The organism is Sporomusa rhizae, assembly GCF_041428845.1.
Lineage (GTDB): Bacteria > Bacillota > Negativicutes > Sporomusales > Sporomusaceae > Sporomusa > Sporomusa rhizae.
In genome coordinates this window covers 1,545,686-1,603,356 of record NZ_CP156925.1, presented here as the reverse complement: position 1 = coordinate 1,603,356, position 57,671 = coordinate 1,545,686, and the positions used below count along the sequence as shown (strand labels likewise).

General features: G+C 41.9%; 55 protein-coding genes and 2 riboswitches (2 of these 57 running past the window's edge). Of the genes, 11 read left to right on the top strand and 44 right to left on the bottom strand.

Going from position 1 to position 57,671, the window contains the following annotated elements; translation table 11 throughout:
* Window positions 1-664 carry the 5' portion of a hypothetical protein gene (locus SRRS_RS07105; RefSeq protein WP_371367519.1) on the bottom strand. The gene continues 239 nt to the left of window position 1, outside the view, so the window shows 664 of its 903 coding nt (coding positions 1-664); it begins with the start codon at window positions 662-664; the stop codon falls past the left edge of the window.
* A gap of 233 nt (window positions 665-897) precedes the next feature.
* Window positions 898-1,767 (bottom strand): LysR family transcriptional regulator, encoded by an 870-nt coding sequence (locus tag SRRS_RS07100; protein ID WP_371367517.1) that lies wholly within the window; start codon window positions 1,765-1,767, stop codon window positions 898-900.
* A 151-nt stretch (window positions 1,768-1,918) separates the two neighbouring features.
* Here SRRS_RS07100 and SRRS_RS07095 point away from each other — a divergent pair, with 151 nt between their 5' ends.
* Complete coding sequence (locus SRRS_RS07095) at window positions 1,919-2,818, top strand: DMT family transporter (protein ID WP_371367515.1); 900 nt, start codon at window positions 1,919-1,921, stop codon at window positions 2,816-2,818.
* A gap of 82 nt (window positions 2,819-2,900) precedes the next feature.
* On the opposite strand, the gene SRRS_RS07090 is transcribed toward SRRS_RS07095, so the two are convergent.
* The 6 genes from SRRS_RS07090 to SRRS_RS07065 form a co-directional block, all read right to left on the bottom strand.
* The gene (locus SRRS_RS07090; protein WP_371367514.1) at window positions 2,901-3,668 is read right to left on the bottom strand and encodes a 4Fe-4S binding protein; all 768 of its coding nucleotides are present in this window, start codon (window positions 3,666-3,668) and stop codon (window positions 2,901-2,903) included.
* 510 nt (window positions 3,669-4,178) lie between these two features.
* Window positions 4,179-5,330 carry a SpoIIE family protein phosphatase gene (locus SRRS_RS07085; protein WP_371367512.1) on the bottom strand — a complete coding sequence of 384 codons (1,152 nt, stop codon included), beginning with the start codon at window positions 5,328-5,330 and terminating at the stop codon, window positions 4,179-4,181.
* Entirely contained in the window at window positions 5,330-7,060 is a 1,731-nt protein-coding gene (locus SRRS_RS07080; protein WP_371367510.1) for a [Fe-Fe] hydrogenase large subunit C-terminal domain-containing protein, read from the bottom strand. Before SRRS_RS07080 ends, SRRS_RS07085 begins: the two co-directional genes overlap by 1 nt.
* Window positions 7,047-7,298, bottom strand: coding sequence for a (2Fe-2S) ferredoxin domain-containing protein (locus SRRS_RS07075; RefSeq protein ID WP_371367509.1), 252 nt, complete (start codon window positions 7,296-7,298; stop codon window positions 7,047-7,049). The genes SRRS_RS07080 and SRRS_RS07075 overlap by 14 nt, the downstream gene beginning before the upstream one ends.
* 260 nt (window positions 7,299-7,558) lie before the next feature.
* Entirely contained in the window at window positions 7,559-8,464 is a 906-nt protein-coding gene (locus tag SRRS_RS07070; protein WP_371367507.1) for a diguanylate cyclase, read from the bottom strand.
* A 138-nt stretch (window positions 8,465-8,602) separates the two neighbouring features.
* Window positions 8,603-8,689: riboswitch (cyclic di-GMP riboswitch) on the bottom strand.
* Window positions 8,690-8,794: 105 nt separating this feature from the next.
* Complete coding sequence (locus SRRS_RS07065; RefSeq protein WP_371367505.1) at window positions 8,795-9,061, bottom strand: hypothetical protein; 267 nt, start codon at window positions 9,059-9,061, stop codon at window positions 8,795-8,797.
* Between the two features lie 137 nt (window positions 9,062-9,198).
* Here SRRS_RS07065 and SRRS_RS07060 point away from each other — a divergent pair, with 137 nt between their 5' ends.
* Complete coding sequence (locus SRRS_RS07060) at window positions 9,199-9,558, top strand: MmcQ/YjbR family DNA-binding protein (protein ID WP_371367503.1); 360 nt, start codon at window positions 9,199-9,201, stop codon at window positions 9,556-9,558.
* Between the two features lie 60 nt (window positions 9,559-9,618).
* Window positions 9,619-10,458: a site-2 protease family protein gene (locus tag SRRS_RS07055; protein WP_371367501.1), complete on the top strand. Its 840-nt coding sequence runs from the start codon at window positions 9,619-9,621 to the stop codon at window positions 10,456-10,458.
* Window positions 10,459-10,533: 75 nt separating this feature from the next.
* Here SRRS_RS07055 and SRRS_RS07050 read toward each other — a convergent pair whose 3' ends face one another.
* Together SRRS_RS07050 and SRRS_RS07045 are read right to left on the bottom strand one after the other, a co-directional pair.
* A complete protein-coding gene (locus SRRS_RS07050) occupies window positions 10,534-11,388 on the bottom strand; it encodes a flavodoxin family protein (protein ID WP_371367499.1) in 855 nt (284 codons plus the stop codon).
* A 100-nt stretch (window positions 11,389-11,488) separates the two neighbouring features.
* The gene (locus SRRS_RS07045) at window positions 11,489-12,364 is read right to left on the bottom strand and encodes a class I SAM-dependent methyltransferase (protein WP_371367497.1); all 876 of its coding nucleotides are present in this window, start codon (window positions 12,362-12,364) and stop codon (window positions 11,489-11,491) included.
* 281 nt (window positions 12,365-12,645) lie between these two features.
* On the opposite strand from SRRS_RS07045, the gene SRRS_RS07040 reads away from it, so the two are divergent.
* Window positions 12,646-12,810, top strand: a complete 165-nt coding sequence (locus tag SRRS_RS07040) for a hypothetical protein (RefSeq protein WP_371367495.1) — start codon at window positions 12,646-12,648, stop codon at window positions 12,808-12,810.
* A 126-nt stretch (window positions 12,811-12,936) separates the two neighbouring features.
* On the opposite strand, the gene SRRS_RS07035 is transcribed toward SRRS_RS07040, so the two are convergent.
* The 3 genes from SRRS_RS07035 to nifJ form a co-directional block, all read right to left on the bottom strand.
* Window positions 12,937-13,698, bottom strand: a complete 762-nt coding sequence (locus SRRS_RS07035) for a GNAT family N-acetyltransferase (protein WP_371367493.1) — start codon at window positions 13,696-13,698, stop codon at window positions 12,937-12,939.
* An 81-nt stretch (window positions 13,699-13,779) separates the two neighbouring features.
* Window positions 13,780-14,277, bottom strand: a complete 498-nt coding sequence (locus SRRS_RS07030; RefSeq protein WP_371367491.1) for a cysteine hydrolase family protein — start codon at window positions 14,275-14,277, stop codon at window positions 13,780-13,782.
* 246 nt (window positions 14,278-14,523) lie between these two features.
* Entirely contained in the window at window positions 14,524-18,042 is a 3,519-nt protein-coding gene (nifJ, locus tag SRRS_RS07025; RefSeq protein ID WP_371367490.1) for a pyruvate:ferredoxin (flavodoxin) oxidoreductase, read from the bottom strand.
* A 271-nt stretch (window positions 18,043-18,313) separates the two neighbouring features.
* Here nifJ and SRRS_RS07020 point away from each other — a divergent pair, with 271 nt between their 5' ends.
* From SRRS_RS07020 to SRRS_RS07010, 3 genes are all read left to right on the top strand, one after another.
* Window positions 18,314-19,126: a helix-turn-helix domain-containing protein gene (locus SRRS_RS07020; protein WP_371367488.1), complete on the top strand. Its 813-nt coding sequence runs from the start codon at window positions 18,314-18,316 to the stop codon at window positions 19,124-19,126.
* A gap of 221 nt (window positions 19,127-19,347) precedes the next feature.
* Window positions 19,348-20,532: a PLP-dependent aspartate aminotransferase family protein gene (locus SRRS_RS07015; protein WP_371367486.1), complete on the top strand. Its 1,185-nt coding sequence runs from the start codon at window positions 19,348-19,350 to the stop codon at window positions 20,530-20,532.
* Between the two features lie 26 nt (window positions 20,533-20,558).
* On the top strand, window positions 20,559-22,010 hold the full coding sequence (locus tag SRRS_RS07010; protein WP_371367484.1) for an alanine/glycine:cation symporter family protein: 1,452 nt from the start codon (window positions 20,559-20,561) through the stop codon (window positions 22,008-22,010).
* Window positions 22,011-22,141: 131 nt separating this feature from the next.
* On the opposite strand, the gene SRRS_RS07005 is transcribed toward SRRS_RS07010, so the two are convergent.
* From SRRS_RS07005 to SRRS_RS06965, 9 genes are read right to left on the bottom strand one after another with little or no spacing between them, the layout of a single operon-like run.
* Complete coding sequence (locus SRRS_RS07005) at window positions 22,142-23,752, bottom strand: FAD-binding protein (protein ID WP_371367482.1); 1,611 nt, start codon at window positions 23,750-23,752, stop codon at window positions 22,142-22,144.
* A gap of 28 nt (window positions 23,753-23,780) precedes the next feature.
* Window positions 23,781-24,461 carry a 4Fe-4S dicluster domain-containing protein gene (locus SRRS_RS07000; RefSeq protein ID WP_371367480.1) on the bottom strand — a complete coding sequence of 227 codons (681 nt, stop codon included), beginning with the start codon at window positions 24,459-24,461 and terminating at the stop codon, window positions 23,781-23,783.
* 41 nt (window positions 24,462-24,502) lie between these two features.
* Window positions 24,503-25,348, bottom strand: coding sequence for an FAD/NAD(P)-binding protein (locus tag SRRS_RS06995; protein ID WP_371367478.1), 846 nt, complete (start codon window positions 25,346-25,348; stop codon window positions 24,503-24,505).
* Window positions 25,348-26,382: a 4Fe-4S dicluster domain-containing protein gene (locus SRRS_RS06990; RefSeq protein ID WP_371367476.1), complete on the bottom strand. Its 1,035-nt coding sequence runs from the start codon at window positions 26,380-26,382 to the stop codon at window positions 25,348-25,350. The genes SRRS_RS06995 and SRRS_RS06990 overlap by 1 nt, the downstream gene beginning before the upstream one ends.
* On the bottom strand, window positions 26,382-27,365 hold the full coding sequence (locus SRRS_RS06985; protein ID WP_371367474.1) for a 4Fe-4S dicluster domain-containing protein: 984 nt from the start codon (window positions 27,363-27,365) through the stop codon (window positions 26,382-26,384). Before SRRS_RS06985 ends, SRRS_RS06990 begins: the two co-directional genes overlap by 1 nt.
* The gene (locus SRRS_RS06980; protein ID WP_371367473.1) at window positions 27,353-27,817 is read right to left on the bottom strand and encodes a hydrogenase iron-sulfur subunit; all 465 of its coding nucleotides are present in this window, start codon (window positions 27,815-27,817) and stop codon (window positions 27,353-27,355) included. The genes SRRS_RS06985 and SRRS_RS06980 overlap by 13 nt, the downstream gene beginning before the upstream one ends.
* Window positions 27,808-29,793: a 4Fe-4S binding protein gene (locus tag SRRS_RS06975; protein ID WP_371367471.1), complete on the bottom strand. Its 1,986-nt coding sequence runs from the start codon at window positions 29,791-29,793 to the stop codon at window positions 27,808-27,810. Before SRRS_RS06975 ends, SRRS_RS06980 begins: the two co-directional genes overlap by 10 nt.
* Window positions 29,794-29,843: 50 nt before the next feature.
* Entirely contained in the window at window positions 29,844-30,254 is a 411-nt protein-coding gene (locus SRRS_RS06970) for a 4Fe-4S dicluster domain-containing protein (protein ID WP_371367469.1), read from the bottom strand.
* 19 nt (window positions 30,255-30,273) lie between these two features.
* The gene (locus tag SRRS_RS06965) at window positions 30,274-31,059 is read right to left on the bottom strand and encodes a CoB--CoM heterodisulfide reductase iron-sulfur subunit B family protein (RefSeq protein WP_371367468.1); all 786 of its coding nucleotides are present in this window, start codon (window positions 31,057-31,059) and stop codon (window positions 30,274-30,276) included.
* A gap of 327 nt (window positions 31,060-31,386) precedes the next feature.
* Here SRRS_RS06965 and SRRS_RS06960 point away from each other — a divergent pair, with 327 nt between their 5' ends.
* Window positions 31,387-32,622 carry an SGNH/GDSL hydrolase family protein gene (locus tag SRRS_RS06960; RefSeq protein WP_371367466.1) on the top strand — a complete coding sequence of 412 codons (1,236 nt, stop codon included), beginning with the start codon at window positions 31,387-31,389 and terminating at the stop codon, window positions 32,620-32,622.
* 175 nt (window positions 32,623-32,797) lie between these two features.
* On the opposite strand, the gene SRRS_RS06955 is transcribed toward SRRS_RS06960, so the two are convergent.
* The 3 genes from SRRS_RS06955 to SRRS_RS06945 form a co-directional block, all read right to left on the bottom strand.
* The gene (locus tag SRRS_RS06955) at window positions 32,798-33,358 is read right to left on the bottom strand and encodes an acyloxyacyl hydrolase (protein ID WP_371367464.1); all 561 of its coding nucleotides are present in this window, start codon (window positions 33,356-33,358) and stop codon (window positions 32,798-32,800) included.
* A 174-nt stretch (window positions 33,359-33,532) separates the two neighbouring features.
* Window positions 33,533-34,216 carry a pentapeptide repeat-containing protein gene (locus tag SRRS_RS06950; protein ID WP_371367462.1) on the bottom strand — a complete coding sequence of 228 codons (684 nt, stop codon included), beginning with the start codon at window positions 34,214-34,216 and terminating at the stop codon, window positions 33,533-33,535.
* A gap of 189 nt (window positions 34,217-34,405) precedes the next feature.
* A complete protein-coding gene (locus SRRS_RS06945) occupies window positions 34,406-34,636 on the bottom strand; it encodes a YkuS family protein (RefSeq protein WP_371367461.1) in 231 nt (76 codons plus the stop codon).
* 218 nt (window positions 34,637-34,854) lie between these two features.
* On the opposite strand from SRRS_RS06945, the gene SRRS_RS06940 reads away from it, so the two are divergent.
* Window positions 34,855-35,697, top strand: a complete 843-nt coding sequence (locus SRRS_RS06940) for a hypothetical protein (RefSeq protein ID WP_371367459.1) — start codon at window positions 34,855-34,857, stop codon at window positions 35,695-35,697.
* 110 nt (window positions 35,698-35,807) lie between these two features.
* On the opposite strand, the gene SRRS_RS06935 is transcribed toward SRRS_RS06940, so the two are convergent.
* Window positions 35,808-36,536 (bottom strand): MBL fold metallo-hydrolase, encoded by a 729-nt coding sequence (locus tag SRRS_RS06935; RefSeq protein ID WP_371367457.1) that lies wholly within the window; start codon window positions 36,534-36,536, stop codon window positions 35,808-35,810.
* Between the two features lie 332 nt (window positions 36,537-36,868).
* Here SRRS_RS06935 and SRRS_RS06930 point away from each other — a divergent pair, with 332 nt between their 5' ends.
* Both SRRS_RS06930 and mdtI read left to right on the top strand, forming a co-directional pair.
* On the top strand, window positions 36,869-37,210 hold the full coding sequence (locus SRRS_RS06930) for a multidrug efflux SMR transporter (protein WP_371367455.1): 342 nt from the start codon (window positions 36,869-36,871) through the stop codon (window positions 37,208-37,210).
* Window positions 37,211-37,212: 2 nt separating this feature from the next.
* Window positions 37,213-37,527 (top strand): multidrug/spermidine efflux SMR transporter subunit MdtI, encoded by a 315-nt coding sequence (gene mdtI, locus SRRS_RS06925; protein WP_371367454.1) that lies wholly within the window; start codon window positions 37,213-37,215, stop codon window positions 37,525-37,527.
* 25 nt (window positions 37,528-37,552) lie between these two features.
* On the opposite strand, the gene SRRS_RS06920 is transcribed toward mdtI, so the two are convergent.
* The 18 genes from SRRS_RS06920 to SRRS_RS06835 all read right to left on the bottom strand — a co-directional run.
* Window positions 37,553-39,553, bottom strand: coding sequence for a molybdopterin-dependent oxidoreductase (locus tag SRRS_RS06920; RefSeq protein ID WP_371367452.1), 2,001 nt, complete (start codon window positions 39,551-39,553; stop codon window positions 37,553-37,555).
* A gap of 263 nt (window positions 39,554-39,816) precedes the next feature.
* Entirely contained in the window at window positions 39,817-40,731 is a 915-nt protein-coding gene (locus tag SRRS_RS06915) for a diguanylate cyclase (RefSeq protein WP_371367450.1), read from the bottom strand.
* A gap of 275 nt (window positions 40,732-41,006) precedes the next feature.
* Entirely contained in the window at window positions 41,007-43,028 is a 2,022-nt protein-coding gene (locus SRRS_RS06910) for a methyl-accepting chemotaxis protein (RefSeq protein WP_371367448.1), read from the bottom strand.
* Window positions 43,029-43,152: 124 nt separating this feature from the next.
* Window positions 43,153-43,238, bottom strand: a riboswitch (cyclic di-GMP riboswitch).
* A 13-nt stretch (window positions 43,239-43,251) separates the two neighbouring features.
* Complete coding sequence (locus SRRS_RS06905; protein WP_371367446.1) at window positions 43,252-43,416, bottom strand: hypothetical protein; 165 nt, start codon at window positions 43,414-43,416, stop codon at window positions 43,252-43,254.
* 77 nt (window positions 43,417-43,493) lie between these two features.
* Window positions 43,494-45,512, bottom strand: a complete 2,019-nt coding sequence (locus tag SRRS_RS06900) for a methyl-accepting chemotaxis protein (RefSeq protein WP_371367444.1) — start codon at window positions 45,510-45,512, stop codon at window positions 43,494-43,496.
* Window positions 45,513-45,792: 280 nt separating this feature from the next.
* Window positions 45,793-47,397 (bottom strand): (Fe-S)-binding protein, encoded by a 1,605-nt coding sequence (locus SRRS_RS06895; protein WP_371367442.1) that lies wholly within the window; start codon window positions 47,395-47,397, stop codon window positions 45,793-45,795.
* Complete coding sequence (locus SRRS_RS06890) at window positions 47,375-48,325, bottom strand: respiratory nitrate reductase subunit gamma (protein ID WP_371367440.1); 951 nt, start codon at window positions 48,323-48,325, stop codon at window positions 47,375-47,377. Before SRRS_RS06890 ends, SRRS_RS06895 begins: the two co-directional genes overlap by 23 nt.
* Window positions 48,326-48,360: 35 nt before the next feature.
* A complete protein-coding gene (locus SRRS_RS06885; protein ID WP_371367438.1) occupies window positions 48,361-48,711 on the bottom strand; it encodes a hypothetical protein in 351 nt (116 codons plus the stop codon).
* A 95-nt stretch (window positions 48,712-48,806) separates the two neighbouring features.
* Complete coding sequence (locus SRRS_RS06880; RefSeq protein ID WP_371367436.1) at window positions 48,807-50,201, bottom strand: YeiH family protein; 1,395 nt, start codon at window positions 50,199-50,201, stop codon at window positions 48,807-48,809.
* 143 nt (window positions 50,202-50,344) lie between these two features.
* On the bottom strand, window positions 50,345-50,653 hold the full coding sequence (locus tag SRRS_RS06875; protein ID WP_371367434.1) for a TusE/DsrC/DsvC family sulfur relay protein: 309 nt from the start codon (window positions 50,651-50,653) through the stop codon (window positions 50,345-50,347).
* A 21-nt stretch (window positions 50,654-50,674) separates the two neighbouring features.
* Complete coding sequence (gene dsrK / locus SRRS_RS06870) at window positions 50,675-52,015, bottom strand: sulfate reduction electron transfer complex DsrMKJOP subunit DsrK (RefSeq protein WP_371367432.1); 1,341 nt, start codon at window positions 52,013-52,015, stop codon at window positions 50,675-50,677.
* Entirely contained in the window at window positions 52,012-52,800 is a 789-nt protein-coding gene (locus SRRS_RS06865) for a respiratory nitrate reductase subunit gamma (RefSeq protein ID WP_371367430.1), read from the bottom strand. Before SRRS_RS06865 ends, dsrK begins: the two co-directional genes overlap by 4 nt.
* Window positions 52,801-52,872: 72 nt before the next feature.
* Complete coding sequence (gene dsrB, locus SRRS_RS06860) at window positions 52,873-53,934, bottom strand: dissimilatory-type sulfite reductase subunit beta (RefSeq protein WP_371367428.1); 1,062 nt, start codon at window positions 53,932-53,934, stop codon at window positions 52,873-52,875.
* Window positions 53,927-55,117: a dissimilatory-type sulfite reductase subunit alpha gene (gene dsrA / locus SRRS_RS06855; RefSeq protein ID WP_371367426.1), complete on the bottom strand. Its 1,191-nt coding sequence runs from the start codon at window positions 55,115-55,117 to the stop codon at window positions 53,927-53,929. The genes dsrB and dsrA overlap by 8 nt, the downstream gene beginning before the upstream one ends.
* A gap of 19 nt (window positions 55,118-55,136) precedes the next feature.
* Entirely contained in the window at window positions 55,137-55,319 is a 183-nt protein-coding gene (locus tag SRRS_RS06850) for an indolepyruvate ferredoxin oxidoreductase subunit alpha (protein WP_371367424.1), read from the bottom strand.
* 257 nt (window positions 55,320-55,576) lie between these two features.
* Window positions 55,577-56,473: a LysR family transcriptional regulator gene (locus SRRS_RS06845; protein ID WP_371367423.1), complete on the bottom strand. Its 897-nt coding sequence runs from the start codon at window positions 56,471-56,473 to the stop codon at window positions 55,577-55,579.
* Between the two features lie 77 nt (window positions 56,474-56,550).
* Entirely contained in the window at window positions 56,551-57,441 is an 891-nt protein-coding gene (locus tag SRRS_RS06840; RefSeq protein ID WP_371367421.1) for a LysR family transcriptional regulator, read from the bottom strand.
* Between the two features lie 84 nt (window positions 57,442-57,525).
* Window positions 57,526-57,671: the final stretch of an FAD-dependent oxidoreductase gene (locus SRRS_RS06835; RefSeq protein ID WP_371367419.1), read on the bottom strand. Its footprint extends 1,537 nt past the window's final position; only the last 146 of its 1,683 coding nucleotides appear in the window; its start codon lies off the right edge, out of view; the stop codon is at window positions 57,526-57,528.

The window sequence follows — 57,671 nt, the reverse complement described above, 5'->3', positions numbered from 1 at the left end:
AAACTTTAACTTCTCGTACCATCAAATTATTAATTATGGACACTGGCTCCGTAGCTGCAATACCAAGTTCATTAAGTGTGGGAAAGAAAACAGCATAATCCCCCAACGTGGTTCGCAGACTTCTAGGAATTTTTTTCAACGCCCGGCTGAGTCCGAATTCGCCGCCATTAACGCCGGCTTGGCCGCGATAATAGCCAACACAGTCTTCCTGCAGCTTACTGACCGATTTATACCCCCGGGCTGTTTGCACCGACAGTTCAGTAATCCCTTGTAATTCCGGCACCCGGTATTTTAGAGTAAGCTCAGAATCTGCCGCAGGCTGTCCGTCAACATATTTTGTTCTAAGGCGGAGGATATAATTTTGTTTTGTTAGTTCCATATTCTTCGTGTCCAGGTACATAACCTGCTTGGCATCTTCAGCAAAAGGGTTGGCGTTTTCGACTACGCCGATACCACTTTCACCGGCTGTCTGCCTGACTTTCTCCCAATAGGCTCTGTACCCCTGCTCTTTGTCTGCAAAATTGTCTGCTTTCAGCAATAGCTTGTACTCCTGGGAATCAAGTTGAATAGCCTGAATGGTTCCGGGTAAAGCCATCGCCAGTACACACACAGAAATCATCGAGCAAAACAACTTAACTACCGGCCTTATCAAACGCATAAACATCACAGCCCTTCTTGATATTGCAGCTTTCAGCCTGCATCCTTGATCATAAGCAAGCCTCGGTACACTGAAAAAAAAGACAGAAAACTCCCGTTCCACCCGAAGGTGTACATAACAGGAATTTTCTGCATTGTCCCGAAAGCTTGCCTTACCTCAATCTGATAGTTTTAGTTTAATACCGCCAAATCAAATTGTCAACAATTAGCAATTAACATGCGATAAGGGCTCATCTATATTTATATCTTATTTCTATATTGTATATAGTCCAGGAATCGGTTAACTGCAAGGGAAACTGTCTTTGCATCTTTCATAACGATACCGATTTTTCGATAAGCGGGTACTTCCAATTCTTTTGCCAGTATTTTATATGGTACACGTTGCAGTATTAATTCAGGTAGTATGCTAATACCAAGTCCCTTTTCCACCATTGCCATAATTGAATAATCGTCCCAGGTGGTAAAACGTATATCTGGCGTAATATTATGTTTTTCAAAAATCTCCGATATCTCGTTTTTTGCCCCTTTTTCTAAGAGCATAAAAGGAGCTTGTAATAAACCCTTTATTGGAAAATGGTCGCAATCAGCTAACGGATGATTTTCGGGTATTATTGCTAATAATCTGTCTTGTTCCAAAAAAATAGTTTCCAGATCGGATTTAGCCGGAAGCCGGAGAAAGCCAAAATCTACCCGCCCTTCAATAACCCAGTTTTCGATTTCGGTATAGTCACCAAGTAAAAGCTCAAATTCAATATTGGGGTACTCGGTTTGAAAAGTTCTGATCATGTTAGGGAGCCAATGAGTTGCTACACTAGAGAATGTCCCTATTCTAATTAGACCGGATTTCAACCCGTGTAATTCATCTATCATGGCGAGCAGTTGATTATTTGCTTCACATACACGCTTGGCATATGGCAGTAGTTTTAGCCCATCAGAAGTGATACGAACACCCGAACGGTCGCGTTCAAGCAGGGCAACTCCCCATTCAGCTTCTAAATCATTTATCATATGGCTGATACCGGATTGAGTGTAATCAAGAAATTGCGCTGCCTTGGTAAAACTGCCATATTCCACCGTTTTGATAAAAGCCATATACTTTTGAATATTCATGTTGCCCCCATGACAATTTTTAATTTTAAACATGAAAAAGATGCGTTTTCTTAATTATTACATTTATCATATACTTTTTAAAGGAAAATGCAAGAATCTGGTTTTGGCTCGGAATAGTAAGACCCGACCCAAAAAGAAAGAATGGTATCTAATGAATGCGAAATTAAAAATTACTACAGCTATGATAATATTCGGCAGTATGGGGCTATTGGTAAGAAACATTGATCTTCCATCGGGTACAATTGCTCTGGTTAGAGGCATGATAGGAGTAGTTTTTCTGGCAATAGTAAGTTTATCTTTGAAAGAACAGTTTTCAAAAAAGGCAATTGTAAAGAATGGTTTATTATTAACCATATTGGGCATTACACTCAGTGCAAATTGGATTTTCTTGTTTGAGGCATATAAGCATACAACCATTGCAACGGCAACCCTTAGTTATTACCTTGCTCCCGTATTTGTCACTGCCTTGTCTCCACTTGTTTTGAAAGAAAAGCTAACGGCAGCAAAATTTATTTGCATTATTACTTCACTGATTGGTATGATGTTTGTTTCTGGTGCATTAACAAAACCATTCCAAGGTATCGAAGATTTTATCGGAATTGGCTACGGAATAGCTGCTGCTGTATCCTATGCAAGCCTTACACTTTTAAATAAATTTACAAGAGAAACAACCGCTACAGAAGCAACGCTTGCTCAACTCGGGGTGGCCTCTGTGGTTCTTCTGCTATATGTCTTTTTGACTAAAGACTTTATCGATATAACGATTGGGATAAAAGATATTCTGTTACTTAGCATTCTTGGGGTTATACATACAGGTTTGGGATTTTGGTTATACTTTTCCTCCATACAAGATTTAAAAGCGCAGACTGTTGCAGCATTCAGCTATATAGATCCTGTTACGGCAATATTATTATCTACGCTAATTTTGAATGAAAAAATGGGATTCGCAGAAATCCTGGGCGCAATTTTAATTCTGGGTTCAACACTAATAAGCGAAAGAATTAGAGAACCTGGCTGGGTGGAAAAGATTCCCACTATGCTACGCAAATAGAAAAAACAAAATAGACCTCAAGCAAATTGTTACCTAAGGTCTATCACCATGATTTATTTATACCCTTCCCTTAACTGGCACCTTAACTAGAGACACCTACCGGACATGATTTCATGCAATTGAAGCACATATACTGATTACCTAAATATGCAGCCTGTCTGAGGTATGCATAACGTTCGCTGGTAAGCAGTTTTTTCCGCTCTTCTGCCGAACTACTATTAAGAAGTTGGGACCAAAAGGCGATATCATTTCCAATACCATACGGCAGCGAATTTTTCATACAGCTCATCACATCTGTTTTTCCCGCTTCGTCTAGCGCTCTGCCAGGGCAGTTTTCAACACAAAGGTTACAGTGAATGCAAACATCTTCGTTAACCCTTGGTGATGGCTCTAGTTCAAGATTGGTAACAATACTGACAAAGTTTACCCTGGTACCAAACTGGGGATGGATAACCAGGTTGTTACGGCCAAAGGTCCCCAAACCAGCTGCGACAGCCGCATGTCGTTGGGAAAAATCAGCCACAGCCCTCCTATCGTTATGAATCTCGAACGGAGTAGACAATGGTATATTGGCAACTTTTGCCCCATACTTGCTCTCAAGATATCGCGCCACACGAAAGCTAGACGATCTAGCAAAGGCACCCAAATCTAAATAACCGTTTAAGGCAACACTTAAGCTTGGACTTTCACAGCTCGATAAGACTTTGTACGCCAAAACAATGATGGATTTCGCATCAGGAAGAAAATTCGTGATTTCATATGACTTAGGGCTATTATACGTATCAGCACTTGCAAATCCAACATCATCTACACCTAAATTTAATACAAATTCTCGAATTGCATTCTCCATCTTACCCTCTCCTTATACATATCGTTAATTTACAACTAAAACACTTTCTGAAAAAACCTATTCTTTGTTAATCCGGGTGACTCACATAGCATTATAGTATCATTGCGTTTAAGTGTATATACACATAAACTTTTGCAATTATAAACCATATTAAAAACCGGGGCACACCATAAGAATCCAACGAACGTTCATGCAAGCATCTGAGCTCAAGACGCTAAGACATAACGGATAAGTTCCTCGACCAATTCATTCCTGCTCTTCCAATCGACAACGTGTATATACACATATATTGTTTTAATTATAATGCTTCCTACCAGGCGCCGTCAAGCATTTAAATTGTTACTTTCAGCGGTTTTCATTGGTTTACTTCTTACTATTGATTTTTATCATAAAAAAATTGGGCCAATAACAGCAAAAACCAGCATGTGCCATAATGCTGGTTTTTACGATTTGAAATTTTCCTGACACCGAAAGATTTATTTCCTAGATATCGTTCGGTGTATCACCCAGTCAAATCCACTCAATAATGACTTCTTTTCCTTTAGACTCTAATACAGTTTTTAATTTATTTAGTACCTGTACTTTAATGTTCATCTGCATGGGAAAACCTGGATTATGGTGGGCAGGGTTAACGGCCAGTCCGGCAAAAATCTTAATGGTGTCCGCGGTATTCATCAGTTTAGCCAGCAAAGTAGCTCCATCCTGTTTATTGGATTTACGAAGTTTATTTGTATCCATTAACCGCTCAACCGTGGCATTCAAAGTTAATATCCCTTCCGTGACCAAATCGACTCCGTCAAGATAGGCAATCGGAGGTATTTGCGGATCATGGCAGGTTAATTCCACTTTAAGCCGGCTACCAGTAAGCCGACCGACTATTTGCGCTGTAGTTCCTCCTGAAACCACCTTTTTCCCAGACTCGGCAAAAAACCGGCCGACATATTTTTCGTCGTCATCCGGATTAGCGGGTGGCCCGGTCATTAATGTTAGTTGTTGAGGATCACGCATCTTAACAACTAAGGCGGTTGAATCATCGCCAGGGCTCCCAAGATAGTAACATTCACAAAAATTAATCAAACTTTGCCCGATAAGTTCCGCATCACTATTCTCATTAGTCTCTTCTTTAATTTGTTTTGCCACTGAGTCCCAGCCCCACCCCAGTTTCAGCAAGCCGCCAATACCGGCATGAATCACACCATCAGTAACAGCCACTAATATATCATCTTTTTGAAGCCAAAGTTCCCCTACACGAATAATTTTATTACCGATTACTTTTTCATGGGCAGGAAACTCAACTACTTTGTTATTACGCACCAGGAAAGTAGCCGGGCAGTCAAATTCAACAATAGTCGTTTGTCCATCAGGGGCAATCATAATAATATGCAATGTCGAATACGCAATCTTTCGCTGGCGACAAACCGGTAAGGTTTCGGCAATGGTATTGACGACGTCTTCCAGCGGTATACCGCGTTTAAGCATTACGGTGGCAATTTTAGTCGTCAAAGTCGCTAATATATTAGCTTTAACACCACTGCCCAGCCCATCGGACATTACAATGATCGTTGCTTCTGGTGTTCTGGCAATATCAACATTGTCTCCGCACAATTCTTCACCAACTTTAGACAACTGCGCTAAACCAACTTCGGCATGAAGACGTTGCATTACGATTCCTCCTTACCTTTTATCAGCATAATTAGTTCTAATAGGGCTGATTTTGTTTCCGCAGTAGTCTCTCCTAATAAACCGGCAATTTCTTGAGCCACATGCATCTGTTTATTAATGATTTCCGTGGATTTTTCTATTGTATCCAGTTTCATCTGCCGCAGTTCCTGCTGTTTCTTTTCAAAAGCAGTCACATCAGTAATGATAGCAATTACCAAACTATGCTTAGGTACTGGAATAATCATTTGTTCGGTAATAATACCATATTCAGGGTACTCAACCCGTTTACCAACAATCTTATGCCCCAATTTCGTGGCAACCATAAAATCTGAGCAATCAAACAATTCCGTTAGACTCATACCCTTATAAATTTCTTGTACTATACCAAACATTCGTTTAACTGCCGGATTGAATTCTTTGATAATCATTTTTTCATTGACAGCAATTATCGCATTTAATGAATTCTCTACAATAATATTGGCAAATGATTCTGCTTTAGAACGCATATAAGGTAAGCACATGTTAATTTCGGCAATACCCTGAAAAACAGCAATTGCCTTATCGCGACAAGTATTGTATCCGCAAGCGCCGCAATTTTTTTCGTCCTTGGGAGAAAATTTTCCTATCTGTTTGAGAATTTCTTTTATTTCAGCTTCCGCAGGTATAACGGCGTTTATCGGTTTTGCTGCATAATTTCGTGATAAGTCCAGATTACTTGCCGCCAAGTCATCTTCCTGGGGACATGTATTAGGCAAAGCATTCTTGGCGTAGTTCATTATCTTGTTCCTTTTGGTTTGCATTAATTGATGCGTCCCCATAGCAGGACCATTGATACACCCGCCAGCACAAGCCATGGCCTCAACGAATTTTGGAGAAAACTCCAGCTTGCTTAACCCTTCAAATACTTCCAGACAATTTTCTATTCCATCGACTGCTATAACATCCTCGTCCGAAACTTGCGAACCAAAAGGCATAAGCACCCCGCCAGCTACAGGGAAACAGCGTCCTGCATAAGTTGATTCCGGTAATTCCTGAAGCTTTAGGGGATTTATTATCGAAACCATATCGTTACGCTCATTTAGCCATTCTCTAAGCTGATCAAAAGTGATAACCGCGTCCACTTCAGAATACAGCGAGCGGCCTTCAGCAATTTTCGCTATGCATGGTCCGGCAAATATGACAAAGCAGTCTTCTCCAAACTCCCTTCGAATAAGCTTGGCATGAGTAAGCATTGGCGATAAAACCGGCGCTAGATTGTTGATTAATTTAGGATAATATCTTTCAACAATATCTACAATAACCGGGCAACAGGAGGAAATAACAGTATGATTGACAGGATTATCGGCTTTAATATGTCGAGCATACGCCTTCGAAACCTGGTCAGCTGCCGTAGCTGTTTCTACAACCGCACTAACCCCTGCATTTATCAATCGGTGTGTCAAGTCTTCCAATGAGTATTCAGGAAAAGCCGCTATATACGAGGGGGCTAAGCTTATAATTACTTGTTTACCGGTTGCAACAGCTGCCGTCAGTTTTTCTATTTGCCTATCAATTTCTTTCGCCTGCTGCGGACACTCCACTACACAACGGCCACAAAGAATACATCTTTCCGGAATAACACTGGCTTGCCCTTTAACTATTCCAATTGCTTTAACAGGACATGCACGCACACAACGAAAACAATCCTGACAATTTACCTTGCGAGTTATGATAGTGTTAATATTGTCCACCTCCCAGCACCTTGTCCTTAAATATTTCAAATACCTTTTCCTTGGATACGTTCTTAATAATTTCATCGTTTATTTTAATAATCACGCCTTCGGTGCACTGTCCCTGACAAAAGTTTCCCTCAAGATCGATTTCACTTTGAATTTCATATTTGTCGATTAATGCTTTAAACGCATTGAGAACACTATAAGCGCCTTGTAAATGGCAGGCACTCCCAAAACAAATGGACAATTTCAGCATAATTATACCCCTCGTAAATTGAGTGAATTTTTTCACTTATCTTCGTTATTATATTCCTTATTATTATAAATAAGTCGTAGTTCGATAAAGAGATGTTTGATATGCAGCAAAACGTATTTGTTACGTTTCAATAGTATTTTACCACTCTCTTTTTAAACTGTCGAGTGAATTACTCCGTCGCCATGCCTTGAAAAAAAAGCCATCGCTCTTGCCTGCTGGCTAAAGCGGTGACTTTCTCAAGTACAAGGAAATAATAGTAATTATTCAATGGCAATAAATCGATTTCTACCTTCGTTTTTGGCCTTGTAGAGCCCATAGTCGGCTCGTTTAATAAGTATCGTTGCATCAAGGTTTTCTTCAGGCTTTATCGTTGCTATGCCAATACTGACTGTAACAAAATCATTAACTGAAGAGAGCTGATGGGTAATGTTTAACGCACTTATGTTTTCCTGAATTCTCTTTGCGACTTTTATCGCACCGTCGCGCGGCGTTAGCGGCAGCAGTACTATAAATTCCTCTCCTCCATATCTAGCGACTATATCAAGTGGTCGTAGCAACGATTTTTTTAACGCATCGGCCACTAACTTAAGGCACCGATCACCTTCTATATGGCCATAAAAATCATTATAATTTTTAAAAAAGTCTATATCAATTAACTGAATGGACAAATATTCATTATCACGCAGTGCCTGTCGCCATTTTGTTGCCAGAATTTCATCAAAATACCTGCGATTAGGTATACCTGTCAAAAAATCGTTAATAGATTCTTGAATTAACATGTCCCGCTGTTTCTTTAACTCAAGGTGATTTTTTACACGCGCTTTAATTATAGATGCATCAGTATTCTTAGTAATATAGTCGATTGCTCCCAATGAAAACCCAGTAGTTTGGTCTTCAGGATCGTCTTTTATAGAAACAAAGATGACTGGAATATCTTTGGTGCCTGGATTTGTCTTGATCCACCGGCAAATTTCATAGCCATCCATAGTAGGCATAATTATATCCAGTAAAACCAGATCAATTGGTTGCGACATAACAATTTCTATAGCCATCTTCCCCGAGTCTGCACAAATTACATTATATTCATCTTGAAGAACATTTTTTAAAAATTGACGATTAAATTGTATATCATCAACAATAAGGATAGTTTGCTTTGCTGAATTCATACTTTTCGTTCCTTTCCTTTCATACATACAACTAATTATTATCAACTAACGCAGAATATTAGTTGACAAAAAATCAATTTCTATCGTTATTCTCCATTTTAAAATGAAAAAGATTGCTCGGTTCATCATTGATTTAAATGATGCAACCTGGCAATCTTAGACTAACGAATCTGTAGACCCACGGCTTTGCGTCCCATCCTTTCGGATGGTTTGCCTCAAAGTATTCAATTACTACTAATATTTTATCATCAAAAAATAAAAAAAATGTCGTAAAAAGTCATTTGTAAAACGAAAGTACTACGCTCTCCAGCTTTCGAACCCATTTTCCATTCACAAAGCGATAAACTCATCAATCCGTTTTTGATGAGTAATATCAGAATTTGGATTTATAGATAAATAAAATCCGCCGTTTCCATATTCATCGGAATAACGGCGGATTTTTTGCTTTTCTTTATGACGCCTATAGTCATTTTTTCGGTCGATCCAAACGGGGGCCAACTTAACCTCTGGAGTCATTGCCCGGTTAGGTTTACCGGCAACTTTAAGGGTATTCGGGTTAATGGTTCCACATTTAATGATTACTTTTTTCTTGGACATGCAAACACCTCCTGTGTTACTATCATTATAATCTAATGAGAAATAGTATGCAATTAGTCAACTTGTTTCAAAATAAAGGTATATTTTTATTCTGATAGAATACTTCTTATAAGTTTTTTTGTGAAAGGAGCATAACCTTGCATTCTAAAGCTTTATATTCTTATTGCTTAGCCAAACCGGGCGCCGTCGAAGATTACCCTTTTGGTCCCGACGTAATTGTTATCAAAGTTGCGTCTAAAATGTTCGCTCTACTGTCTCGCCGGGACGGTCAGGACAATCTTGCCTTGAAATGCGACCCAAACTATTCAGAAATACTGCGAAAACAATATCCCAGCATTACCCCGGGATACCATTTGAATAAACGCCATTGGAATACAGTGATACTTGATGGAAGTATTCCCGAACAAGAAATAAGAGGATTAATCGATCATTCTTATGACTTAGTCTATAAATCACTCCCCAAAAGGCTGAGAAGTGGCTCCGGCGGGGATTGGTGAATGCATCTGTTGCTTTGAGGATATGGTCAATAATTAATAATGTTAAGTTGAGGTATTGCCTTGAATAGAGAAGACGAAATGAACGAACAATTGGATAACACGCCACCGCCAGTGCGACCACCTTGGTATAAGCGATTTGGGCTGGGCGGAGTATTTGCCGCGCTACTGGTGTTAATGAAATGGAAAACTGTTTTGGGATTTCTCAAAGGATTAGTGTTCCTTCTAAAGTTTAGTAAGTTTGGTATAACCACCCTCTCCATGCTGGCAACTATTGGTGTTTATGCTTGGTTTTACGGGCTATGGTGGGCAATTGGTTTTGTTTTGCTCATTGCGATTCACGAGTATGGACATATGGTTGCAGCCCGGCAACAGAACATTCCGGTAACGGCCCCTGTTTTTATTCCTTTTTTGGGAGCACTCATTGGTATTAAGGAACAGCCTAATGATGCGGCAACTGAAAGCATCATTGCCTATGGCGGACCCTTATTTGGCCTGTTAGCCACAGTGGCCTTTCATCTGGCTGCCTACCTGTTACATTCTCCCTTGCTATTTTCTTTAGCTTTTACCGGTTATTTTCTCACACTGTTTAATCTTATCCCAGCGTCGCCATTAGATGGCGGTCGGATTGCCGGAGCGGTATCTCCCTACATCTGGCTCATTGGCATTCCTCTGATTGGGTTACTTTTGTGGTTCAGCTTCAGCCCCATTCTCATTCTGATCTTATTCGGAGCTATTCATCGGGCATGGGACTTCTGGAAACATCGCCATGACGAATATTATGCAACCGATTCTTCATTTCGTCTGAAAATAGGATTTGCCTATTTGGCACTGCTGTTATTAAGCGGAATACTTACTTATGAAACCCACTTTACGGCCGAGGCATTGCGGCCAAGGATCTAGCAACTCAAGAAACAGAAAAACTCTGTGAGTCCCTTTCATACACTATGTAAAAAAAACTGAAGCTGCTAATGAGCTTCAGTTTTTTTCATTTGATTCCGGCTTAATCCACCAGTTATAATGCTGGTAAGGTTTTCTTAGTTTGTTCAATTCATGGCGTTCCGCTATGTATTGATTTTTTATAGCCTCCAGAGTTTTACCATGTTCAGTCATACCTTCAGGAGAAAATCGGTTATGCCTGGGGATTGCAAACTGAACCGTAAATTCTCTTTCATTTACCTCGATTTTGCCATCTGCCCCGCACATCGGACATTTTACTTCCCCGGTAGGCATTAGCTTAAGCAGTGTGTTACCGCACAACTGGCAAGCATGAACCGGCAAACGGGTTGCCTCCTGTTCACCGGTTACGAGCGCTGACGCCAAACGGCGCGCCTGATCGAGCACTTCCGTTTTTACAACTTCTCCCGGACTTGCTGCATGGACCAGCATTGTCCCCACTACATCCAAATGAAAAAAGCGAGCAAGATTGACTGCGGCCTCACGGGCATACCCTTCCCATCCTGTAATTCCGTAAGATACCGCGACGACACATTTCTTACCGGCAAATTCTTTCGCTTGCTGCAAAACGGAAATCAGCCTGTCGCTGATAAGTTTCAGTGTGGTATGAGTACCTAAAAAGTAACAAGGTGTGGCAATGATAACAGCATCAACCGCCTTTATCTGTTCCAGCAGGAAACCCAGATCGTCTTTAATGACGCAGTCCTTGTCCTCCGGCAGGCAGGCGTAACAAGCGCTGCACTGTTTTATATCAAGATCAGTGAGCCGGATCATCATTTTTTCCACTTCATCCGGCAAGGAGGCCAACATTTCTTTCGCTAATATCTCGGAATTCCCCAGTTTTCTGGGTGACGCCACTAAACCTAATACCTTCATAGAAGCTCCCACCTTTGATTTTATTATCAAAATCCAATTAAAAAATCAATCTACCCAATCAAAATTAACCACCCTACCACCACTTTGAAAGCCACCCCAGTTACTTCTTGGCCATTACGATTCTAAACTTTTGGGCTATTAGGCCAAAGTCATCTTTATTGAAATATTTTTTTGCTAATCTAGTCGAATCTAATTCATCTAGCAAAAGCAAATTATAGTTTGCCAGAAAATCCTGAATCTGTCCGTCTATCGCAAAACGGGGTTTTTCACCAACTTTAGCAAGAAATTCATAGTACTGTCTAATCTTGGGATCATTGTAGGTTTTCTCTCGACTAACCATCGAAGCAGAAACATAATCAAAAACAATTAGGCTATTTTCTCCCGAATAGTTATCTACTAGATTAAATGTATTATCGATAGATTCTTGATTTAGATACATCGTTAATCCTTCTAGTAAGAAAAGACATTTTTTATTTTTTTCAAAGCCGGTTTCTTCTAACTTTTTAGATAACGATTCGTGATTGAAATCAATTGAAATAAATTTTAGATTTTCCGGAAACTCAATGTGTTGGCCCCTGAATCTATCTATTTTAATTTGTTGTGTTCCCGGAGCATCAAGTTCAAATACTGTTGCCTTCGCTAACTTACTTTTAAAGCGAATAGCACGGGAATCAAAGCCAGCTCCAAATATCAATACCTGTTCAATACTGTCATCAATATTTTCAAAAATACTATCAATAAATTTTGTCCTGGCAATAAGATATTCGTAATTCCCCGGAGCTTTCAAAAATTGCTTTTTCAGTATTTTTCGGGAAAATCCATATTTAGCTAATAAACCAAGATAAGATGGTACGAGAATAGGAGCAATATAGTCATTGCTTTTGTAATTTATATCTTTCTCATAATAAGATACTGTCCGGCCCAGGCACGTTCCCTGTGCAGTTATGGATACTTTGCCTTCAACTCTATTATTCACGCTATCACCCTGCTATGATTTTGAATTAATTTTACATTATCAAATAACTTCTATACTTCCCATTTTTATCCTCTAAAATGTAAACTTCAAATAAATAGGTACATGTACCAATCGACTCCCCTATGGAAATCACTCAGGAGAATCGGATTAAAAAGCTTGATTCTATAGTTAACACGCCTCTTGCTGTACCGCTTACATCTGTTTCGACTGTCCATCTAATGGGTATGAACATCTTTTTTAAAAGGAAAAAACCATAATTTAGGAGGAATTCAATAAAGACTTTGCTGCTATTTAAATATATACAATTTCGTGCAGTTACTAGTAAGCCAGAGTATCTTACGACCGAAAAATTCGAAGCTGTACTTGGCGGCTTTGGTGCTTTTAATCTGGGAGTTTGGGCTGCTTCCAACGTCATTGAACGCAGCAGCACCATCCCCATTACATAGTTTTACTATAGGACACAGCGGTGCTTCGCTTTTTAGCCCACTTTATGGATCGGCTATATTACATTTTGCTTTGTTCAGATACTAATAAAGAAGCCTCTTTAACTGTAATTAAACCGACAGGTAGCCTTAAATGTTCTTCATTTTTTCCCACAGCTTACCGAACTTTGTTTTGGTAAGAATTTCGTGAGTTAAAAAATCGCCATTATAAAAAGCACTATAGGTTGTAAATACAGCAGGCGATTGCTGCGCTTGTTCTTTGCTTTCCAACTTGATGCGTTGTATAGGAATATTGAATTCCTGACCGATGATATCCAATTCATTGTGTACATGATAATCGACGAAGGGACATTGGTCGGTATACAGCACGGTTAATCCCCGGCGATAAGTAATAGAGGGCGTTTTTACAGTTTCTTTAAACTTAGGCATTACGGCGTCATCCTTAAGCCTTTTTACCAGTAACTCAAAATAGGGTTGTGCCGTATCGGCGACTTCAAACCCCTTTTTTAACAGATAGGCTTTGTCAGATAGATATGGCTTCTTTTTAGCGCTCGAAACTATGACAATCCCCTTTTTTCCTGCCGAGTCATGCAAGCATGAGTGCAATAATTCAGTGCCATATCCCTGTTTTTGGTAGCGTCCGGCAACCCAAAAACAATTAATGAACATATACCCCTCCGCCACAATGGGGCACCATGCGTTTTCGGCAGGTAAATACTCAATGAACACTTTCCCCCGGACGTCTGCTTTTCTGAAAATCAATCCATCCTGAAAACGATTTTTCAGCCACTCTTTTTTCAGCGCTACTCCCGGCGCGGTTTTCTTGTCGGCAATAGCACAGCATATATGCTCTTGTTCTAAGTTTTCCCCTGTCAATGTTACTAACGTCATTGAATAGTACCTCCACCAATCAGATAGCCAGAATTTCCATATAGCCTTAACCCTGCAATGCCAGATAGTTGCTAACGAACCTTATGGTAATACCGCTTCGAGAGCTCCTAGTGATATCACTTCATTTACATTTTCAACAAACCTGATATTTTCCGGTATACCACTAGAAATAGCATTGCGAAGAATAAGGGGAACCAGATCGATATCTAACGCGCCGCGACAAGTTGAGAGCACACAATATTCGGCACAATAACCAGTTAGAATTACCGTATCAACACTAAGTTTCCTTAGTGTTTCCTCAAGGCTTGTTTTATTAAATGCATTACCATAGGTCTTTATAATATGGATGTCATCAGGATTAATAGCAAGCTGGTCAATATTTTTAAATCCGTCTGCTTCAGGAACAACGCCCTCTGCTTCATCCCTATGCTGTATACAAATAACCGGTAATCCTTTTTTGCGAAACAGATCAATGGCAGTATTAATAAATTCTACCGCTCTTAGAGTCAGTCGAGTTTTTTCCTCGTTGGCAAAAGCATAATGTTGTTGCATGTCAATAACCAATAATGCTGGTTTCACTATTTTCCCTCCCAAGTCAAAAAAGATCCAGATTATGGATCTTTTCGTTATAATGAATTATTTTTCCTGTTCTTCTCAAGATAATTCACCAGATTTATTCTGTTGGTGTAATTTTTAAAGTTAGCCTACCATATTTCAGTATCATAGTCATAAAAAAAACATCTTCCCTTCTGACTTAACTATTCTTGTCAATAGGGAAGATGTCTCAAGCCTATTATCACAAAATTTTCTGTACCCTTTTTTAAACTACAGTGCGAGGTTTGCTAATTGCCTATATTTCTCCAGTCGTTCTTTAGCCTCCTGTTCTGTCTTTGCAAACAAAGCTTCTGCCTGTTCAGGGAACTTCTTCATGAGAGAGGCAAAACGTACTTCTCCCATTAGGAATTCGTTAAAATTCATGGTGGGTTCTTTCGAATCAAGACTAAAGGGATTTTTACCTGATTCTTTTAGCAGTGGATTGTAACGGTACATTGCCCAGTAACCGCAGTCCACTGCTCGCTTAGCTTCCAGCTGACTGCAACTCATGCCCATTTTCAACCCATGATTGATACAAGGTGCATAAGCAATGATAATGGACGGCCCAGGGTAGGCCTCGGCTTCCGCAATAGCTTTTAAAGTTTGGTTTTTATCTGCTCCCATGGCAATCTGCGCTACATATACATAACCATAACTCATAGCGATCATACCGAGATCCTTCTTCTTGGTCTTTTTGCCGCTAGCGGCAAATTTGGCAATAGCCGCTGTCGGTGTAGCTTTGGAAGACTGTCCGCCGGTATTAGAATACACCTCAGTATCAAACACCAAAATATTGACATCTTCACCCGACGCCAACACATGATCCAATCCACCAAACCCAATGTCATATGCCCAACCGTCGCCGCCGAAAATCCATTGAGATCTTTTAACTAGAAAGTCCCGGTTATTATATATGGTATTTAGCAGGGGATCATTGCCTTTTACTGCTGCTAAAGCAGAAATGAGCTTATCCGCCCGGACTCTTGTTCCTTCACCATTGTCTTTATTTGCTAACCAATCTTCGCAAGCTTGCGTCAATTCGTCGCTTATCGCCAGCGTAGCAGCCTTTTCAACAACAAGAGCCACTTGTCTACGCAGTTGTTTTACTGCCATATGCATACCTAAACCAAATTCAGCATTATCCTCAAATAAGGAGTTTGCCCACGCCGGACCATGCCCGCGATAATTTTTGGTATAAGGAATAGAAGGCGCACTGCCAGCCCACACGGAAGAGCAGCCGGTAGCATTGGCCACCATCATTCTATCGCCAAACAACTGAGTTACCAGCTTAGCATAAGAAGTTTCCATACAACCGGCGCAAGCACCTGAAAATTCCAGAAGCGGCTGTTCAAATTGGCTGCCTTTAACAGTAAAGGCATTTAGCGGATTCGGCTTAGCTGATAGAGTCATCGCATAGTCCCACAAAGGAGCTTTCTCTAGCTGTGTGGATAGAGGTTTCATTTCCAGAGCTTTTTCCTGGGCAGGGCAAACCTGGACGCAATTGCCGCAGCCAGTACAGTCATAAGGGGAAACCGCTAAACTAAAGCTTAGGTCTTTCGCACCAATAGCGGCTTTAACACTAAATCCTTCCGGGGCTGCGGCCAATTCCTCGCTATTCACCAACACAGGTCTAATGGCAGCATGAGGGCACACAAAGGCACATTGGTTACATTGAATACATTTATCCATCGCCCATACAGGAACATCAATAGCGATGCCGCGTTTTTCATAAGCCGAAGTACCCAACGGAAAACTGCCGCTTTCCATTCCTAAGAAGGCACTTACCGGTAAGTTATCTCCTTCCTGACGATTCATGGGCAGCAATATTTTTTCAATAAACGCAGGAATCTCTCTAGTTCCAGACTTGACATCCTGCGCATTTCGCCAGTCAGCAGGAACAGCAATCTGGATAATGGCGTCTGCCCCTCTGTCAATCGCAGCGTGATTCATCGCCACTATTTTTTCCCCTTTGTTCCCATAGGATTTCACTACTGCTTCCTTAAGATATGTAACGGCATCAGCCAGGGGAATAATATCGGCAATCTTAAAGAAGGCTGATTGCATAATCATATTGATCCTACCGCCAAGGCCTATCTCCTGCGCAATGCCGACTGCGTCAATTATATAAAAATTGATATCATTTTCCGCAATATAACGCTTCATAACTGACGGCAGATTGCTGGCGATTTCCGCGGCATTCCACCGGCAATTCAAGAGGAAGCTACCGCCCTTTTTGAGCCCGTCAAGTACATTGTAGTTAAATACATAGGACTGATTGTGACAGGCAATAAAATCTGCTTTATTAATGAGATACGGTGATTTAATAGGCTGCTTGCCAAACCGCAAATAAGAAATAGTCACTCCACCGGATTTTTTTGAATCATAGGCAAAATACGCCTGAGCATACATGTCGGTGTGATCGCCGATAATTTTAATGGCACTCTTATTAGCACCAACGGTACCGTCAGAACCAAGCCCCCAGAATTTGCATGCCTTTGTGCCAGGTGCCGTAGTATCAATATCCTGCCCGAAAAGCAGAGAAGAGTGGTTTACATCATCAATGATACCAACGGTGAAATTATCTTCGGGCTGATCTGATTTCAAATTGGCAAAAACACCTTCGATATGGCTAGGTATTACATCTTTGCCACCAACACCGCAACGCCCGCCGACAATTTCCGGTTGCCAGTCCTTTCCGTAAAAGGCGGCTTTTACATCAAGATAGAGGGGTTCAGCGAAGGCGCCCATTTCTTTGGTCCGGTCTAAAACAGCAATCATTTTTACAGTTTTAGGAATATATTTAAAGAAATGTTCAATGGAGAAGGGCCGATACAAATGAACCGTCAATAAACCAACCTTTTCTCCCTTATCATTAAGGTGATCCACCACCTCTTCGATTGTTTCGCACATGGACCCCATGGCTATAATCAGCCTGTCCGCATCCGGAGCGCCGTAATAATTGAACAGATGATACTCCCGGCCTGTTAGTTTTGTAATTTCCGCCATATAATCTTCCACGATTTCCGGCAATGCTTGATAATAGCGGTTAGACACTTCCCTTTGTTGAAAGTGAATATCGGAATTTTGTACTGTACCGCGTAAAATCGGATGGTCAGGATTGAGAGAGCTCCGGCGAAACTCATCCAAAGCTTCTCTGTCTAGCAATTTAGCTAATTCATCATATTCCAGCACTTCAATTTTTTGTAGCTCATGCGAGGTTCTAAAGCCGTCAAAAAAATTCAAAAAAGGGACTTTACCTTTGATTGCTGATAAGTGTGCCACGGCTGCCAGGTCCATTACTTGCTGGACACTGCTTTCTGCCAATAAGGCAAACCCAGTCTGCCGGGTAGCCATAACGTCGGAATGATCACCAAAAATACTGATTGCATTAGCGCCAACCACCCGGGCACTTACATGGAATACGCCAGGCAGCAGTTCACCGGCAATCTTATACATGTTGGGAATCATGAGTAACAAGCCTTGCGAAGCAGTATAAGTAGTAGTTAAAGCGCCTGCCTGTAATGAGCCATGAACTGCACCGGCTGCACCGGCTTCCGACTGCATTTCAAGAATTTCTACTGTCTGACCAAAAATATTTTTCTTACCTTGTGCTGCCCACTCGTCAGCGCTTTCCGCCATGTTGGATGACGGAGTAATAGGGAATATGGCGGCAACGTCAGTAAAAGCATAAGAGATATAAGCCGCGGCTCCATTGCCATCCATTGTCTTCATTTTTCTTTTTGCGTTCATAGGTCACACTCCATTTCAATAACAATTGCGATTTCCCATGCGATTTGAAAATTGTCGGCTAAAGGGAAGTATAAACATTGTCCTAACCGTAAAGTCAATAGCAAGCAAATGATAATAATGATAATTTAGAATACTTATAATTAAAGAAAAGAATAAAGATGATTTTGTAAAAGTATGTAGAATAGTAGCAAAAACTGTTATTTCAATAAACGATGAGATGATATAGAATAAAACTACTAACAAATATGCCATAGAATAGGGAGCGTGCAAAATGAAAGAACGGTATTCTATTGGTGAAACGGCGGCGTTATTAGGAGTAACGACGCAGACCTTGCGGCATTATGACAAAATGGGTTTATTAAAACCCCGGCATATTGACTCTGGAACCGGTTACCGCTACTATGCATTTGATCAATTCCATTACATTGATCGCATTAAGTATTTGCAGCGTTTTGGTCTTTCGCTGGAGTCAATTAGAGAAATTATCACTACAGGCAGTGTAGACAAGCTATTGCCCTTCCTTCAGCAACAGAAAAAAAGTTATCAAAAAGAATTAAAAAAAATCATGGACACCATTGAAAATATTGATTGGTATATTGATTATTTTACTTTTCTTAACCGTAATCAGCACTGTGACAACCTGTATAAAGTATGGCTTGAACGGCGCTATGCGATTTGCGTGCCAGGGTATCCTGAGGAATATCTTCACAATATGGAAGTCCGTTTGGCTGCGGCCAAAGCCAGAAGTGAATTAAAAGATCTTAACTATTTACGTCAATATGCCTATCTTATTGATTTCAATAAACTGATGGAGAAAAAATTCTGGGCTACCCAGTATTTGATCTATCTTAAAGAAAAACCGGATTTTCCAACCGAATATCTCTGCGAACTGCCCGCAGGAGAATACTTGTGTTTCCGTGCCCGGATTCTTACCAATGACTGGGATGTTCCCCCGCTTGCTAAATTTTTTAAAGATACTGCTGTTCCCCAAGTAGTGATCGCAAATGAGTTTGAGGAGAATCTGAAGGAATATCTGGGAACTCAATATGAAATTCAGATTCATATTCCGCGCAATCAGAAGTAAGTGTACCTCAACCGGAGCTTTTATCATCACTAAAAGACCGGCTGCATTTTTTTGCAGCCGGTCTTTTTTAATCTTTTGAAATTTTAAAATAAACATTGACTTTATTGTTACAACAAGGTTTATATTCTGTTCGATAGCTATCTCTCTTCTTTTGATCGCGACAAAAGAGTAAGTGAGAAACTTAATGTTTTCTTGAAAGTTTAAGAAAGGATGAGCTAATTTTGGAAAAAGTAACTGTTAGCCCTGATACTGAAATTTTATATCAAGGAGGGCAAGTACGCGGTGAAACAATGCACCCTGAGACTCCTCCCCTCTATATGTCGACAGCTTACATTATGAAAGATCTGGACGAATTGCACGAAACTAACAGTAGTGGCGGATATAGCTACAACCGTACCAGCAACCCTAATCGGGATTGCCTGGCAGACGTAATTACATCTTTGGAAAATGGACAAGGGACTATTATTTGTTCTTCCGGTATGGCTGCCATTTCTTTGGCTTTGCTGACTTATGCAAAACAGGGAGATCATATCCTGGCAAGTCTTTCGCTATATGGCGAAAGTATTGATTTACTGGATAATGTTATTTCTCGTTACGGCATCCAAACCACATATGTCGATTTTACCGATTTGGAAGCAGTCCGAAAGGCTGTCCGCCCGAATACTGTGCTTTTCTATACAGAGGTTATCGCCAATCCATTAACAACAGTTGTTAATATTAAAGAACTTTCCGATATTGCCCATCAGGCATCGGCTTTAGTACTGGTAGACAGCACCTTTACTACTCCTTTTCTGATTAAGCCAATCGTACAGGGTGCCGATGTTGTGATTCATAGCCTGACCAAGTATTTTGGCGGACATAGCGATGTCACTGCAGGATCTATAACAACGGCAACAAAGGAACTTCTGGAGAAAGTTTATAATATCCAGGTCCTTTTTGGCTGCTGCTCAGACCCATTTGCTGCCTGGCTATGTCTTCGCAGTGTCCGTACAATGAGCATGCGGGTAAAGCAACAAATGAGTAATGCTGAAAAACTGGCCGCCGCTTTGCAAGCCCATCCCAGGGTCTTACGGGTGAACCATCCTAGTCTGCCTGGCCACCCTCAGCATGAGTTAGCAAAAAATATTTTAACTAACGGCTACGGCGCAATCATGAGCTTCTCCGTTGCCGATGACCGCCAAAAACTAAATGAATTCATGCATGCACTGCGGTTGGTAAAATACTTACCCACACTGGGCGGTTACCGTACTACGCTCTCCCACCCAGTCTCTTCTTCCCATATGGGCGTCCCCGAAGAAGTGCGCCTGAAGATGGGCATTCATGAAGGGCTGATGCGAATCTCGGTAGGAATAGAGGATATCGATGATTTAATTGCCGACTTCACACAGGCACTGAATGTTTTTTAAATCATAATACGGTTGGAGGGAAATAAATGGAATCTGCTTTGCTCATCATACAGTCACTTGCTGACTTTATGTGGAACTATCCTATGCCCATCCTTTTGGTGGGCACCGGTATTTACCTTTCCATGAGCTTTAGATTTTTCTATCAGCTTAAAACGAAATTTATGCTGCAAAACACCTACGGTACGATTATAAAAAAGAACCAAAAAGGTGGCGAAGGGACAGTATCCAGTTTTGCGGCAGCTTGTACCGCTATGGCTAATACCGTTGGCGTTGGAAGTATCGGTGGAGTTGCTACGGCAATTACCATGGGAGGACCAGGAGCCATTTTCTGGCTTTGGTTCTCCGCATTTTTTGGTATTTCCACGAAAGCTGCAGAAATTATTTTGGGCCAGCGTTATCGTGTTAAATATAAAAACTGCCGGGATGAATATGTATGTGACCGCTCATTTGTTATGAAAAATGCGATGGGCTGGAAAACCGGCGGACTTATTCTTGCCCTCTGCTGTTTTACGCTTGGACCGTGGACTTGCCTTGTTCAAGCAGAAGCTCTTACCAGTTCGTTGAAAGAAGCCTTTCATATCAATCCAACCGTATCTTTACTCGTCATGAGTGTGACAGTGGGGATAACGATTGTTGGTGGTTTGCGCAGCATGTCGAAGATTCTTTCCAAAGTAGTTCCTGCGTATGCCATGGCCTATATTTTAGGTGCCATTGTCCTTGTAGCTCTCAATATTGAAAAAGTACCTGCGACATTTGCGTTAATCTTTGAGCACGCTTTCACGCCAATGTCCGGAGTTGGCGGTTTTGCCGGAGCCACGGTTATGCAAGCTATTCGTTTCGGTATTGCCCGTGGAATCTATTCCAATGACGCTGGTACTGGCTATGGCATGGTAGCACATGCCGGAGCTATGACCGACCATCCTATCCGCCAATCCTCGTGGGGATTTGGCGAAGTGTTTCTGACTTCGGTCATCTGCACATTGACTGCGCTGACCATACTGGTTACCAACGTATATATTGATTTTCCGGATATCACAAGCGGTCAATTGGTAACTGTGGCATACCGTACGGTGTTTGGTGAGCCAGGATCGGCATTTCTGGCAGTGGCTATTACCCTGTTTGCCTGGGCGACAACCGTTGGAATGTACTATTCTTGTGAAAAAGCAGTAAATTATTTCTTTGGTGATTCCAAGTCAACTAGAATTGTTACTTATACCTATATGGTGTATTATATTCTGCCCATCCTTTTCTTCTCCAATATGCAGGCTGACTTATTATGGGCGGCAACCGACCTGCTTAGTGCTATTTATGTGCTTATTACACTAACATTGATTTACGGTAAAAAAAGAGAGATTTTTCGGCTCTTTAATGATTTTTGGGATCGTTTTATTCCAGCAATCAATCGTGGAGAAATCCCGGAACCTGTTGCTTTTGAAACGATTGAATCTGAAACTGAAACATGTAACGTAAAAAGCTAAAAAACTTGAGTGAAAGCAATCTATGACTCCAGAATGACATACTCGTAATGACCGCGAGCCTGCCCCTTCTCTCTCCAGCAAACAAGCTGACCTCCCCTAGATTCTAGCGGGAAGCCAGCTTGTTTTGTTACCTATTCACAATCTTCTCTGCCATGAGTATAGTGCGGCAGCAGCATGGGGGAAACTCGGTCTGTTTTAACACCATTTGCTTCAAGGCTGTTATGGTATTCTTGTACATGTTCAAGGCTAAGTTCGTTAACTTCGACCTCCCGGCTTTTTGCACCGGCATGTGCACCGGCCCGGCGTCCGAATACAAGGATATCTAAGAGGGAATTACCCATCAGACGGTTTCTGCCGTGAATCCCGCCTGCCGCTTCGCCAGCCACATATAGATTCTCTACCCTGGTTTGTCCATTTTCGTCAATCAATAGACCGCCATTTTGGTAGTGCAGGGTAGGATATACCAGGATAGGCTCTTTTCTCATATCAATATCGAATTTCTTATACATTCTCAGCATGGCCGGCAATCGCTTTTGAATTGTACCTTCGCCATGAATCATCTCTATTAACGGAGTATCAAGCCAAACTCCTTTAACACCGGTAGGTGTATCTATGCCTTTATTTTTTATGTTGCATTCTCTGATGATAGCAGCAGAGGATACATCTCTTGTTTCAAGATGGTAAACAAATTGCTCGCCATCACAGTTAAGCGGAGTAGCACCTAAACTACGAACTTTTTCAGTAACCAGTGCGCCAAAGATTTGCGGCGGATAAGCAACGCCGGTCGGATGGTACTGTATGGCGTCAGCAAACGCCAGCTCTGCCCCTATGCGATAGGCAAGAACAAGTCCGTCGGCAGTAGCACCATAGTGGTTGGATGTCGGGAAGCCTTGGTAGTGAAGCCGGCCCGCACCACCTGTAGTTATAATAATTGTTTTAGCTCTGGCAATTAAGTATTCTTCTGTTTCCAGGTTATATAGGACAGCGCCGGCGGCTTTGCCGTTCTTATCCAGTAAGATTTCAACCGCAGGCGAGAATTCCGCAACTTCAATACCCCGGTTAACCACCTCATCCCTAAGAACCCGCATGATTTCCGCGCCGGTATAGTCGGCAGCAGCATGCATTCTTTTTCTTGATGTTCCGCCCCCGTGGGTGGTAACCATTGTACCGTCATGTTCTTTGTCAAACATGACACCAAGGTCATTTAACCATTTGATTACACCGGGAGCATCTTTAACCAAGGTGCTTACCAGTTCTTTTTTGTTGGTAAAGTGTCCGCCCCCCATTACATCGATATAGTGTTGGGCGGGGGAATCTTCCGGCTTATCGGCAGCCTGAATGCCGCCTTCCGCCATCATGGTATTGGCATCGCCCATACGCAATTTGGTGGCAATCAATACCTTAGCCCCCTGGTTATGCGCTTCGAGAGCAGCTGATGCTCCGGCACCGCCACCGCCAATGATGAGGACGTCTATATCATAATGTACTCTATTTAAATCAAGTTTCACATTTTCCAGGCGGCTTTTGGCTTCAATAAGATCGGCCAGTTCTACGGGAACTTTAGAGCCCTTATTTGCTCCTACTGCCAACTTTCTGAAACATTGCTCTTTATAGTCAGGATGATTCTCCTGTAAAACATTTTCCTTTTCTTCCGGAGTCATACGCGCAAAATGAACACCCAACCGTTTAGAGCGTGTAGCCTCTACTTTTTTTATTAGCTCTCTCATCTCTGCTGTATACATTAAAATACCTCCTCACTGCACCGTATTCTTACTGTTCAATATCTCTTGTGTTGTAAAGCTCTTTTAATTCGTCAACACTCTTGCCCTGAAGTTCTTCAATGGAGCGGTCATGCTTGCCTGCTTGAATTTCCTCCACTCTTGTTTTTAAGTGTTCGGTTTCTGGTGCAAGGTATTTACCGGTAAGACGGCGGGCAATCATGCCCACTTGGTAATGGGTAATATTTGCCGGACATCTTGAAGCACAAATTCCGCACATAACGCAGTCAAACGATTCATGCGCACACTTTTCTAGCTGGCCTCTTTGCGCATAACCAATATACTGCATAACATTAAGTTCTTGCGGGCAGCCTTTGGTACAGGAGTTACAGCCGATGCAGCTGTATATTTCCGGGTAAAGCTGCGCTAATGTATCAGCCGTAGGCGCTAATTCGTTCAGTTCATAGTTTTTCTTATCGCCAGGGAAGAACGGCAGTTGAGTAAGATACATGCCATCTTGAACTTTAGTTTGGCAGGCTAAACAGACTTTCAGTTCTTTCTGGCCTTTAATTCTATATATTGTTGCGCAGGCACCACAAAAACCCGACCGGCAGCCACAGCCCCTAACCAATTGATAGCCTGCGTATTCCATTGAGTCCATTATTGTCAAGCTTGCGGGAACCGTGTACTTTTTACCCAATATATATATATCAACCATTTCTTTATCAGACATTTCATGACCTCCCTTTATCTTTCGTACGCGACCAGCGCAAATTAATATTCATCAGGCAGCTGCTGAATTTCATCACATCTAAATACCGGGCCATCCTTACATACATATTTATCACCGATATTGCAGCGGCCGCATTTGCCTACGCCGCATTTCATCTTTAATTCGAGCGTAGTATAGACCTGCTCCTTTTTGAAGCCCAGTTCTTCTAAGCCTTGCAGTACGAATTTAATCATGATGGGCGGCCCGCATACTAATGCCACTTTATTGGTATTAAAATTAAGTTCTTTTACATAATTAGGAACAAACCCTACATGCCCATCCCAGCCTTCGGCTTCCCTGTCTACCGTCAAATGGACAGTGGTATTAGCACATGCCGGCCAATTTTCGAAAAGCTCTTTGGTGTGTACAAGATCACCGGGAGTACGTGCGCCATATACAATATCAACTTTTCCATAGTTATCACGGTTATCCATTACATAGTTGATAACTGAACGGAGCGGCGCCAGACCAATACCACCGGCAATGAAGAGAAGGTCTTTGCCTTTAAGTTCTGTTTCTACAGGAAAATAATTTCCGTATGGTCCTCTGATACCAATTTCGGTGCCCACTTCCAGGCCATGCAAATACTCAGTTACTTTGCCGCAGCGTTTGATACTAAATTCCATAAAGTTTTTTTCAGTCGGTGAAGAAGTGATGGAAAAAAGTGCCTCGCCGATTGGCGGAACCGAAAGCATGGCACACTGGCCCGGCATAGACTCGAAGTGTTTTCCCCCGCCAGGTGCAATAACTCTAAACGTAGTAACATCATGGGTATCAACCCTAATATCGTCTATTACGCCAATCTGTGGTATTAATGGATCTACATGATTATGACAATTGCAGCTCATTATCGTTTACCACCTATTCTATTAATCACTTTGACGATATCCATATTGACCGGACATCTTTCGATACATCTTCCACAGCCTACACAGGCAAAAGCACCCTCATTGTTATTCGGATAGTAGACAAGCTTGTGCATAAATCTCTGACGGAATCTTTCTTTTTGGGTAGTTCTGGGGTTGCCATGCGCCATAAGGGTAAAGTCCGAAAACATACAGGAATCCCAGCAACGGAACCTTTCTCCGCACTTTCCGCCGTCAAAATCCTGAATATCGTAGCAATGGCAAGTAGGGCATACATAAGTACAGGAGCCGCAGCCGAGACAACGTTTGCTAAGTTCTTCCCAGCTTTCCGCGTCAAATAGCTCTTTAAGATCTCCGGCCATTTTTTTAGGATCAACCGAAGCTAATGGCAGTTCTTTTACTTTGTCTTGAATGCTTTCTTGCAATTTCTTAAGTCCTGCTTGATCCTGCTCAGTAGCAATTTCAAGAATATCGGCAAGTTTGTCTGTAAGCATCTGTCCTTTTTCGGTTTGGGGCTGCCAAAGTATTGTCTCTCCCATATCCCAGGCAGCAATGTCTGCGCCTTTTTGCGGTACATGAGTTTCTATGCCGAATGAACTGCAAAAACAGGTTTCTTCCGGATTATTACAAGCCAGTGAAACAATAATGCCTTTATTTCTGCGCTCTTGATAGAATTTGTCCACAGGCTCTTTCAGAAAAACATTATCTAAAAGAGTAAAGCTTACTGCATCACAAGGTCTTACACCGAATAATACATACTCATCTGTTTTGCCGCTTACCACTTCCATACTCAACTTCTTGCCTTGAGTCTTAAACTTCAGGTAGGTTTCACTTTGCGGAAAAATAAATCCTTTCGGCGAAACCTTAGTTTTAGTGAGCTCTAAATTAACTTGCTCTCCGTCCTGCCATAAACCAAAGTCAACCTTGCCTTCTTTTTCAATAGGTGCAAATAATTCATAGTTTTGGTCAATAAGCCGCCACAGCTGTCCAAAATTACTTTTGGCTATTTTTTTCATTATTTACCCCCCTTTTTACTGGTTTCAAAAGGATCAACATCTTCTAGCTTATAGCTAATCAGAGGGGTTGCTTGTGAATTATCTGCCCCGGCATCATAGTCACCATATAATTCGTTAATGTCTTTAATGATTTTGCGGTTGATTTTATGAATAGGAATACCGGCTGGACACACTCTACTGCACTCACCGCAATCCACGCACCGTCCAGCTACATGATAGGCTCTTACGATATGGAAAAACTGGTCTTCGCTGTCTACCTTGGCTTTACCGGCTACACCTAAGGCTTGATTATCAAAAACACATTTCTCACAGCTGCAGGCCGGACAGATATTACGGCAGGCATTACACCGTAAACATTTTGAAAATTGGTCAGCCCAATAATCGTACCGCTCATCCGGCGACATTGCTTCCATCTCGGCAACTTCTTTGAATCTGTCAGCTGCATTTACTGCTCTTGCAACGGCCTCTCCCATCAGTTCCTGATAAACTACAGGAGTAGGATAATTACACTGCAGACATTTATCATAATCGAATTGTCTGCCTGTCACTTTCTGCTCGCCATTTTTGGTTACAAAGGTAATTTCATCGCCACTGCGTTTTATTTCTAAAAGCCCTTTATATAAGCCGGCTTTTTTTACTTTTTCGGGATCAATCATGCCCGCACAGGGTACGCCATACACTACAACCCGGTCGGCTTCTATCCTGTTATCTTTAATTAGCTGGTTGAAAGCAAGCGCATCACAGCCTTTTAAAAACACACCGATTTTTTGTGGCTTCTTAAGCTCCGTTATCAAATATTTACTCAGATTGTGTACGCAAAAAGTATTCCAGACTAAAGCTTCAGCCTCTTGTTCGCCGGTAATAAATACAGGATAGGCATCATACCAGAACTCGCCCTTTTCCCAGCCAAGAATTACATCGACCTCTTTATTGGCCAAGGCCCGCTTCGCGGTTTCCCGTATTTTCTCAGTTATCTTTTCCATCTTGCATCCCTCAGCTTTCTGTTTGGACCAAGCTTATGGACCTTTGCTAACACATCATTCATAACACTTGCAAATTTATTTCCTTCAGCCGCAGAAATCCAATCAACCTTAAACCGGTCTTTTTCGATTCCCATATAGTCAAGCAAGTTTGTAAATATAGTAAAACGGCGTCTGGTGTAATAGTTACCGGTTGAATAATGACAGTCACCAGGATGACAACCGGCGATAACGACCCCGTCAGCGCCTCGTTGAAAAGCACGCAAAACAAAGTTTGGATTAACGCGGCAGGAGCAGGGTACCTTGATGATACGAACATTAGCAGGATAATTTAATCTGCTTGTCCCAGCCAGATCTGCGCCTGCATAGCTGCACCAGTTACAGCAAAAGGCAACAATTAAAGGCTCAAACGCATTGGTATCATTCACTGCAGCGCCTTTAGCTTCTATTGACATATGGCATCTACCTCCGCTAGTATCTGTCTGTTTGTAAATCCTTTGAGGTCAATAGCACCCGGGCGGCAAGTAACTGTACATCCCCCACAGCCCTGACAAAGGGCTTCATTTACACTGGCAACTACTCTCTTGCTAACTTTTCCGTGATCATTAATTTCGATAGTTTTGGCGGAAATGGCCTCATACGGGCACATTTTTGTACATTCCAAACAACCGCTGCAGACTGCTTCATTTACGCCGGAGACGCAGGGATTGTTAACCAGTTTGCTCTTGCTTAACAGACCAATGACTTTGGCCGCTGCCGCACTGGCCTGCGCAACTGTTTCCGGTATATCTTTGGGACCCTGGCAAGCACCGGCCAGATAAATACCGGCCGAATGAGTTTCCACTGGGCGCAGTTTGGGGTGAGCTTCGGTGAAGAAATTATTAGTATCAGTGCTAACGCTTAGTTTTCTGCCCAGGGTTTCGGCATCATCCTTGGCCTTAGTGGCCGCAGCCAGTACAACCAAGTCGGCGTCAATTTTAATTAATTCTCCCGACAGGGAATCGGCGCCATGTACTATGAGCTTGTCACCGTCGGGGAATATTTTGCCAACCATGCCTCTAATATAATTTACTCCGTATTCCTCTACCGCTCTGCGGTAGAACTCATCAAAGTTCTTACCCGGAGTACGAACATCGATATAAAATACATAGGTTTCGATATCAGGATACTTATCCCGGATCAGCATGGCATGTTTTGCCGTATACATACAGCAGATTTTTGAGCAGTAGGTTTTACCGCGGTTTGATTTGTCCCGTGAACCAACACACTGAACAAATACTACCTTTTTCGGCTTTTTGTGATCTGACGGACGGACAAACTTACCGGCGGTAGGACCTGCAGCATTGGTTAAACGCTCAAATTCCATCGAAGTAATGACATCCGGATGGTCAGTATATTGATACTCGCCAAATTGATCTAAACTGATAATATCAAAACCAGTGGCTACAACAATGGCTCCGTATTTCTTAGTTATGTTGGCATCCTGCTGATCAAACTCTATTGCTCCGGCCGAACAGAGTTTTTCACATACTCCGCATTTACCGGTTTTAAACTTAATACACTCGTCCCGGTCAATAACCGGCACATTGGGAACTGCCTGCGGAAATGGTGTATAAATAGCGCCTCTGTTTCTAAGCCCTTCGTCAAATTCGCTTTTGGTTTTACGGGAAGGACATTTTTCAGCGCAGATTCCACAGCCACTGCATTTGTCCATATTCACACTGCGGGCTTTTTGTTTAATAGTAACTTCAAAGTTACCAACATAGCCGCTAACTTTTTCAACTTCACTGTACGTATAAAGATTAATATTGGGATGCGAAGAAGCGTCTACCATCTTTGGCGTCAAAATGCACGCAGAACAGTCCAACGTAGGAAAAGTTTTGTCTATTTGCGCCATTTTGCCGCCAATACTCGGGGTTTTCTCGATAATATCCACTTGATATCCGGCATCGGCAATATCAATCGCTGTCTGAATCCCGGCAATGCCGCCGCCAATAACCAACGCTCTTGACTCAACGCCGATTTCACCAGGTATAAGCTCAGTATTTAAGGTTGCTTTGGCGATAGCGGCTCTGACAAGCGCAATGGCTTTTGGGGTTCCTTCCTCTTTGTTTTTATGTACCCAGGAGCAATGTTCCCTAATATTAGCGATCTCAACTAGATAGGGGTTTAGTCCGGCTGCTTTGGCAGCTTTACGGAAGGTGGCCTCATGCATCCTCGGCGAACAGGACGCGATTACCACTCGATCAAGATTTTGTTCTTTTATTGCATTTTTTACCAGATTCTGGCCAAGTTCCGAGCACATATATTGATTGTCTTTAGCATATACAACCCCAGGCATTTCTGCCGCTGCTGCTACGACTTGATCTACATTTACGGTGCCTGCGATATTGCTTCCACACCAGCAAACAAAAACTCCAATTCTCCGCAAGCCTATTCCTCCTTCAACGCTTTGTTGGCTTAAGCACGTAAGCGTATAAATTATTTATTGTATTTACGGAAGGCACTGACAATTGCCTGTTGCGGCATATTATCATCTATTTTGCCTGGCACGTCGTCCGTTTTTAACCTGTTGTTGCCGGCACGTCTTATTATGGTAAGCCTTACCGCCTCAATGAGTTTTGCCAGATCCACATTCTTAGGACAGCGAGCAGCGCAGGTAAAACAGGAGGCACAATTCCAGATGGTTTTACTCTCCAGAACCTTGTCCAATTGCCCTAGTTGCAGAAAGCGTATAACTTGATGCGGCAAGATATCCATACTGGCACTGGCCGGACATCCCGCTGTGCATTTTGTACATTGTATACAATCTTTGACATACTGAGAACTGATTTCAGCAATTTGCTCTAACTCGCTCTTTTTAGTATCGGGAACCATTTTTTCTCTTATCATAGTAAGCGCTCCTCCTCTCCTACTTAATGCCCAAAGCTTCTGCCAATAGCTCAGTAAAGTAAGTTACTGATAGTTTTTTAACCCCGCGCCCGTTTTCCTCTAAATTATATTTACAAAGCGGGCAGGCTGTAACCAATTCTTCCACCTCATATTTTGCAGCTGATTGAATAATATTTGCAGTCATTTCCTGTGCAATCTCTTTTTTATCTACAGCAAGATACCCACCGCAGCACTCTGTCCGATAGGGATATTTTACCGGAGTACCGCCAAGAGCTTTGATAAAATCTTCAATAATTGAAGGGTTTTCTGGATCATCAAAATTCATTACTGTGCTGGGACGAAGCAGCAAACAGCCATAATAAGCTCCAATTTTGCGTCCAGTAAGCGGATTTTTTACTTTTTCAGCCAACTTGTCAAAGCCAATTTCATCTCGGAGTACTTCTAGAAAGTTAAGTACTTCACTTTCTCCGCTATAAAAAAAAGGCAGCTCCAAATAGTTATTGACTTTTTTTCTAACATTCTCATTTGTCTTCATATCATCATTTACCCTTTTGAGGACATGATGACATGCTGAACATAGAGTAACAAGTTTTTCTCCTTTGGCATGTGCGGCAGCCAAACTTCTTACAGCAGGCAATTTAGTGGCTATCTCATCGGTGGCGAGTGGATACACTGCCCCACAACACTGCCATTCATTTTGCTCCTGAAGTTCAATTCCCAGTACTTTTGCAGAATCCAGTGCAAATTTTTCTAGTTGCTGTGCTTTTGTCTTCAAAGTACATCCCGGATAATAACTATACTTCATTTTGCTTCCTCTATGCTTGTTATAGTAACAAACACAGAATTACCCTCCTCTCAATTTTTAAATTGAATAATTTTAAATTATTTACATACAACTTATTTGCCTTTTTAATAGATAAGTATGGTTTCGACATCTTTCAATAAAAACCTGCCGGTTAGGTAGCAAAACAGAGATATGCACCAAAACTTTGAAAGTAACTCACGGGAAACAATTCCGCTGAGCCAATTAAATTCAGGAGAAAACAGGAGACTGGGTTGGACAGGAAAATGAAGCTGCTTCATAGAATTTATTTTGAAAACGATTTGCACATATATTTTGGAGGCGAACTATTTGCATTTTAAAAAAATAACTGTTATTGCGGCTATTTTAATCGCTCTAACGGTTTTTGCCCAGGCACAGACGGAGAAAATTGAATGTTTATGGCCCAATGCGGAAGATGCGGTAATGTATGAGTTAGAAATTGCTACAGTCGCAATAAATAAGGATGTCAAGGCAACGCAAGAACAAGTAGTGTACACAACCACCAGCATTTATACGCCTGGTGTACAATTACCGCTTTCTTTATTTGCGGGACAAGATCTCAAACAGCTCTATTTCCGGGTCCGGCCGTTAGATTTAGATAAAAATCCGTTAGGCCCTTTTTCCAAGGCAACCGTTCTCAGTGAGATGAACCTAAATCCGATTAAACCAATACCTACGGCCCTCTATAATAACCGCCCGGTACCCTTATACCCTGTATACTCTTGGATTCCGGTAGAAGGCGCTGCCAGATATGAAATTAAGGTCACTAACCACTGGCCGGAATCGCCAAATGGAATACAACCTTCAAACTATAGAATACGCTCCTATTCCACCGGGCAGGGATTTGATTTTTATGATCCGGAACCTCTAATCAATGAGGGAATTTACTATTGGCGCGTTCTTGCCTATGATAAAGACAATCGACCAATCGGACTGTATTCAGAACCTGTTTTATTGCAAGTCAGAACTGACGGTTATGACTGGGCGACCTTCGGCGACAGTATTACCCATGGCGGAGGGGCAATTTCCAATCCTCCTTCAGATGCTCGTTTTGACTACTCAACCTATTTGCCATACGAAGTAAAAAATCTAGGAAAAAGCGGCGATACCGCGGAAGCATTAGAAAAACGCTTTGACCAAGAAGTACTGCCGTTTAAACCTAAATACCTGCTTATTATGGGAGGCAGTAACAGCATTCGGGGCGGAACAAGTGCAAAAGATGTTATAAAATCATTATCCGCTATTAGTCGAAAGTGCCGGAATAATAATATCAGGCCCATTTTTTTGACCCTTCCGCCAGTAAACCCTGAACGAATTCAACGCGTTTTTAGCCAAGCAACGGCTCCTAATTGGAAGACTGAATTGGCTATCGTAAATGCGTACATAAAAAAGCAACCTGATTATATCGATATATACCCATCGCTGGTTGATAAACAAGGACTTTTGCCTGTGAAATACGCGCAGGACGGCCTACATTTAGATATATCAGGGAAGAAAATTATTGGACGCAAAGTATCAGATTATATCAAGGAGCATAGTTTATAATTTTTTTAATCGTAATCATCCATTCATAAGTGTAAAAAAACCGTTAATTGATGACAATTAGCGGTTTTTTCTGTTTTTATTACTTTATTTTTTTATTGGCAACGAAATTCCCTCGAGATTCGGTTATCTCATAACTATGGTGCTGACAGAATCATTTACTTACAACTTCTTCGATTTAAAATTTTGTCACAAAGCCTAAGGAAACTCCACGGGCATCATATCCGGGATTATGACTACTAAAGCCATTGGAAACATGCATTAGCATATATCCGACATTAACTGAAGTGTTTTCGTTGAATTTATAAGTGAATCGAGGCCCAACCCGCCACATAAAATTATAACGCCGGCCTCCGGCTGGAAATACTTTGTCATATACGATAAATCCGCCGCTCATCTCTAATGCCGTTGACAGCTTGCCAGAGCGGGCTCTTTCATTGCGAATCATATAAATAGGTCCAACACCGACTCCTTCACTGTCCAGAATCCGGTGTTCATAGTCTATCTCTCCGTGTGACCGGGTGATTGTAATACCTCTATATATAGTCTTATTTTTTGTCTCAGAAATTTTATTAAGTATATGTAGCGATACCGTATCAATATCACGATTTTTTTTGTGTGGAGTTAGGTAATCCCATTCCATTTCGAGCTTAGAATCGGCTGCATAGCAGTATGAATTCCCCGGCATGACAATCAGCAAAAAATTGATTATAATTACTAACCAAAATAATCTACGCACAACACAACACTTCCTCGAATAATTTTCTCGATATTATTAACCTTGCAGTTGTCACTATACAAAAATAACAAAGTTTTCTTCTTTTAGCAAAACAGGGTAACTATTCTATATCCTCAAATATTTTCCCTTCTAAATTATCAAATAGTAACAATATTTTTTGGGTGGTCTTACCGGTTATTCATTGACAATCAGGCCAAATAGTTTTGAAAAACCAACTGCTTGCTGTGGTGAAACGATACACCCCTTTACATCTTCTATGTTAACACCAAGCTGACTAAACTCACAGCTACTTAAATCAATGCCTGTCAGTTTAGTACCAGATAGCTGCATTTGATCTAAACTTGAATGAGAAAAATACACATCGCGTAGTGTTGATTTGTAAAAATCGGCCTTAGCTAACGAACTGTAATGAAATTTCACCTGTTTGCAATTTACATTACGAAAAGTAGCATAATCCCCACAGCAATTATCAAATAACACATTGCGCAATGTTGCCCCCAATAAATTTATGCCTAAAATTTTACAGTTATTCAGTTCAACTTGATGCACAATGCCTTCATCAAAGTTTACATTTGACAAATCACAATTCTGAAAAACCACATTGGTCAATTCTATTCTGCTGAAATCAATTTCTTTGAAAATTACATTCTTAAATATGACCTTGTCAAAAAATACATGATCCGCCGTTTGATTTTCAATTATGCAATTATTGACAATTCCCAATTTGAAATAGTCTTCATTACAGATCATTCTATCAGGAAATGTAAGTTCGGCTAATTCTTGTGGAATATCTGGTGATACAATCTTCATGTGTGTTTGCAGCTTCTTAATCTGACTAACCTCCCATTCATCTGTCATTATAACTCGTTCTTTTAAAGAATGCACTATAAGGAACAGCCAAGACAATGGTAAATCCTATTCCTATTCCTATTTAAAATATTTGCCAGCAAAACCGAGACTCCTGCCAGATTCATACAAATCAGGCAGGAGTCTCGGTTTTAATTCTTATTCGATTAATTTGCAATAAAATATTCCCTTACACTTCACCTACGAAAGTGCTTCAATACGCGAGAGAACTTGTTTAGGAGTCATCCCTGTCACATCAATTACCGGGGATTTAGTAGTAGTGTTTTGTATATTCATGAGATTGTTGTCCATTCCCGTTACAATGGTGGCTACAACACTTTCCTTACTTTTAGGGCTTACAATAGTATATCCATGTTCTTTTAGAGCACCTGCAATCTCAGACAGGTTATCTTCAACAGCAACTTTTTTCATATCCATACCCCTTTCAAATTTTCAGATGGAGTTACACTCCATCATAATCAAGTCTCACTTTATTATTGCCAGGAAAAGAAAAAATAAACTAACGGGAAAGGGACCCACCAATTTAAGTCAAGCCTTTTTATATTTTCTTTGTCTTGTGGTGCCAAAATATACTTAGCATCTGAAAATTAATAAAAGGAAAACTATTATTATAAAAAGGAGGGAAGTTAATGATGCATAAATCTCGGCGTAAGATCAAAAGAAAATATAAGCGTCTTGCAGCAGCAGTTGCTGGAGCCGCGATAATGTCTTCAGCAATGTTACCAGCAATTTCGCCTGCCGTTGCCCATGCATCACCTGATCCCAACACAACTGCCGTTCCGACTTCAACTACAACCACTACTACTGCAAATCCAACAATAACCGGGGATCCAACTCCAACGCCAACTCCAACGCCAACTCCAACAGATCTTTCCGCGCATCGGGAGCATCGAGATCGAGATCGAGATAAAGATCATCATGACCGCAATTATCGCGATAGAAACTTAAATTACAAAAATTATTTAACTGTTACAACGGCACTTAATAATCAACCTGTAGCACCACAACCTGTTGCACCACAAACTCTTGCCGCCAGCCAACAAGTGCTTTTCCAAACCTCTAACTATGATACGTGGTCATGGAATGAAGCTACCTACCCGCAAGACATGGCCTTCGGCGTTTTCCTGCAGAATCCCCTGCAAACCGGTATATCTACTCCTATACCGAAAAATGTACTCAATACCGTTAATAAGGTTAATTTCGGAAACCAATTTATCATTTATGCCCACCTTGGCACAAAAGTATCCCCAGGCCATGCCATTGGTATTTCAAGGGTTGAGCAAACCGGTAATGACCTTACTGTAACGGTAAGAGCCATCAGTCCTCAGCCTAACATTGCTTCGGGCCCAACAAAAGCAGATGATCTAGTACAAATTGATCGTTCAACTTTAAACTTCTCCGTTCCAATTAATGTTACATTTGTAAATGAAAATGGTACAATTTTAAACAACTATACAATCAACCCAAGTTAATAAAAGCTTTATGTCAAAAGGCGGGAACTCTAAGTTCCCGCCTTTTTTTTGGCCATGGCTATCCATATACCGAAAAACGCTTCCAGCGTAATGATAAGTCGTCCCACTTGCTAATCTGTGCTAATCTTTTGTAATGCTGCTTTGATCTCTCTTGTTACTATACCACCGTGATAACATATTAGAGTATCTATTTCGTAATCTAAAAGTTTCTTTATAGATTTCTTCGCACCCATCATATCTATTGTATACTGTGGGTTTGCTATAGCTAATTCGCCATTCTCCGCCACCAACGCATCCCCAGCTATTAAGGTTTTACTTTCGATATGATAGATCGAGATATGGCCCGGCATATGCCCTGGGGTTGCAATTATTTCGATTCCGCCGCACCAAGGGAAAATGTCTCCATCGTTTAATGTTTGATCTACTTCAGCAGTTTCTACTTCTTCTAAAACCCGCTGAAATTGCTTTGCCGCCTGTTTCCTGTCTTCTGGGAGAGTATCGTATATAGCCTCAGCTTGCTCAAGTCTTAACGATTTTTGTTTACCGCTGATATATCTTTCTTCTTGGGCGGACGCTAATACCTTACTATTGGGATAGGTTCTTTTAAGCCCTGCTAATGCTCCCATATGGTCAAAATCATGGTGAGTAATGATTACCTTAGTTAACTGACTAAGATCAATACCATTATCTGTCGCAGCTTGCTGAAGTATTGGCAAACATGCAGGATATCCGCAATCGATCAAAATGAATTCGTTTCCATCAGATATAATAACCGGGTAAATAACATTTTCAACACCGGCAGATCGGAAACTTATCTTTAGTATCGTTAATCTACTCAATAGCTGCACCTCTTTTGCTTAAACTCCGTGAATACGAGAAGAGCGTTTCCCTTTGTTTCCCATTATATTCTGATAGGCTGAGTGTTCCTTTAAATTCTTCAATAATTTGGTAAAATCCGCAATTTTCTAAAGTACTGCAGGAAATCAGCGGAAGTTAGAGGAACTCAGCGGAAGTCAAGGGAACTTAAGCGGCATATCAGGCTATTACATTTAAAGCACGAATAGAACGAATAGGCAGTTTTGTGGTTATACTTATCCACATGCTACAATAAAAATATAGCTTTCATTGGTATATTTACCAAAATTTGTGTTGTAGCAAAGAAGGTGAAGATATGTTTTATTGGTTTATGTTGGTCATCTCTATTACTGCCGAAGTCATAGGCACCATCAGCATTAAATTTGCTGGAGATGATGCTGGACCGATTGAATATTTACTGTTATTTTCTTTAGTAGCATCATCATATTATTTTCTTTCCAAGGCAATTCAAGGTATACCTCTCGGTCTAGCCTATGCCATCTGGGAAGGATTGGGGCTAATAATGATGCTACTATCCGGTTATCTATTTTTTAATGAACGGATATATAATGAGAAGCTTTTAGCTTGCTGCCTAATTATCATTGGCATCGTGATGCTCAACAACGGACGGATAAATGCTTCTCAAAAGGGAGAATAATTATGAGTTGGATATTCTTGCTTATGGCAATATTATTGGATGTAGTTGCTAACATCGTTTTAAAATTGTCAGACGGATTCCGTCGAAAACCACATGGTATTTTTTCACTGTTATGCATTATGGCCGCCTTTGCTTGTTTAGCCCAGGCACTTCAGATCATAGAATTAAGTGTAGCCTACGCCTTTTGGGGAGCGATTGGTCTTTGTTTGACTGTGCTCTGCGATTATTTTTTATTTGGACAAAAGCTGACGTCGCTTGGGTGGTTTGGAATGCTATTTATGGTCTTAGGAGTAGGCCTTTTGCATTACACTAATTAATTAACTTTCACTCTAATTCTGCTATTTAATCCACAGCTTTTACATTTACTTTAACATCATAAAAAGTACTGCCCTTACCCTTATCAGTAAGTCGCTGCGAGGTCAGCGCATTAACCGAGCGATTACCGGGAGCATGTTCAATCCACCACAGGCCTTCCGCAACCACCACGCCTTCCGGAACTTTGGCTGTAACTTTTAATGTAAAGGTTACTTCACCGCGCTCGTTGGCGGCAAGAACAAGCTGTCCGTCAGCTAACCCTATTCTTGCAGCGTCATTCGGATTCATTTGCAAGAGCATTTTATTTATTTTCGTTAGATCGGCTCTTTCGTTAAAAGACGAGTTTAATAACCGCGCATCAGGCGAATTAACCAGCCAAAAAGCTGCGTCATCTCCGTGAGGCTTACTATATTGGGGCAATGGTTTATCTTCTGTAGGGTTAAGAATCTCGATTTTACCTGACGAAGTTTTGAACCTGGTCTTGTAGTCGCCGGGTAACGGTAATTCCACCTGCTTCCCGTCAAACAGCACTTTATGCTGAGTGCTTGCCAGCCAAGCTGATGGCTCGGCCAAAATACTATCAATTAAATCATCAGCCGACTGGTTAAAGAAAGGGTTATTTATGCCCATCGCTTTTGCCAGCAGACAGAATACCTCCCAGTTGGCTTTTGCCTGCCCCACCGGTGGAATTACCGGGTAAGCCCGCTGCACACCGTAGTGACCATACGCGCGATAGATATCACTATGCTCCAGAGAGGTAGTAGCCGGCAGAATAACATCGGCATATTTCGCCGTATCGTTCATATAGCGTTCATGAACAACGGTGAAAATATCTTCTCTTGCCAGGCCTTGCAGCACCCTATTTTGGTCAGGCGCTACTGCCGCCGGATTGGAAGCATACACATACAAACTCATTACAGGTGGATCTTTCAGTTCATTTAGTGCCTCTCCCAATTGGTTCATATTGATAATCCGTGTTGTATTCTCTTGGAAGTCTTCACGGGTTATCCGACGTGTATCCAGGGCACTTTCTGTGGATGTGCCGGCGAGCAATCCGCCACCCGGCTTACCCCATACTCCAACCAGCGCAGGCAAACAGGTAATTGTGCGAACCGTCATTGCTCCGTTACTATAACGGGATAAGCCACTGCCCAGCCTAATAAACGGTGCTTTGGCATTAGCATACTGCCTGGCCATATCCTCTATTACCCTGGAAGAAATACCAGTTATTTCGCTTACTCTTTCTGGCGAATATTCCGGCAGAATAGTGCTCTTCAGTTCTTCATAACCTTGCACATGTTTCTCGATAAACTCCGCATCAATAAGGTTTTCCCGTGCTATAACGTGCATCATTCCCAACGCTAGGGCGCCATCTGTACCCGGTCGAACCACAATAAGCTGATCAGCAATTTGCGCTGTTGTCGTCTCGTAAGTATCAATGAGCCACACCTTAGCCCCTTGCTTCTTGGCTATATTTATATCATGCATAATATGAATATTGGTTGCCAAGGCATGAATGCCCCATAAAACAACTAAATCACTGTGATGAATTTCGTTAGTATGGGGAGCCATTGTTTTCCCCATTACTGCATTCCAGCCATACCCTTTAGCCGGCGAGCAAATAGTACGGTCCAGTTGCGAGGCACCCAAGCTGTAGAAAAAAGGGTGTCCGGCATTGCGCTGAACAAGCCCCATCGTGCCGGCATACGAGTAAGGCAGTATTGCTTCTGCACCATATTCAGCAATAATTTTATTCCATTTTGTTTTTATGCACTCAATGGCTTCCTGCCAGGAAATCGGCGTAAACTTACCGCTTCCTTTATCACCTGTTCTTAGTAATGGTGTTATGATTCGCTGGGGTGAATGAACAGATCTCTCATAATGAGCCATTTTCGGGCAAAGCGTCCCTCTGGTAAACGGATGCTCAGTATCCCCCTGGACTTTAACAGCTTTGCCATCATCTATATGAACAAGTAAACCGCATGTGTCAGGACAATCGAACGGACAAACAGAGCGCAAAACTTGCATACCATATTCCTCCTTATTGCAATTATAATAAAGGTTAGTTCTACTATTTTACCATTTTTCAATAAATATGTAATCCTATTATAAGAATTTGATCCAGCAATAAGCTAATTATTCCTTTATTTCTCTTACCAGAGAGTAGCAAAACCCGCTTCCTGCCTATCGGCATGAAAACGGGTTTTGCTACTTTTTGAGGTATGGCTTCCAAAGAAAGGCCTTTCTTTTATGCCACTAAGCCACTTCTTTTTTATCAAAAACGGGCCAAATTACTCGTTCGAGAAAGATGTCGTTACCTTATTCCTACCGTTCCGCTTACTTACATACAACAGTTCATCTGCTCTTTTAACCAGTGTTTCATCCGTATCGTTTAGTTCAGCCAGCGTAGCCCCAACCGATATGGTAACTCTAATGTCTTCAAGTCCCAGGTGAAATACTGACTGCTCAGTCATTGCGCGAACTCGCTCTGCAACTTTAACAAGTTCTTCTTTTACATGAGTATTTACAATTACAAAAAACTCCTCCCCTCCCCAACGAAAAGCAATTCCCCTATTACCGACACTGTTTTGAATCGTTTTGGCCACCATCTCAAGAATCTTATCGCCGGTGTCATGACCATATTGGTCATTAACACGCTTAAAATGGTCAATATCAGCAAATAGCACACCAAAGAACGGCCTACCCACTTTATTCATTTCATTCATTTTAGCTGATAATTCAATGTCAACACAACGCTTGTTTCCCAACCCTGTCAAAGAATCAATCAAAGAAAGTTCCTTAAATTGAGCTAATTGTTCTAGTAAATGTGACTTTCTAGAATTATCGCTAAATACCTCCACAGCTCCAATTATTTCATTCTGTTCATTACGAACCGGCGAAATTCGAACTAAAATAGGAATCCGATGTCCATTCTTATGCAGAAGATACAATTCTTCTTCTCTTGGGAAACCGTCTTTTAGCGTCTTAGCTAACGGACACAATTCTCCACGACAAAGTAAGCATCCCTCGCAATTAGTATGTTTGAGTATATTGTTATAACAATAGCAACCTACAACGTCTTTACTGGAATATCCCGTTAAACTTTCGGCGCTTGTATTCCAATAGATTATTTTTCTATCCTTATTGACAAAATACACACCATCATAAAGATAATCTAACAGTATCTTATAAAAAGAAAGTTCCATTCCGCTCACCTCTCTTTTTAATTTAATAAATTATGTTAATTCGTTATATGTTCCAGTTGAGCTCTGTTTTTAGACTTTTTTCATAAACATCTTTCTCTCTGATATATTATGTTATCTCACTGTTATTTGTTACATAATAACTATTGGGGAGAAAACAAAAGCAAGCCCTGTTCCCAAGGAACAGGGCTTGCCTGTATCGTCTTCCTTTTACTTATTATCTTGAAACCAATTTCCAAATTTGTGTTAACAAAAGCAGGTTTTACCACCCATAAACCTTATACTTTGAATTGGGCTATTACTGATCTGAGCTCTTCAGACATTTTAGCCAAAGCTTCACTAGAGGCGGCTATCTCTTCCATCGATGCAGACTGTTCTTCAGTGGAGGCCGAAACCGTCTGCGTAAATCCTGCTGTTTCTCTGCTTATTCTATCGATTTCCTTTATTGAAGAAACAATTTGCTCACTGCCGCCTGCCACCTGCTGAATCGCAGCAGAGATGTCATTCACTTGCTCAGATACCTGTTCAATCAAGTTCAATATTTCCCCAAAAGCCTTGCCTGCTTTATGAACTACTTCTGTACCGCGCTTAACTTCTGTCGTACCTTCAGACATCACCGCAACTGCCTGTTCAGTATCATTTTGTATTTCACCAATAAGTAATGCGATGTGTTTTGCCGCTTCCTGAGACTGCTCGGCAAGCTTACGAACTTCTTCGGCTACTACCGCAAACCCTCTCCCCTGTTCACCGGCACGGGCTGCCTCAATAGCGGCATTTAACGCCAGGAGATTTGTTTGGCCGGCAATGCCGGCGATTGTATCAACAATCTGACCGATCTCTTTGGAACGATCGCCGAGTTTAGCAACTACCTCGGCCGAACTTACTACTGTTTTTTCAATATTCGCCATTTGTTGGGTAGTATCTTCTATTGCCTTACCACCACTTTCGGCAGCAAGAGCAGTCTTTTCCGCAGTTGCAGCAACATTGCCGGAATGCGAGGCTACCTGTTGTATACTAGCAGACATTTTTTCAACAGCAACAGTGGTAACATCTACTGCTTGAAGCTGAGAAGAACTTCCTGCGGCCACTTCCGTTATAGATTCGGCTACCTGATTGACAGCTAGCGACGATTGTTCCGCACTTGCCGTAAGTTCCTCCGAAGATGCTGCAACTTGCTCTGCCGAAGTAGAGATTTGTCGAACCATGCCCCGCAGTTTTTCCGCCATAATATCGAAATGCAGCGCCATCGTCTCTAACTCATCTTTGTCTTCGCTACCACGTGTCTTGACCGTACCCGTAGCAACCACCTTGGAAGTTAAGTCACCCTCAGCTATCTTCTTAATAGCTTCATTCAGTCTTATAATTGGTTTCGTCAAACGTTTTGAAACCAGAATACCAAACCCACAAGTGGCAATAAGAATTAATCCTATTGTAATAAGTGAGGACCTAGTAAACGGCGTTAGTTTTACTAAAATTTCATCTTCCGGCACATTAATTCCTAAACTCCAGTGATTTCCAGGTATAGGAGCATAGGCAACATATCTCTTAATGCCGCTTTCCTCATAATTACTAATTCCATTTTCCGCGTTTATCATTTTATTCGTTATATTTTTCAACTCATTATTTGCATTCGGATCTGTTAGGACATTTGTCTGCATTACTTGTTCCTTATCCGGATGAATGATTGTTAATCCTTTTTCCTGGATTACATAAGCGTAACCACTTTGTGCAACCTTAATTTCATTTATTCGCTTAGTCAGTGTGTCAACCGTAACCGTTCCGCCTAATACACCCACAATCTGGTTATTTTTTCGGATTGGTGCAACTACAGATACTACCATATTACCATCTACTTTTGAAATAACAGGATCTGTGGTTGTTACCTCACCAGTAGAAATAACCTGTTTAAAGTATTCGCGGTCAGCAATGTTCGTTCTATCACCTGTTGTATGGATAGCTTGCCCTTTGGCATCCACAATCCAAAAACGTGAATAGATAGGATTACGTTTGACTTCTTCTCTTAAATAAGCGAGAGTCGCTTCGGTATTGCCGCTAACAACACTTTGATTAGTGGCCAATATCGAAACCTCAGCTTCGCGAGTTGCTATCCACATGCCAACTTCCCTTGCATAGGCATCTGCTCGATGGGTAATATCCTCCTCGGCATCTGACACCAGAATTCCTTTTGCATTATAAAAGTTACAGAGCCCTAAAATGCTTAACGTAATTAATAATCCAACCACTAAAACAGCAGTAACTTTTACCTGAATACTTTTTCCAATCCACTTAGACAAATTCATGCATTAATTCCTCCGTTCTGTGCTTGTTATCGTGTTCAGTTTTTCAAGCTAAGCATGTCTATTCAAACCCTATCAAAAAATAAAAAGAGCACCCGCCTAAGCAAGGTGCTACTATTTACAATTGACTAGCAACCTGGCAATCATAGACCAATTGTCCTTAGACCCATAGCTTTGCGCCCCAACTTTTCAGATGGTTTGCCAAATATCCATTTATTACTTTATTTTATACCATATGACAAATTTCGTCAATTAATAAAGTTATTTCCATTAATAAAGTTATAATGACAGCGCTATCCGTTTCCGTCTGAATTTCCGAAATCAGACTGGCAATATGTTTAGCAGCCTCTTGTAACTGCTCAGCCAGTTTACGAACTTCCTCTGCGAACAATAGTTAAAGACGGCACCACCTTTACGATGATGCCGTCTTTTTAATAGATTTACTTTGTCTTGCTCCTACAATACCCTTTACAACTTAAACCTAGCAACAATCATTTGTAATTCTCCAGCTAGTTTAGCTAATTCCCTGCTAGATTCGGTAACTTCCTCCATTTGCGCGAACTGCTCTTGGGTAGCGGCTGAAACATTCTGCGCTTGGCCGGCTGTGTCTTTAGTGATACTATCAATTTCATGGATTGAGCCTACAATTTGATCGCTTCCGCTAAGCATATCCTTGGCAGCTGCAGAAATTCCCCTGATCTGCTTCGAAACTTCATGAAATGCCTCGAAAACTTCAATAAAGGTTTTTCCGGCTCCAATTACGGCTTCAGTTCCACCCCTTACTTCCCCTGTCCCTTCTTTCATAGCTACTACGGCTTTATCTGTATTCTGCTGTATTTCATTAATAAGAGCACCTATTTGTTTTGCCGCTTCCTGAGACTGCTCGGCCAATTTGCGCACTTCCTCGGCTACTACCGCGAATCCTCTGCCCGCTTCCCCAGCGCGTGCGGCTTCGATAGCGGCATTTAATGCAAGTAAATTCGTCTGACCGGCAATTCCGTCAATGGCATCAACAATCTGGCCGATTTCTTTGGAGCGATCACCTAGCTTAATTACCACTTCCGAAGATCGGTTTACCGTATTCTCGATATGCTTCATCTGTTTGATCGCTTTTTCTAACATTTTGTTGCCTTGCTGCGCAGCTTCAGCTGACTCAGTCGAAGTTCCGGCGACAGTGTTCATGCTGGCTACAATTTGCTGAATACCTGCTGCCATCTGGCCAACTACCGTTGTTGTATCATTCACAGCCTTCAACTGCTTTTCAGTACCTTCCGCCACGTTACTGATAGAATTTGCTACCTGATTTACGGCTTGGGTCGACTGCTCAGCACTTGCGGTAAGTTCTTCGGAAGATGCAGCCAGCTGCTCACTGGTATTTGTAACCCGTTTTACTATTTCACGAATATTCCCCAAGAATTGATTAACATAATTTCCAAGCTCACCGATCTCGTCAGAACTATCAACCCTAATTTTCCGGGACAAATCTCCCCCTTTTTCCGACAGCTCTCGCAATTCATTAGTTAATTTATTAATTGGCCGAACAATTCGATTGGCCATCAGTAAGGAAACGATTACTAAAATCGAAATGGTTACAAGTATCCCACCATAAAAAAGATACCGGATATGGTTTAGCTTCGCTTGGTTAATTAACTCATATGTTGGTGTGAATACCGCTATAGACCAGTCATAGAGACCAACAGGAACAATGGATACACGGTAATTGGTCTCATTTACTTTGACCTCCACATTATCTCGCTTGCCGGTCTGCATCAGTTCACCCAGTCTCCGTAACTGCGGGTTTTCATCTTTAACCAGAATTCTATTCCATAAATCTTCTTTTACGGGCGAAGCTATAATCCGACCTTCCTGTCCATCGGCCCCTTTGCCCATAATAATAATATAGCCGTTTTGTCCGATTTTACTTTCGGCTAAAATACTTGATACGTACTCCATTGTTAGGAATCCGGCAAGAGTGCCTTTATATTGGCCGGCCTCCATAACCGGCACAGCCATGGGAAATACTTTGCGGCCTGTCGATTTCGAAATATTAGGCATACAAATCAAAGACTTACCATTCTTAGCCCCTTCGTAATAGTCCCGGCCTTTCAAACTAGCTGGTGGCACGGAATGTACCCCCATAGAGTGCACTATCTCAGCACCATTTATATCCGTAATAAGAATATGCGAATATACTGGAGCATCCTGTTTGGTTGAGGTCTTTACAATGTCCGCCAAATATTTGTCGGCCTGGGTTGGGTTCATCATCCTAACAATTTCGGTATTGGCTACTTGCTCTAGTATTCGTTTTTCATCTTCTAGCCTGTCCTTTATTCCACGGGCGATAACTTCTGTTTGCTGCCTGTGAGCTACAATCATCTCGTCTTCCAGGTTTTTTATAGTAGAACTGAGGAATAAGTACCCACCTGCCAACAATGTGACAGCTGTCAATCCAGCCATCGCCAATAGCAGCTTACTTTTAATTTTCATGTTCCCCTCCAGATAAATTATCCGCAGCAATTCTAACAATATTCTATATACCGACTACACTTTCCCCGATTATATAAACCCTTTCAAAAACAAGCTTTTCTACATACGTCTGGTGACACCGATAAGTCAGTTCGTGGATTTATTGAATTCTGAGTCTCTGCTACTTTGCCGAGGGTGTCGTGGAGCGGTTACTATTTGATTTTTCCCCATACAGTAAAGTGAGGCTATTTTTCCCGTAAAAATAGCCTCACTTCAGCAATAAATCCCTAGTCAAGCAAGCTTAAAACTCCTCTTCCCAACTAATAAAGGGATTAGGCATATCTACCATAGCATTGACCATGAGTTCCACTAACCCACTGTAAGTAATATTATATTTCTCCTTAAAGCCATAATGCTCCATGAGTCCGTCCCGAGCCGCACCTTTGCAATTGGAACAAGGAGCGCAATAATACTTAGGGATCGAAGGATCAAGGCAATCATGGAAAGCCGCCAATACCTGCCTGGCTTTTATTCGGCAGGCAACACTATTCCGCCATTCAGGAAAATTATGGGTGTTGGTAATCGCAAAGCCACTACCACCGCCACAGCAGTAATTATCCACGCCAGCGTTAGGCATCTCTCTGAATTGTCCGGGGGCTACAATATGCCGCAGAATATTGCGCTGCGGTGATACAATCCCCATGAGCCGAACAAGGTTACAGGGATCATGCAAAGTAACCGGAAAATTATTCTTAGCGGGATCAAATTTTATAATCCCCTGCGTGACGAAGGATTCCAACAACGGCAAACAAGATTCACGAGGAATAGCCAAGTCGCCGACACATAGCCGGTCAGCAATGGTTACCAAGGCTTTTGTGGCATGGCCGCATTCTCCTACAACAATCTTCTTCACGCCTAAGCGTTTGGCTGCCTGTATCTGGGCTATCGCAATCCTGGCAAATTGTATATCATCATACCATACGCCATAATTTACCCCTTCATAGCCCATAGCTTCACTGGACAATGTCCAATTCAGCCCCGCTGCTTCAAATAATATCGCAAAGGCAGCCGGATTTTCCGGCCAGGCCATATACTCACCGGCATTATGAATCAGTAATATATCAGCCCCAGGTTTATCAATGGGAATGGTAATCCTTCTGCCAGTCTTCTCTTCAATTATATCCTCAATGAATTCAATATTATCGCGAAATGCAGCCGGTGTCATACCTGTGGAAGAGCCTGTTTGCAAATGTTTTACCGACCCTGATTTATGTACACCCTCCGGGGCAATCCCCATCTCTTGACTGAACAGTTTGCGCAGTTCCCGGGTAAGCAGAGCGTTATCCACCCCGATTGGGCAAACAGAGGCACAACGCCGGCAAATCGTACAACGATAGGCCAGTTCCGCTAAATGATAAACTACCCGCCAGTTAAGTTCCAAATCAGCGCCTGACCATTTTCCCAACAGCTTGCCGGCCGGCGTAAAATAACGGTGATAAATCCTCCGTAAAGCCTCCGGGCGGTAATTGGGCCGATAAATATCCTGACGGCCTGTTTCCGTATAAATGGGACACGCATCATTACAGGTATTACACTGCATGCAGTATTCTGTACTTAAAGTCGTAGGCTGTAAAAATCCCCAATTGTTTTCTTTCGTAAATAGCTTTTCTAACCCTTTTAAGAAAGAGTTAACAATGTTCGCCTCTTCTTCCGGGGTTTTAGGGATAGGCAAACTGAGTGCGGAGAACCCATCCAGGGAAAAGTCATATTTCTCCTTGGTTTCCGCTTTAATCGGTCTATAGTTTTCACTATCACATCCTGGTAGCGGTTGCAAATCTTCTGCAGTAAGAGGGCATAACACGGCATCATCCAGTCCTAAATCCTTAATGCGAATTCTTTTTTTCATCCTGATTCCCTCCTTCTGCCGCCTTGTTGCCGACAGCTTGGTCAACCCAAGAACTACCGGACGAAATATGATTAGCCGCCCAGTGTAGCTGATATTGCAAATAGGAGTTAACACCTTGTTCTAATTGACTCCCAGGCTTCATGGCTTCATCATCCCACATAATAGTATGGTAAAAGAAATATTTAGCGGCAAAATGCATCATTCTGCTAAAGGGCAAATAACAAAGAAATATGCCAAAGACCGCCATCTCCAAAACAATTGGCCAGGAGCTCACACCAGCCCCACTAAAGGTTAGCAAGGCCTTAGTCTGCAGTCGAATCACTTCAAAATAAGGATCTATGGTAACCCAGGCAAAAAGACCAGATCCAAACACCAACAGCATTAAATAAAGATTAATAAAAGTCACGAAATCCGCTATATAACGCAACTCGTCATCCGTATAGCGCAGCCAAATAAGAATTACTGTTCCTAAAAAACCTCCACAAAAGCCTATTACACCTACGATAATTGTCATCTGTCTAATAAGCCAGCCGAGTCCAGCCGTAGCTGTACCAACTGCTATGCCGCTAAGTTCCATGCCAGCGCCAACGACTAGCAGTGCCAGCCAGAAGGCCCCTAGATAAATTCCGACATGAAGCGGCCAAGACCCCCACCACAATCTACGGTTATTAACAAAAGCCTTTTTGATAAACAACATTTCCTGGCCCAGGTATTTTCCTTCCTCCACTTTGCAAAAAACCGGAACTTTGTTATGAAAATCAAGATATTGATATTTTGATCCTCCGCCCCCCAGATGAGGTATAGGATATAGATCCCAGCGCAGATGCCGCGGCATCTGTTGATAGCTTCGTACTTTATAGATAGTACCCACGAAAAATACGGCCATAGCGATATAAATAAATGCATTAGTAAAAAAGTAATTTAGCAAGTTAACCCACACCTCCCAGATTTGCATCCTACCTGTTACAGCATACCCCAACCCCTGGTATACTCCAACAGCACCTGAAACTCCCGGTCTTTAAAGCCGGCCGCCAACATACAGCGTTTAATTTCCTGTGCTTCTACATCATTGGAATAGGCATATACCGCCTTTTTTTCTCGGCACAGCAGGAATCCTTTATTCGCTAAGAATTCCATTAGGGCGGCCACACGCTCAGCCCGCTGTGCCATTTTGCATCCTAATAACCGTATACTATCCGGTGTAATGTCGACATCGGTACGCAATGCAGCAAACTCATCAGGATCAATCTCTAACGAAAGGCTAACCCGCGTTACATAGGTTACAATAGGAGTTTCTTCCTCTTTACGACACATAGCTTCACCCTCTGTTGACAGCTTAGATATGATACAGGCCGGAATTTTTATTTCCGGCCGCACCAATGATCTTTTTTACGGTATTACCGGCAGCTCTATTTTACTCCCAGCCAGTAATCAACAAATATTACATTAGAGAGCCAATATCCCAGAGGAACATTGATAAGAACTCCTATGGTAAATGCCGCTAGCGGTTTCCAGCCGGCAGCCGCTAAATCGCGGAATCTTGTAGTAAATCCAATACTTAAGAAAGTCCAGGTAAAAGTCCAGCCACGCAGATTCTTAATGATGGCTAACGCATCTTTGGAATAACCTGCACCCGTTTTAGCGTCTAACGCCGTAATAACTAGTGTTGTAAAAATAGAGGCTACAAAAAATCCGATTACGAATTTTGGGAAACGCCGCCAAACCTCGCCGTAGTCAATCCGTTCCGATTGATTGATAGTTTTCTTTTCCCATAAGGTAACTGATAAAATAGCAGCCAACAGTGCCCACAGACCGACAAACATATCACGCCCAACCACTTTCATAAGTGTGAATGTTTTTACCGCCCGATCATCACCGGCCGGTAAATTAGCCAGGGCATTATATTGCTCGGCTGCAGCAAATCCGGCCGCATCTGCAAATTCTGAAGTTCCAATCCAGGCACCTGCTGGTCCGGCCTCCATTCCGATATGCTTGGCAACAATCGGCAATGTTGCTATCATAATAACCGCCCAGACAACTACCAAGGAAATGGCCATAGAAACATGCTCTTTCTCTGCCCGGCAAGCCCCACCTACCGCAATTGAACCTGATACGCCGCAGACCGAACCGCCTGCCCCTAAAGTAGCAGCAAAGCGGGGATCTAGTTTAAACAATCTGGTAGCTGCAAAATAAATCGAGAAAAAAGTCACTGAAGCCACAATCGTCGCCTGCAGCATAGCCATAGGACCGGCTTTTAAAATAATAGTAAATGGCAAAGTAGCACCCATTAATACAATACCGGTTTTTACATAAAACTCAGTGCGTAACCCCTCGCGAAACCATTCCGGCAGATTAATCAGATTACCAACGACCATACCTATAACCAATGCTAACAAGGGCGTTTCCAGCTGAAGAGCCTTCATGAAGGAGTTAGACCCAAAAATAGTAACGATAATTGATAATATGTATAGAACCGTAAAGCTCGCCATAAACTTCTTCACTTTATAACCCATAATGTTAGCTGAAATTGTAAATGCAACCAGAAAGAAGCCGAATAGTACAAAGATACCTGCAGGATTCTTGCTCATTGCACTTGTTACTTTACCAAAATCAGTCGACCATCCTGGAATATTAACCGACAGTGTTTTGAAGAAATCGAAACCACCATACAAATAGGTAAGCGTGATAGTAACCGTAAGTAACAGGGCGATAATCATGGCCCAAGTATCTTCCCTTTTCATAAAGGGTAGACTTGCTTGTGCTTTTGGAGCTTTAGGCACACTATGCTGTGGTACTGTATTCATCGTAAATCCCCCCACCATTCTAGAAATAACACATAAAAGGTTAAATTTTAAAATGTTGTTTTAATACTCCAAATATACAGTGAATTAAGCATAAAGATATGCGCAGGAGGGTTTTAAAGCTCCCGCGCTACCCTTAGTATTGATCACACACAACCAGTTGGTTTAGGCAGTCCGGCCAATTTACAAGCACCTTTCGCCGGACCGGTGGGAAACAGTTCGTAAATTTCCTTCAAGGAAAATCCTGTTTCTTTACAAAGTTTCCGCACCATAGGCGCAATGCCGTACTGTTTAAAATAATCCCGCAAATAGTTGATCACTTTCCAGTGTTGTTCTGTCAATTCGCTAACATCTTCCTGCTGAGCAAAATATGCTACTAAATCTTCAGCCCAGTCTGCCGGATCCACTAAAAATCCGTCCTCGTCGAGTTCAACCTCTTTGCCGTTAATATTCATGCCTATCATTCTCCTATCTAATTATTTTTCAGCTAATCTCAAGGCTTTTCCCACCAAATCCATTACCCCGCCCATGGATAAATTATCAATGCCATAGTGTTTCATTACTGGCGGAATTTGTGCTTTGCAGATAGAACAAGGCATAGCCAGATAGTCTAAATTTCCTAACGCAGCAATCTGTTCTGCTTTCTTTTTGCCGAGCTGCATGCGAATTTCCATCATTTCATCCATCAAAATTCCCGAGCCGCCGCCACAACAAAAGTTATCTTCCTTGTTCGGAGTCATTTCTACAAATTCTGTTACGCAAGCCCGTAAAATAGCCCGTGGTTGTTCTATAATACCGCCAGCCCGGGCATAATTGCATGGATCATGGAGTGTAACCCGCATGGGCAGCTTTTGCAATGGTAATTTATCTAAATGCTCAGCGCAATAATCTAAAATATGCCGTATCTCAAAAGAAACCGGGCCGCTGCTGCCTTCTGTATACATTTTTGCCGCTCGCCAGCCATGACCACATTCGCCTTGAATAACCAGTTTCGCTCCCACCGCGGCAGCAGCTGCTTTCAACCGCTCATTATGTTCGCGCATGACATTTAGATTAAATAATAAGCCAAAGTTTGCCGCTTCCAATATCTCTGTTGAAATAGTCCAATTGACACCCAACTGATAAAACAATTTCGCTGCACCGATCATGGTGTCAATATTGGTAAAGAAATCTGCAGATGATGGGATATATAATATATCTGAATTTGGCTTGTCGATAGGTATCTTAATATCCAGCCCGGTTTCTTGCTGCATTTCCTCTTCCATGAACTCAGCGCAATCTACGATGGCCGGGTTAGGAATCCCCATGTTATTACCGGTCTTGGCCATATTTCCGGCAATACCTTGCATAAATTTAGGCATAATACCGATCTCAGATAAAATGTGCCGTGCGGCAATAGTAACCTCAGCAGTATCAATGCCAACCGGACAAAATCGCGCACACCGCCGGCACTCATTGCACTGATAAAAATAGGTCAACCATTTACTCAATGTCTCTGCATCAAAATCCTCGGCGCCGGCAAATCTGCCGAAGAGGCGGCCGGCCCAAGTAAAGTAACGTTTATAAATCCGCCGCATGAGTTCGGCACGGGCTGCGGGAACGTTGTAATAATCGTTAGTTCCTAGATAGCTATGACATTGCTTTGCACAATTGCCGCACTTCGTACAGTTTTCCAGCATCGTCGACAGCGAACGCAGGGAAGCTTGCAGCTCTGCCATTTTACTTAAAACAGCGGCTTGGCGCTCCTCTTCTGCCACTTGCGTAAAGCCGAGATCTGCTATATCTTTTTCTTTTGCAATATGCATAGGAGGTTTCACTGGGCGTTCCCCCCTTTCCATAAGCGTGCGCTTGGCAACAAATTTGGATTATTAGCCTTATGGGGTGTAGGATACACAGGCGGTGGCGCTGCAAGTATGCTTTGATTAACCATTGACCCAACAAAATGTACTAACTTAGAAAACGGGAAATACATCAATAGTACATTTACCAAAAAGAAATGGCTAACAAAAATCCACTGGTGAGGTATAGGTATGGGATGAAAGGAGAGAATTCCACCCAGATATGCCCGTATTGCCAATAAGTCCACATCTAAAGAAGTCATTCGCATATGCAGCCCGCTGACTACAATGGCGAGAATCAGCAACAAATCAAAATAATCTGCCGGATCGCTCAGCCTCTTGACTTCGGGAATGGCTGTGCGTCTGTACAGCAATACAATAAGCGCTGCAAGCAGTATCACACCAGAACTAGTGCCCATCAAAGCGGAGAGTGCCAGACTTTGTTCGGCTGTAAAGCCTAACTCCGTAAACTGTAGGCCAACAGAAGAAATCCCCACAATATGGCCGCCAAGCACCATCGCCAAGGTTACGTGCATAAGCCAAGCCCACAGCCATAATCCTCGATCGCTGCGCCAAATGCTTGGAAATAGTAACAGTTCCCCACATATCCGTCGAACACGATCACTTGAAGTTATCGGTGCAGGAAGCAGCGTTAAGGGAAAGGGAAGCGGCGCTTTAAGCCATGTCCCAACTCGCCAAATCATACCTAATATAAAAATGCCGGCTGCAATATACGGGAATACCTGCCCAATAAAAAACAGCATAATCAAACCTCCCGCCGGTTTTTATACAGACGAGGATGATATTCTATAAAAAATCACCCTCGCCTAGTATTTTTAGAATTTGAATTGTGTAGTGGATCTAAAGGTATTTTTCGCATGAGCAAAGTCATCAATATGTTTGTCTGTAAATGGCAAATCAGTCAGTTTGAAGAACTTCTCCCAACCAATCCGGCCAATCCATTCACCCATTCGTTCACCATCTCTAGCATTGCCAGCCCAAACTTCTACCAGATGTTTAACGGCGTCAGTAACTTCCGGCCACCGCGGCGGATTATTCGAAATAAACGGAATGGCTAAACGGGAGAACATTGGGCCAGTGCGCGCATTAGCAACCTTGCCGCCTACCCAGATAGATACGCCATCATTAACTGGATCCATGATCTTAATGGCCGGGCAAACTACGGTACAGTTACCGCACATCATACATTTGTCAGGATTAATCGTGACGCTTTTTGTTTTAGGATTCGGACGTATAGCACCAGTTGGGCAAGAAGCTACCGTGTTAGGGATCTCACAAATTTTACTAGCTAATTCATCATTAACAACAGGAACAGAACGATGGATACCAACAATACTAATATCTGAGCAGTGGCAAGCACCGCACATATTTACACAGCAGGCCACCGCAATGCGTAGCTTTGCTGGCACCTGTATTTTTCCGGTAAAATAATCTGCCATTTCATCCATGATGCTTTTAGTAATCCCTGATGCATCAGTAACAGCACTCTTACAATGAATCCAGCCCTGGGTATGAACCACATTACTAACGGAAAGACCAACCCCACCAATTAAATAGTCTTTCGCATCCAGATGATCAATCAAAGGCTGCAGCTGACTCTCATCTGATACTAAAAATTCCACATTGTTACGGGTTGTAAAACGCAGGAACCCTCCGCAGAACTTCTCCGCAATATCACTGATTTCGCGAATAAATTCACTGCTGACCAAGCGCGGGGAAGCGACACGCACAGAATGCAGTACAGCACCAGTATGGCTGACATGTTTTAGCACGCCAGGGCGAGGAACAGTATGGTATTTCCAGTTTCCATAATTTTCTTTGATAATTGGCGGAATTAGTTCACGAAAATCGGGCGGTCCAAAATCTGTTCTAGCCATTTTTTCCAACCTCCTCGGCACTCCAAGATATGTAAGGATTACTGCGTGGTGCATTTACCATTTGCGGCAATGGTTTGAGGCCAACCGCTGCTAAGAAATTTGCTAGTCCCATCCGCTCTATCAATTCGCTGATCCGTTCGCGGTTTTTTGCATGATCGGCCCACCAATCAATGATTTTATCAACAAGATCTTTGAATTCAGTATATGGTGCTTCCATTTTAATGAATGGAACTAGTACCCAGCCAATCATCGCACCTTTTACCACAGGTGCTTTACCACCAACTAGTAAGGTTGCTCCTCTTTCTGAACCAATGCTGATAGCCTTCGGCATCACATTGATACAGTGCATACAACGGGTACACTCTTCTCCGCAAACATTAAGTTCTTGTTTTTCTTGATCCCATTCCAATGCTTCTGTCGGACATTTTCTAATTAACTTTTCAATGTTAAAGCCATTAGCTATATATTCCCTTACTGCTGCATTGTCAATTTTTAAGGTATCACGCCAGGTACCAATTACCGCTAAATCGGAACGAGCAGAAGCAGCACAACAGTCATTTGCACAAGCTGAAATTTTTATTTTAAACTTATAAGGCCATGATGGACGATGCATTTCGTTTTGGTAGTACATAGTAAGATCGTGCATGATACCCGTACTATCAATACAAGCTTTCTCACAACGAGCTTGACCAACGCAGCTGCTCAGGGTACGCATTGCTCCACCGGAACCACCTAAATCAAAGCCAATTTCACTTAGTTCATCTACACAAGGCTGAAGATTCTCTGTCGTTGTACCCAGCAAAATAGCATCGCCAGTCGAACCATGCATATTATATAAGCCGCTACCATATTTATCCCAAACGTCAGCAAATTCACGCAGCTTATCTGCAGTATAGAAAAATCCCGCAGGTTGATTAACCCGAATAGTATGAAACTCTTTAACATCTGGAAATTCTTCCGGTATATCGCAGTAACGGCCAACAACACCGCCGCCATACCCTTTTACCCCAACAATCCCGCCATGTTTCCAATGACCACGCTTTTCTTCATACGACTTTTCTAACATCTGCAGCAAAGCAGCCGCTCCCGGATTGGTTTTTGCCGCCTTTTTAATCTCTGTTACAAAACTGGGCCACGCCCCTGCTTCTAATCCCTCAAGAAGTGGAGTCTTTTTTTCGTCCATAATGTTCACCTCCGTATTTTTATAACTCTTGAACTTTAATCGCACTTGTCGGGCAAATCATCTCACAGCTTTGACAACCAAGGCATTCGTCGCCGACTACGTAGGCTTTATTGTCGTTCATTTCCAAAATTTTGGCAGGACAGGCTGCTGTGCATTCTGTACAACCTACGCAAGCGTCTTGGTCTACGGTTACAATAAACATACGTCCCCTCCATCCTCATCATTTTTTTAAGCACCTTGGGCACCAGTCACCCTTGGCCGGAATCGCCCATAGGTTACAGCGTTAGCAGCATATAAGTTCAAACTTTAACATTAGTATAAGCCTTCTCTTTTGCTTCTGTACAATTAATACTTCTAATTATTAGCATCGTAATTTTTAATACTACTTACTTTCTAAAAATAAAAAGAGCATATTTCATGCTCTTAAAAACCAATCTGCCTAGAGGGTAGCAAAGATTATTAATTTGTTGCTTTTTCTATAAAATAGGAAATAAACTTTTCTACTGCGCAGGTTTGAAATCTATCTTTACAATAAATCATGGTAAATGTTCTCTCAATTCCCCCCTCTTCTAAGGGAATAACACTCAATTCACAGTGTTTAATAGCATTTTGTATAGCTAACCGGGAAATTGCCGCAATGCCCATCTCCCGCTTAACCGCTTCCATTACTGCCTGCGTACTCCCCATTTCTGCACAAATATTTAACTTTTTCGGGTCTAGTCCCCTGGAAATAAGAAATTCTTCAAAAATCCGCCTTGTCCCTGAATCTTTTTCCCGCATAATCCAGCGTGCATTCATTAACTCCGCCAAGGACATAGGTTTTATTGCCATCTTAGAATCTATGGGTGCAATAACCACTAATTGATCGCCGGCAAATTGCCTGTCGACCAGCATATCCATTTGCTCATAATGCCCTTCAATGAAACCTAAGCTAACGCTTCCCCCGATTACCATAGAAGTTATTTGTTCTGTATTGGCAACCTCCATAGAGATTAACACCAGCGGATGCATCCGGGAAAATGAGCCTAAAATCTCCGGCATATAATACTCGCCAACTGTCATACTGCAGCCAATTTGCAGTTGCCCCGTGATATCTGCTTTTAGAGCTTGCATAGTCTTATTGGTCTTCTGATAAAGCCGCTCCAATTCAAGGGCATACGGATAAAGAGCAGACCCTGCCTGTGTTACTTTTATTTTGTGATACATCCGGTCGAAGAGCTTCATGCCATAATGGCTTTCCAAACACTGAATTTGTTGACTAACCGACGATTGAGTCATGTGTAGTTCTTGTGCTGCTAAGGAGAATCCCCCTTTTTCTACGACTGTTTTAAAGATTTTTAATTGCGTATCTAACATAAAACACCACCCGTCCTCTAGCCCTCCTATTCAGAATTAAGCAATTTTTTAAAGTCCGTAGGCATCACTATAGTTAGTTACTGAATTACTCCAAATTTTATATCATTGCATAGTTGGATAAATTCGTTCAATACCGGCGTAATATATTTCTGCTTGTGATAGACAATATGAAACTGTCGCTTGAAGTACATCCCTTCAATCTCAACAATAGCCAATTCATTCCTATTAACTTCTTTTTGAACAGTCAACCTTGACATGACGGAAATTCCCAAACCAGCGGCGACAGTGTGCTTGATGGCCTCTGCATTATTATAAACTCCGGCAACTTCCCAATTAATTCCATGGCTAGCCATGACTGACTCAAACAATTCACGGGTTCCGCTCCCTTCCTCCCGCACAATAAACGGCATATTGTTAAGTTCAGACAGCTCAACCGTGCCCTTCTTTGCCAAAGGATGGGAAGTATCACTCACTAATACGAGCTCGTCACTCATAAATGGTACACACACTATTTCCGGCGAATGAATCTTTCCTTCAATTATCCCTATATCTAACTGGTCTACTAGCAGCATTTCTTCAATTATCTTTGTGTTACTAACCAATGAAATAACTTTCACTTTCGGCTTGCCTGTGTTAAATGCGAGAATGATTCCAGGTAACATGCAGGTGCCAACAGTAACGCTAGCTCCAATTTGGATGGTACTATTATGATGAATTTCTCGCATTGCCGCTTCGGCCTCTTTATTTAAATTCACAATATACCTGGCATAAGTAAGTAATTTTTCACCGGCCAGGGTAATAAATAATTTTCGCCCCAGTCTTTCAAATAATCTAATATTATAATACTTTTCAAGTTCTCCAATGGCTTGACTAACCGATGGCTGCGCAATGTGAAGTTTTTTCGCGGCTGCCGTCATATTGCCTTCATCACAAACACATAAAAAGATCATCAAATGTCTCAACGTCATAATCTCACTCTTTCGGTAGCATCGTATCCCCATTTGGTTTGGTTTGTATTAATTGAGACCTTTTAAAAGCCGGTTGGTTGTCATTTATTCTTCACAAACATAAGGCCAGGAAAAAATACCACCTTCCAAGACCTTAACGTCTTTGAACCCTACTCCTTCCAAAATACCCGCTGCTTCATACCCGCGCAAACTTATTTTGCAAAACGCTACTATTTCATCGTCCTTATTAA

What these genes read in the sequence shown, in the direction of transcription:
- dsrB (WP_371367428.1), bottom strand. Translation starts at nt 53,934, where the DNA reads ATGGCTAGAACAGATTTTGGACCGCCCGATTTTCGTGAACTAATTCCG.
- SRRS_RS06895 (WP_371367442.1), bottom strand. Translation starts at nt 47,397, where the DNA reads ATGAAAAAAAGAATTCGCATTAAGGATTTAGGACTGGATGATGCCGTG.
- SRRS_RS07065 (WP_371367505.1), bottom strand. Translation starts at nt 9,061, where the DNA reads ATGTCCAAGAAAAAAGTAATCATTAAATGTGGAACCATTAACCCGAAT.
- SRRS_RS07070 (WP_371367507.1), bottom strand. Translation starts at nt 8,464, where the DNA reads ATGAATTCAGCAAAGCAAACTATCCTTATTGTTGATGATATACAATTT.
- SRRS_RS07005 (WP_371367482.1), bottom strand. Translation starts at nt 23,752, where the DNA reads ATGTATACAGCAGAGATGAGAGAGCTAATAAAAAAAGTAGAGGCTACA.
- SRRS_RS06970 (WP_371367469.1), bottom strand. Translation starts at nt 30,254, where the DNA reads ATGATAAGAGAAAAAATGGTTCCCGATACTAAAAAGAGCGAGTTAGAG.
- SRRS_RS07100 (WP_371367517.1), bottom strand. Translation starts at nt 1,767, where the DNA reads ATGAATATTCAAAAGTATATGGCTTTTATCAAAACGGTGGAATATGGC.
- SRRS_RS07085 (WP_371367512.1), bottom strand. Translation starts at nt 5,330, where the DNA reads ATGCAACGTCTTCATGCCGAAGTTGGTTTAGCGCAGTTGTCTAAAGTT.
- SRRS_RS06865 (WP_371367430.1), bottom strand. Translation starts at nt 52,800, where the DNA reads ATGCTGTTTTTTATTGGGCAGGTATTCCCGTATATTGCAGCCGGCATT.
- SRRS_RS06850 (WP_371367424.1), bottom strand. Translation starts at nt 55,319, where the DNA reads ATGTTTATTGTAACCGTAGACCAAGACGCTTGCGTAGGTTGTACAGAA.
- SRRS_RS06995 (WP_371367478.1), bottom strand. Translation starts at nt 25,348, where the DNA reads ATGAGCTGCAATTGTCATAATCATGTAGATCCATTAATACCACAGATT.
- SRRS_RS06990 (WP_371367476.1), bottom strand. Translation starts at nt 26,382, where the DNA reads ATGAAAAAAATAGCCAAAAGTAATTTTGGACAGCTGTGGCGGCTTATT.
- SRRS_RS06900 (WP_371367444.1), bottom strand. Translation starts at nt 45,512, where the DNA reads ATGAAAATTAAAAGTAAGCTGCTATTGGCGATGGCTGGATTGACAGCT.
- SRRS_RS06880 (WP_371367436.1), bottom strand. Translation starts at nt 50,201, where the DNA reads ATGAATACAGTACCACAGCATAGTGTGCCTAAAGCTCCAAAAGCACAA.
- SRRS_RS06840 (WP_371367421.1), bottom strand. Translation starts at nt 57,441, where the DNA reads ATGACGTTGAGACATTTGATGATCTTTTTATGTGTTTGTGATGAAGGC.
- SRRS_RS06875 (WP_371367434.1), bottom strand. Translation starts at nt 50,653, where the DNA reads ATGAATATTAACGGCAAAGAGGTTGAACTCGACGAGGACGGATTTTTA.
- dsrA (WP_371367426.1), bottom strand. Translation starts at nt 55,117, where the DNA reads ATGGACGAAAAAAAGACTCCACTTCTTGAGGGATTAGAAGCAGGGGCG.
- SRRS_RS07000 (WP_371367480.1), bottom strand. Translation starts at nt 24,461, where the DNA reads ATGTCTGATAAAGAAATGGTTGATATATATATATTGGGTAAAAAGTAC.
- mdtI (WP_371367454.1), top strand. Translation starts at nt 37,213, where the DNA reads ATGAGTTGGATATTCTTGCTTATGGCAATATTATTGGATGTAGTTGCT.
- SRRS_RS06845 (WP_371367423.1), bottom strand. Translation starts at nt 56,473, where the DNA reads ATGTTAGATACGCAATTAAAAATCTTTAAAACAGTCGTAGAAAAAGGG.
- SRRS_RS07095 (WP_371367515.1), top strand. Translation starts at nt 1,919, where the DNA reads ATGAATGCGAAATTAAAAATTACTACAGCTATGATAATATTCGGCAGT.
- SRRS_RS07020 (WP_371367488.1), top strand. Translation starts at nt 18,314, where the DNA reads ATGAAAGAACGGTATTCTATTGGTGAAACGGCGGCGTTATTAGGAGTA.
- SRRS_RS06965 (WP_371367468.1), bottom strand. Translation starts at nt 31,059, where the DNA reads ATGAAGTATAGTTATTATCCGGGATGTACTTTGAAGACAAAAGCACAG.
- SRRS_RS07090 (WP_371367514.1), bottom strand. Translation starts at nt 3,668, where the DNA reads ATGGAGAATGCAATTCGAGAATTTGTATTAAATTTAGGTGTAGATGAT.
- SRRS_RS07035 (WP_371367493.1), bottom strand. Translation starts at nt 13,698, where the DNA reads ATGACGTTAGTAACATTGACAGGGGAAAACTTAGAACAAGAGCATATA.
- SRRS_RS06950 (WP_371367462.1), bottom strand. Translation starts at nt 34,216, where the DNA reads ATGACAGATGAATGGGAGGTTAGTCAGATTAAGAAGCTGCAAACACAC.
- SRRS_RS06980 (WP_371367473.1), bottom strand. Translation starts at nt 27,817, where the DNA reads ATGTCAATAGAAGCTAAAGGCGCTGCAGTGAATGATACCAATGCGTTT.
- SRRS_RS06940 (WP_371367459.1), top strand. Translation starts at nt 34,855, where the DNA reads ATGATGCATAAATCTCGGCGTAAGATCAAAAGAAAATATAAGCGTCTT.
- SRRS_RS06945 (WP_371367461.1), bottom strand. Translation starts at nt 34,636, where the DNA reads ATGAAAAAAGTTGCTGTTGAAGATAACCTGTCTGAGATTGCAGGTGCT.
- SRRS_RS06915 (WP_371367450.1), bottom strand. Translation starts at nt 40,731, where the DNA reads ATGGAACTTTCTTTTTATAAGATACTGTTAGATTATCTTTATGATGGT.
- SRRS_RS06930 (WP_371367455.1), top strand. Translation starts at nt 36,869, where the DNA reads ATGTTTTATTGGTTTATGTTGGTCATCTCTATTACTGCCGAAGTCATA.
- SRRS_RS07075 (WP_371367509.1), bottom strand. Translation starts at nt 7,298, where the DNA reads ATGCTGAAATTGTCCATTTGTTTTGGGAGTGCCTGCCATTTACAAGGC.
- SRRS_RS06920 (WP_371367452.1), bottom strand. Translation starts at nt 39,553, where the DNA reads ATGCAAGTTTTGCGCTCTGTTTGTCCGTTCGATTGTCCTGACACATGC.
- SRRS_RS06885 (WP_371367438.1), bottom strand. Translation starts at nt 48,711, where the DNA reads ATGTGTCGTAAAGAGGAAGAAACTCCTATTGTAACCTATGTAACGCGG.
- nifJ (WP_371367490.1), bottom strand. Translation starts at nt 18,042, where the DNA reads ATGAACGCAAAAAGAAAAATGAAGACAATGGATGGCAATGGAGCCGCG.
- SRRS_RS07010 (WP_371367484.1), top strand. Translation starts at nt 20,559, where the DNA reads ATGGAATCTGCTTTGCTCATCATACAGTCACTTGCTGACTTTATGTGG.
- SRRS_RS06910 (WP_371367448.1), bottom strand. Translation starts at nt 43,028, where the DNA reads ATGAATTTGTCTAAGTGGATTGGAAAAAGTATTCAGGTAAAAGTTACT.
- SRRS_RS07050 (WP_371367499.1), bottom strand. Translation starts at nt 11,388, where the DNA reads ATGAAGGTATTAGGTTTAGTGGCGTCACCCAGAAAACTGGGGAATTCC.
- SRRS_RS06985 (WP_371367474.1), bottom strand. Translation starts at nt 27,365, where the DNA reads ATGGAAAAGATAACTGAGAAAATACGGGAAACCGCGAAGCGGGCCTTG.